This window comes from Paenibacillus sp. FSL H8-0283 (genome assembly GCF_045040675.1).
Lineage (GTDB): Bacteria > Bacillota > Bacilli > Paenibacillales > Paenibacillaceae > Paenibacillus > Paenibacillus amylolyticus.
Genome location: NZ_CP150295.1, coordinates 4,668,000 through 4,725,670, shown reverse-complemented (window position 1 = coordinate 4,725,670; position 57,671 = coordinate 4,668,000). Strand labels below are relative to the sequence as shown.

At 46.1% G+C, this 57,671-nt stretch carries 54 protein-coding genes and 1 tRNA gene (2 of these 55 cut by a window edge); 45 read left to right on the top strand and 10 right to left on the bottom strand.

Annotated elements, in window-relative coordinates; genetic code table 11:
* The 4 genes from MHI52_RS21085 to MHI52_RS21070 form a co-directional block, all read left to right on the top strand.
* A protein-coding gene (locus MHI52_RS21085; protein ID WP_405157577.1) for an amino acid adenylation domain-containing protein crosses the window boundary here: on the top strand, nucleotides 1-6,474 show its 3' portion. 4,578 nt of this gene lie to the left of the window's left edge; the window shows 6,474 of its 11,052 coding nt (coding positions 4,579-11,052); the start codon falls outside the window, past its left edge; its stop codon occupies nucleotides 6,472-6,474.
* The gene (locus MHI52_RS21080) at nucleotides 6,471-7,751 is read left to right on the top strand and encodes an MFS transporter (protein ID WP_127550791.1); all 1,281 of its coding nucleotides are present in this window, start codon (nucleotides 6,471-6,473) and stop codon (nucleotides 7,749-7,751) included. Before MHI52_RS21085 ends, MHI52_RS21080 begins: the two co-directional genes overlap by 4 nt.
* 43 nt (nucleotides 7,752-7,794) lie before the next feature.
* The gene (gene ectB / locus MHI52_RS21075) at nucleotides 7,795-9,054 is read left to right on the top strand and encodes a diaminobutyrate--2-oxoglutarate transaminase (protein ID WP_127550793.1); all 1,260 of its coding nucleotides are present in this window, start codon (nucleotides 7,795-7,797) and stop codon (nucleotides 9,052-9,054) included.
* A 721-nt stretch (nucleotides 9,055-9,775) separates the two neighbouring features.
* Nucleotides 9,776-12,697: an insulinase family protein gene (locus tag MHI52_RS21070; protein ID WP_253501883.1), complete on the top strand. Its 2,922-nt coding sequence runs from the start codon at nucleotides 9,776-9,778 to the stop codon at nucleotides 12,695-12,697.
* 151 nt (nucleotides 12,698-12,848) lie between these two features.
* Here the strand turns inward: MHI52_RS21070 and MHI52_RS21065 are convergent, their stop codons facing one another.
* Nucleotides 12,849-13,556, bottom strand: a complete 708-nt coding sequence (locus MHI52_RS21065) for a helix-turn-helix domain-containing protein (protein ID WP_017687366.1) — start codon at nucleotides 13,554-13,556, stop codon at nucleotides 12,849-12,851.
* Nucleotides 13,557-13,806: 250 nt separating this feature from the next.
* Between MHI52_RS21065 and MHI52_RS21060 the strand changes: the two genes are divergently transcribed.
* From MHI52_RS21060 to MHI52_RS21040, 5 genes are all read left to right on the top strand, one after another.
* Nucleotides 13,807-15,027 (top strand): MalY/PatB family protein, encoded by a 1,221-nt coding sequence (locus MHI52_RS21060; protein ID WP_405157576.1) that lies wholly within the window; start codon nucleotides 13,807-13,809, stop codon nucleotides 15,025-15,027.
* A 241-nt stretch (nucleotides 15,028-15,268) separates the two neighbouring features.
* Nucleotides 15,269-15,937, top strand: a complete 669-nt coding sequence (ung, locus tag MHI52_RS21055) for a uracil-DNA glycosylase (protein WP_405157575.1) — start codon at nucleotides 15,269-15,271, stop codon at nucleotides 15,935-15,937.
* Nucleotides 15,938-15,956: 19 nt separating this feature from the next.
* Nucleotides 15,957-16,376, top strand: a complete 420-nt coding sequence (locus MHI52_RS21050; RefSeq protein ID WP_017687369.1) for a hypothetical protein — start codon at nucleotides 15,957-15,959, stop codon at nucleotides 16,374-16,376.
* A gap of 231 nt (nucleotides 16,377-16,607) precedes the next feature.
* Nucleotides 16,608-17,192: a TIGR00730 family Rossman fold protein gene (locus tag MHI52_RS21045; protein ID WP_017687370.1), complete on the top strand. Its 585-nt coding sequence runs from the start codon at nucleotides 16,608-16,610 to the stop codon at nucleotides 17,190-17,192.
* A 120-nt stretch (nucleotides 17,193-17,312) separates the two neighbouring features.
* Entirely contained in the window at nucleotides 17,313-17,441 is a 129-nt protein-coding gene (locus MHI52_RS21040; protein ID WP_255319930.1) for a hypothetical protein, read from the top strand.
* A 218-nt stretch (nucleotides 17,442-17,659) separates the two neighbouring features.
* Here MHI52_RS21040 and MHI52_RS21035 read toward each other — a convergent pair whose 3' ends face one another.
* Nucleotides 17,660-17,926, bottom strand: coding sequence for a hypothetical protein (locus tag MHI52_RS21035; RefSeq protein WP_036674861.1), 267 nt, complete (start codon nucleotides 17,924-17,926; stop codon nucleotides 17,660-17,662).
* 231 nt (nucleotides 17,927-18,157) lie between these two features.
* On the opposite strand from MHI52_RS21035, the gene MHI52_RS21030 reads away from it, so the two are divergent.
* The 10 genes from MHI52_RS21030 (at nucleotide 18,158) to MHI52_RS20985 (ending at nucleotide 26,702) form a co-directional block, all read left to right on the top strand.
* Complete coding sequence (locus tag MHI52_RS21030) at nucleotides 18,158-18,895, top strand: glycerophosphodiester phosphodiesterase (RefSeq protein ID WP_127550803.1); 738 nt, start codon at nucleotides 18,158-18,160, stop codon at nucleotides 18,893-18,895.
* 272 nt (nucleotides 18,896-19,167) lie between these two features.
* On the top strand, nucleotides 19,168-20,223 hold the full coding sequence (locus MHI52_RS21025; protein ID WP_036614761.1) for an iron ABC transporter permease: 1,056 nt from the start codon (nucleotides 19,168-19,170) through the stop codon (nucleotides 20,221-20,223).
* 2 nt (nucleotides 20,224-20,225) lie between these two features.
* Nucleotides 20,226-21,257 carry an iron ABC transporter permease gene (locus tag MHI52_RS21020; RefSeq protein WP_036674863.1) on the top strand — a complete coding sequence of 344 codons (1,032 nt, stop codon included), beginning with the start codon at nucleotides 20,226-20,228 and terminating at the stop codon, nucleotides 21,255-21,257.
* A gap of 44 nt (nucleotides 21,258-21,301) precedes the next feature.
* On the top strand, nucleotides 21,302-23,017 hold the full coding sequence (locus MHI52_RS21015; RefSeq protein WP_076250814.1) for an ABC transporter ATP-binding protein: 1,716 nt from the start codon (nucleotides 21,302-21,304) through the stop codon (nucleotides 23,015-23,017).
* 236 nt (nucleotides 23,018-23,253) lie between these two features.
* The gene (locus tag MHI52_RS21010; RefSeq protein ID WP_127550806.1) at nucleotides 23,254-23,583 is read left to right on the top strand and encodes a hypothetical protein; all 330 of its coding nucleotides are present in this window, start codon (nucleotides 23,254-23,256) and stop codon (nucleotides 23,581-23,583) included.
* 212 nt (nucleotides 23,584-23,795) lie between these two features.
* Nucleotides 23,796-24,278, top strand: a complete 483-nt coding sequence (locus tag MHI52_RS21005) for a DUF3221 domain-containing protein (RefSeq protein WP_405157574.1) — start codon at nucleotides 23,796-23,798, stop codon at nucleotides 24,276-24,278.
* 48 nt (nucleotides 24,279-24,326) lie between these two features.
* Nucleotides 24,327-24,758 carry a DUF5071 domain-containing protein gene (locus MHI52_RS21000; protein ID WP_405157573.1) on the top strand — a complete coding sequence of 144 codons (432 nt, stop codon included), beginning with the start codon at nucleotides 24,327-24,329 and terminating at the stop codon, nucleotides 24,756-24,758.
* Between the two features lie 55 nt (nucleotides 24,759-24,813).
* Complete coding sequence (locus MHI52_RS20995) at nucleotides 24,814-25,899, top strand: DUF3626 domain-containing protein (RefSeq protein WP_127550815.1); 1,086 nt, start codon at nucleotides 24,814-24,816, stop codon at nucleotides 25,897-25,899.
* Between the two features lie 187 nt (nucleotides 25,900-26,086).
* On the top strand, nucleotides 26,087-26,266 hold the full coding sequence (locus MHI52_RS20990) for a ribbon-helix-helix domain-containing protein (protein WP_017687382.1): 180 nt from the start codon (nucleotides 26,087-26,089) through the stop codon (nucleotides 26,264-26,266).
* A 142-nt stretch (nucleotides 26,267-26,408) separates the two neighbouring features.
* Complete coding sequence (locus MHI52_RS20985) at nucleotides 26,409-26,702, top strand: DUF6809 family protein (RefSeq protein ID WP_047843715.1); 294 nt, start codon at nucleotides 26,409-26,411, stop codon at nucleotides 26,700-26,702.
* Between the two features lie 224 nt (nucleotides 26,703-26,926).
* On the opposite strand, the gene MHI52_RS20980 is transcribed toward MHI52_RS20985, so the two are convergent.
* Nucleotides 26,927-27,829: a manganese catalase family protein gene (locus MHI52_RS20980; RefSeq protein ID WP_091014199.1), complete on the bottom strand. Its 903-nt coding sequence runs from the start codon at nucleotides 27,827-27,829 to the stop codon at nucleotides 26,927-26,929.
* Nucleotides 27,830-28,090: 261 nt separating this feature from the next.
* Between MHI52_RS20980 and MHI52_RS20975 the strand changes: the two genes are divergently transcribed.
* The 4 genes from MHI52_RS20975 (at nucleotide 28,091) to MHI52_RS20960 (ending at nucleotide 29,456) form a co-directional block, all read left to right on the top strand.
* Nucleotides 28,091-28,399, top strand: coding sequence for a hypothetical protein (locus MHI52_RS20975; RefSeq protein WP_338587910.1), 309 nt, complete (start codon nucleotides 28,091-28,093; stop codon nucleotides 28,397-28,399).
* A gap of 56 nt (nucleotides 28,400-28,455) precedes the next feature.
* Nucleotides 28,456-28,776 (top strand): DUF3889 domain-containing protein, encoded by a 321-nt coding sequence (locus MHI52_RS20970; RefSeq protein WP_405157572.1) that lies wholly within the window; start codon nucleotides 28,456-28,458, stop codon nucleotides 28,774-28,776.
* Nucleotides 28,777-28,969: 193 nt separating this feature from the next.
* A complete protein-coding gene (locus MHI52_RS20965; RefSeq protein WP_017687387.1) occupies nucleotides 28,970-29,191 on the top strand; it encodes a hypothetical protein in 222 nt (73 codons plus the stop codon).
* Nucleotides 29,175-29,456: a hypothetical protein gene (locus MHI52_RS20960; RefSeq protein WP_405157571.1), complete on the top strand. Its 282-nt coding sequence runs from the start codon at nucleotides 29,175-29,177 to the stop codon at nucleotides 29,454-29,456. The genes MHI52_RS20965 and MHI52_RS20960 overlap by 17 nt, the downstream gene beginning before the upstream one ends.
* Before the next feature lie 419 nt (nucleotides 29,457-29,875).
* Here MHI52_RS20960 and MHI52_RS20955 read toward each other — a convergent pair whose 3' ends face one another.
* The 3 genes from MHI52_RS20955 to MHI52_RS20945 form a co-directional block, all read right to left on the bottom strand.
* Nucleotides 29,876-30,112 carry a DUF3892 domain-containing protein gene (locus MHI52_RS20955; protein WP_017687389.1) on the bottom strand — a complete coding sequence of 79 codons (237 nt, stop codon included), beginning with the start codon at nucleotides 30,110-30,112 and terminating at the stop codon, nucleotides 29,876-29,878.
* A gap of 112 nt (nucleotides 30,113-30,224) precedes the next feature.
* A complete protein-coding gene (locus tag MHI52_RS20950; RefSeq protein WP_036614958.1) occupies nucleotides 30,225-30,668 on the bottom strand; it encodes a GNAT family N-acetyltransferase in 444 nt (147 codons plus the stop codon).
* Between the two features lie 238 nt (nucleotides 30,669-30,906).
* Entirely contained in the window at nucleotides 30,907-31,164 is a 258-nt protein-coding gene (locus MHI52_RS20945; RefSeq protein WP_340028865.1) for a hypothetical protein, read from the bottom strand.
* A gap of 203 nt (nucleotides 31,165-31,367) precedes the next feature.
* Here MHI52_RS20945 and MHI52_RS20940 point away from each other — a divergent pair.
* From MHI52_RS20940 to MHI52_RS20900, 9 genes are all read left to right on the top strand, one after another.
* Nucleotides 31,368-31,439 (top strand) — tRNA-Val (locus tag MHI52_RS20940).
* A 238-nt stretch (nucleotides 31,440-31,677) separates the two neighbouring features.
* Nucleotides 31,678-33,888, top strand: a complete 2,211-nt coding sequence (locus MHI52_RS20935) for a M1 family metallopeptidase (RefSeq protein ID WP_405157570.1) — start codon at nucleotides 31,678-31,680, stop codon at nucleotides 33,886-33,888.
* A gap of 182 nt (nucleotides 33,889-34,070) precedes the next feature.
* On the top strand, nucleotides 34,071-34,343 hold the full coding sequence (locus MHI52_RS20930; protein WP_405157569.1) for a hypothetical protein: 273 nt from the start codon (nucleotides 34,071-34,073) through the stop codon (nucleotides 34,341-34,343).
* The gene (locus tag MHI52_RS20925) at nucleotides 34,330-35,328 is read left to right on the top strand and encodes a hypothetical protein (RefSeq protein WP_405157568.1); all 999 of its coding nucleotides are present in this window, start codon (nucleotides 34,330-34,332) and stop codon (nucleotides 35,326-35,328) included. The genes MHI52_RS20930 and MHI52_RS20925 overlap by 14 nt, the downstream gene beginning before the upstream one ends.
* A 2-nt stretch (nucleotides 35,329-35,330) precedes the next feature.
* Nucleotides 35,331-36,017 carry a hypothetical protein gene (locus MHI52_RS20920; protein WP_047843708.1) on the top strand — a complete coding sequence of 229 codons (687 nt, stop codon included), beginning with the start codon at nucleotides 35,331-35,333 and terminating at the stop codon, nucleotides 36,015-36,017.
* Nucleotides 36,018-36,431: 414 nt separating this feature from the next.
* Entirely contained in the window at nucleotides 36,432-36,851 is a 420-nt protein-coding gene (locus MHI52_RS20915; RefSeq protein WP_017687397.1) for an organic hydroperoxide resistance protein, read from the top strand.
* A gap of 142 nt (nucleotides 36,852-36,993) precedes the next feature.
* Nucleotides 36,994-37,173, top strand: a complete 180-nt coding sequence (locus MHI52_RS20910) for a hypothetical protein (protein WP_017687398.1) — start codon at nucleotides 36,994-36,996, stop codon at nucleotides 37,171-37,173.
* A gap of 474 nt (nucleotides 37,174-37,647) precedes the next feature.
* Complete coding sequence (locus tag MHI52_RS20905) at nucleotides 37,648-38,202, top strand: copper amine oxidase (protein WP_036614723.1); 555 nt, start codon at nucleotides 37,648-37,650, stop codon at nucleotides 38,200-38,202.
* Between the two features lie 97 nt (nucleotides 38,203-38,299).
* Nucleotides 38,300-38,617 carry a DUF1292 domain-containing protein gene (locus tag MHI52_RS20900; RefSeq protein WP_036614722.1) on the top strand — a complete coding sequence of 106 codons (318 nt, stop codon included), beginning with the start codon at nucleotides 38,300-38,302 and terminating at the stop codon, nucleotides 38,615-38,617.
* 208 nt (nucleotides 38,618-38,825) lie between these two features.
* On the opposite strand, the gene MHI52_RS20895 is transcribed toward MHI52_RS20900, so the two are convergent.
* Nucleotides 38,826-40,301, bottom strand: coding sequence for an aminotransferase class I/II-fold pyridoxal phosphate-dependent enzyme (locus MHI52_RS20895; RefSeq protein ID WP_026080977.1), 1,476 nt, complete (start codon nucleotides 40,299-40,301; stop codon nucleotides 38,826-38,828).
* Nucleotides 40,302-40,477: 176 nt separating this feature from the next.
* Between MHI52_RS20895 and MHI52_RS20890 the strand changes: the two genes are divergently transcribed.
* From MHI52_RS20890 to MHI52_RS20875, 4 genes are all read left to right on the top strand, one after another.
* On the top strand, nucleotides 40,478-41,770 hold the full coding sequence (locus MHI52_RS20890) for an MFS transporter (protein WP_127550832.1): 1,293 nt from the start codon (nucleotides 40,478-40,480) through the stop codon (nucleotides 41,768-41,770).
* A gap of 253 nt (nucleotides 41,771-42,023) precedes the next feature.
* Nucleotides 42,024-42,623 carry a hypothetical protein gene (locus MHI52_RS20885; protein ID WP_036614719.1) on the top strand — a complete coding sequence of 200 codons (600 nt, stop codon included), beginning with the start codon at nucleotides 42,024-42,026 and terminating at the stop codon, nucleotides 42,621-42,623.
* A gap of 172 nt (nucleotides 42,624-42,795) precedes the next feature.
* On the top strand, nucleotides 42,796-44,205 hold the full coding sequence (gene gndA / locus MHI52_RS20880) for an NADP-dependent phosphogluconate dehydrogenase (RefSeq protein WP_405157567.1): 1,410 nt from the start codon (nucleotides 42,796-42,798) through the stop codon (nucleotides 44,203-44,205).
* A 593-nt stretch (nucleotides 44,206-44,798) separates the two neighbouring features.
* The gene (locus MHI52_RS20875) at nucleotides 44,799-45,308 is read left to right on the top strand and encodes a shikimate kinase (RefSeq protein WP_255319713.1); all 510 of its coding nucleotides are present in this window, start codon (nucleotides 44,799-44,801) and stop codon (nucleotides 45,306-45,308) included.
* 136 nt (nucleotides 45,309-45,444) lie between these two features.
* Here MHI52_RS20875 and MHI52_RS20870 read toward each other — a convergent pair whose 3' ends face one another.
* On the bottom strand, nucleotides 45,445-45,750 hold the full coding sequence (locus MHI52_RS20870; RefSeq protein ID WP_017687407.1) for a rhodanese-like domain-containing protein: 306 nt from the start codon (nucleotides 45,748-45,750) through the stop codon (nucleotides 45,445-45,447).
* Nucleotides 45,751-45,855: 105 nt separating this feature from the next.
* On the opposite strand from MHI52_RS20870, the gene aroA reads away from it, so the two are divergent.
* From aroA to ptsP, 4 genes are all read left to right on the top strand, one after another.
* Nucleotides 45,856-47,151: a 3-phosphoshikimate 1-carboxyvinyltransferase gene (gene aroA / locus MHI52_RS20865; protein WP_405157566.1), complete on the top strand. Its 1,296-nt coding sequence runs from the start codon at nucleotides 45,856-45,858 to the stop codon at nucleotides 47,149-47,151.
* Nucleotides 47,152-47,210: 59 nt separating this feature from the next.
* A complete protein-coding gene (locus tag MHI52_RS20860; protein ID WP_017687409.1) occupies nucleotides 47,211-47,645 on the top strand; it encodes a CoA-binding protein in 435 nt (144 codons plus the stop codon).
* A 196-nt stretch (nucleotides 47,646-47,841) separates the two neighbouring features.
* Entirely contained in the window at nucleotides 47,842-49,722 is a 1,881-nt protein-coding gene (locus tag MHI52_RS20855) for a glucose PTS transporter subunit IIA (RefSeq protein WP_036674872.1), read from the top strand.
* Nucleotides 49,719-51,479: a phosphoenolpyruvate--protein phosphotransferase gene (gene ptsP, locus MHI52_RS20850; protein ID WP_036674873.1), complete on the top strand. Its 1,761-nt coding sequence runs from the start codon at nucleotides 49,719-49,721 to the stop codon at nucleotides 51,477-51,479. Before MHI52_RS20855 ends, ptsP begins: the two co-directional genes overlap by 4 nt.
* A 120-nt stretch (nucleotides 51,480-51,599) precedes the next feature.
* On the opposite strand, the gene MHI52_RS20845 is transcribed toward ptsP, so the two are convergent.
* Entirely contained in the window at nucleotides 51,600-52,124 is a 525-nt protein-coding gene (locus MHI52_RS20845; RefSeq protein ID WP_036674874.1) for a type 1 glutamine amidotransferase domain-containing protein, read from the bottom strand.
* A 186-nt stretch (nucleotides 52,125-52,310) separates the two neighbouring features.
* Between MHI52_RS20845 and MHI52_RS20840 the strand changes: the two genes are divergently transcribed.
* The 4 genes from MHI52_RS20840 (at nucleotide 52,311) to MHI52_RS20825 (ending at nucleotide 55,205) form a co-directional block, all read left to right on the top strand.
* Nucleotides 52,311-52,814 carry a hypothetical protein gene (locus MHI52_RS20840; RefSeq protein ID WP_179086481.1) on the top strand — a complete coding sequence of 168 codons (504 nt, stop codon included), beginning with the start codon at nucleotides 52,311-52,313 and terminating at the stop codon, nucleotides 52,812-52,814.
* Nucleotides 52,815-52,936: 122 nt separating this feature from the next.
* Nucleotides 52,937-53,284, top strand: coding sequence for a bacillithiol system redox-active protein YtxJ (gene ytxJ, locus MHI52_RS20835; protein WP_036674876.1), 348 nt, complete (start codon nucleotides 52,937-52,939; stop codon nucleotides 53,282-53,284).
* Between the two features lie 92 nt (nucleotides 53,285-53,376).
* A complete protein-coding gene (gene ccpA / locus MHI52_RS20830; protein WP_036614690.1) occupies nucleotides 53,377-54,390 on the top strand; it encodes a catabolite control protein A in 1,014 nt (337 codons plus the stop codon).
* A 119-nt stretch (nucleotides 54,391-54,509) separates the two neighbouring features.
* Nucleotides 54,510-55,205, top strand: coding sequence for a 5'-methylthioadenosine/adenosylhomocysteine nucleosidase (locus tag MHI52_RS20825; protein WP_315372257.1), 696 nt, complete (start codon nucleotides 54,510-54,512; stop codon nucleotides 55,203-55,205).
* Nucleotides 55,206-55,315: 110 nt separating this feature from the next.
* Here MHI52_RS20825 and MHI52_RS20820 read toward each other — a convergent pair whose 3' ends face one another.
* On the bottom strand, nucleotides 55,316-55,948 hold the full coding sequence (locus tag MHI52_RS20820; protein ID WP_282320802.1) for a GNAT family N-acetyltransferase: 633 nt from the start codon (nucleotides 55,946-55,948) through the stop codon (nucleotides 55,316-55,318).
* Between the two features lie 296 nt (nucleotides 55,949-56,244).
* Here MHI52_RS20820 and acsA point away from each other — a divergent pair, with 296 nt between their 5' ends.
* Nucleotides 56,245-57,671 carry the 5' portion of an acetate--CoA ligase gene (acsA, locus tag MHI52_RS20815; RefSeq protein WP_282320803.1) on the top strand. It continues 298 nt past the right edge of the window, so the window shows 1,427 of its 1,725 coding nt (coding positions 1-1,427); the start codon lies at nucleotides 56,245-56,247; its stop codon lies beyond the right edge, outside the window.

The following is a 57,671-nucleotide window of genomic DNA, read 5'->3' as shown; positions in this document are numbered from 1 at the left end:
CGGACCGCTTATGAGTTGTTTGCAGAACAGGTCAAGCGTACGCCGGACCATATTGCCCTCGTCTTTAAAAACCAGCGGCTGACTTACCGTGAACTGGAGGAACAAACGAGCCGCCTTGCTTACGTTCTGCTGGAAAAGGGTGTGAAACCCGGGGGGATCACGGCAATCATGGTCGAACATTCGGTCGAAATGATTGTGGCAGTGCTTGCAGTATTACAAACGGGGGCAGCATATCTCCCAATCGACCATGAGTACCCTGCCGATCGTATTACTTACATTCTGGAGGATAGCAAGGCTGGCTTGCTACTGACGAAAAATGGGCTGGTACAATCGAAAGGTTTGAGTCTCCCCTGGATCGATTTAGAGGCAGTGCTGATGCCAAACAGTGAGCTTCATATACAGAAGCCGTTCTCGACGCCAAAGGGTTCGTCCGCCGACTTGGCCTATGTGATCTATACGTCAGGGTCTACGGGGAAACCGAAAGGCGTGATGATCGAACACCGCTCCCTGCTCAATATGACAGGATGGTATCAATCGTATTACGGGCTGACGCCTGAGGACAAAAGTACCAAATACGCCGGATTCGGCTTTGATGCCTCTGTGTGGGAGATATTCCCATCACTCTTGTCGGGCGGTGAGCTTCATATTATCCCGGAGGAAATCCGATACGATGTGCCGCGATTGGCGGATTACTACAACGAACAGGGTATCACTGTCAGCTTCCTGCCGACGGCCGTCTGCGAGCAATTCACCCAGATCCAGAACGATTCCCTGCGTGTGCTGCTTACCGGTGGAGATAAGCTCAAGTCTTATCATCCCGTACCCTATGACCTGGTAAATAATTACGGACCTACGGAAAATACCATCGTGACGGCAGCTTTCAAGGTGAATGGCGAATACGATAACATTCCGATCGGCTGCCCGATTGACAACGTAAGGGTGTATATCCTTGACAGAAATGACAAGCTCCTTCCGATCGGGATTCCCGGTGAACTGTGTATTGCCGGAGACAGTCTGGCACGGGGGTACATGAACCGGGACGATTTGACGGCGGAGAAGTTTACCGCCGATCCATTTCAAACCGGTGAAAGAATGTACAGAACCGGTGATCTGGCTAGGTGGCTCCCTGATGGAAACCTGGAGTATCTAGGCCGGATGGACGAGCAGGTCAAAATTCGAGGTTACCGCATCGAGCTTGGAGAAGTGGAGAATGTCCTGCTCAAACAGGAGGGCGTTGCTGAGGCTATCGTTGCTGTGGTATTAAATCCGAAGCAGGAAACAGAGTTGTGCGCTTATATTACGACATCCCGTAATATTGCCGTCCGCGAGATTCGGGGATGTCTGGCGCGGGAGCTGCCGGAATACATGATCCCTGTTCACTACGTGGAATTGAACAAAATCCCGCTGACCTCCAACGGAAAGGTGGATCGCCGCGCGCTTCCGCAACCGGACTTTGCATCCGCTGCAGCAGATAATTATGTGCCACCGCGCGGTGTGACGGAACGAAAGCTGGCCGAAATATGGTCGGAGGTTCTCGGAACGGCCCCGATAGGAGCATACAGCCATTTCTTTGAACTGGGCGGGCATTCACTCAAAGCGGTAGCGCTGGCGTCCCATATCAAGGAAGTCTTCCAGATTGACTTTCCGTTAAGCAGTATTTTTCAACATCCTGCGATGGAACAGATGGCTGAGGCGATCGACGCTGTGGAACAAACAAGCTATTCCTCGATCGCAAAGGTGCCGGAAAGAGAGCATTATCCGGTGTCGTCAGCACAGAAGCGCTTGCTGATTCTCAATGAGCTTGTAGGGGCGGGGACGGCTTATAATATGCCTTTTGTTTTACAGCTAACGGGGGAGCTGGACCGTGCACGGCTGCACCAGGCATTTACTATCCTCATTCGCAGGCATGAAGCGTTCAGGACCTCGTTTCGGTTTGTAGAAGGAGAGCTGATGCAAATGGTGCATCACGACGTTTCTTTCTCTGTCCGGGAGCTTGAGGCACCGGAAGATCCGGACCATATTTCGGAAATCATAGAGCGGTTCGTTGAACCCTTCTCCTTGCAAAAGGCTCCGCTAATGCGCGTAGGGCTGGCAAACTTGGGTGAGGATAGGCATATTTTGATCATAGATATGCATCATATCGTTTCGGATGGAGGATCGATCCGCCTTCTTGTCGAGGAGCTGAACTTGCTTTATAGCGGCCAAGAGCTGGATGATACCTCATCACGCATCGAATATAAGGATTATGCGGCATGGCAAAGTGAAATGCTTCAATCGGAAGCCTACGCGAAGCAAGAACAGTATTGGCTGGAGCGTTTTGCAGGAGAGCTGCCCGCTCTAAACCTTCCGGCAGATTATCCACGGCCGCAAATCCAAAGCTTTGAAGGCGATGCTTTCTCTATTGCGATCGGCAGTGAATTAAGCTCCCGGATTCTTGGGACGGCTGCCCGGACTGGAACTACGTTATACATGTTCCTATTGGCTGCATACAACATTCTATTGTCCAAATACGCCAACCAAGAGGACATTATCGTAGGCACACCGACCTCTGGTCGACTGCAAAAGGAATTGGAAAGTGTCATCGGTATGTTCGTCAATACCCTGGCGATTCGAAATCAGCCGGAAGGAAGCAAACGGTTCATCGACTTTTTGGAGGAAGTTAAAAAGCATTCGCTGCAAGCATTCGAGCATCAGATGGTCCAATATGAGGATTTGCTCGAAAGGCTGAATGTACGGCGGGATGTCAGCCGAAATCCGCTGTTTGATACCATGTTTGCCGTCGATAACGTCGGCGTCGGGGAAATTCAGCTTGGTGAACTTCTTATAGAACCGTATGACTTCGACAACGGAACATCCAAATTCGACCTGATGGTTACGGCAGCAGAAGAGGAGGGGGAAATTCGCCTGGATGTAGAATATGCCCGGAAGCTGTTCCTTAAAGATACGGTGGAGCGGATGATCGCGCATTACCTTCAAATTCTGGAGGCCGTGACCACAGATGTGGAGATCCGGCTATCCGACATCCGTATGCTGACGGAAGAAGAACGGGGTCAGATCATTGGGGACTTCAACAACACGAAAACCGAGTATCCCCGTCAAACCATTCACGAACTGTTCGAGGAACAAGTGGATAAGCATACAGAGAGCATCGCGCTGGCCTGTGATGGTATCGAACTGACATATGGCGAACTGAATGCCAAAGCAAACCAGCTCGCGGCACTGCTGCGAGAGAAGGGTGTAGGGCCTGAACGGGTCGTTGCCGTCATGGGTGACCGTACGCTGGAAATGATTATCGGGATGCTCGCCATTCTAAAAGCGGGAGGTGCTTATCTTCCGATCGATCCTGACTATCCGCGTGATCGGGTGGAATATTTCTTCAAAAACAGCGGCGCCAAATGGCTGCTCGCCCGGAGCTGCTTTGCGGATCGGGCTGCCTGCGACGCGGAAGTCATCTTGATGGATCATCGGCAGCTCTGTGACGAGAGTGCCCCGAACCTGCTGAATAAGACGGGCACCGACAATCTCGCCTATGTAATGTATACATCGGGATCAACCGGACTGCCTAAGGGCGTTATGGTCGAGCATCTGGGCGTTTCCAGATTGGTCAAGAATACCAACTATGTTCGCTTCAGCACTGAAGACCGGGTCTTGCAAACGGCGGCACCCGTATTCGATGTCAGTGTATTTGATATATGGGGGGCGCTGCTGAACGGAGCGAGGCTGCACCTGGTCGACAAACTTACGCTGCTGGATCCGGTCCTCTTTGAATCCGCGCTTCAGCAGCATGACATTACGACTTTGTGGTTAACATCGCCGCTGTTTACACAATTTGCCCAACACAAGCCAAACATGTTCCGCAACGTAAGCTATTTGATTGTCGGTGGAGATGTTCTCTCCCCGAAACATATTCAGCAGGTAAGAGAGCAATCCGGTCCGTTAACCATGGTAAACGGGTACGGACCTACGGAGAATACAACCTTTTCATGCTGCTTCGTCATCGATAAGGCATACGGAAATAGCGTGCCAATTGGACCGCCGATCAGCAACTCCACGGCCTATATCGTCGATAAAAACGGGAATTTGAATCCGGTAGGTGTCCCCGGCGAGCTTTGGGTAGGGGGAGACGGCGTGGCTCGGGGATATATAAATAATGAAGAATTATCGGCTCAGAAATTTTTCTCCAATCCGTTTATTCCAGGTGAGCGGGTCTACCGGACCGGGGACGCCGCCAAATGGCTTCCAGACGGCTCTATCGAGTTTATCGGCAGAATGGACAATCAGGTGAAAATTCGGGGGTTCCGGATCGAGACAGGCGAGGTCGAGAATATACTGCTCAGTCATCCTTCCGTGAAAGAAGCCGTCATCCTTGTCAAGCAGGCCGGAGAGTCGCAGGATAAGATCCTTTGCGGTTATGTTGTGGCGGAGGTTGAATTGACCATACAGTCGCTAAAGGAGTTTATGGGACAACAGCTCCCCGACTACATGATTCCGACCGTAATCCTATTTATGGCTCAACTTCCGCTCAACGTGAATGGCAAAGTTGACCGAAAAGCGCTCCCCGAGCCGGATTATGACGTAACCGAGGGCGAATATACTCCGCCAAGGAATGAGGCGGAAGCTGTAATTGTGCAGGTATGGTCGGAAGTGCTGGGATTGGAACGGATTGGTGTCCACAACAATTTCTTTGAAATCGGGGGACATTCATTAAAGGCCATGCAGGTTGTTTCAAAGCTGGCTAATCTTGGCTTCGAACTGAGTATAAATCAGGTGTTCGCCCATCAGACTCCTGCCGAGCTGGCGGCTTCTACGGTACGTTCTGTAACGGTGGAATCTGAGCACCACTTTACAGATATTCCCACTGCGGAACAATGGCTTGGGGAACGCTTAGAACGCACATGCAACTGGAAAACTTATTCCGTTGACGGCGAGGAATTCATGGTCGTCCACATTTCAGGAATGGATGAGGGACTGAAACGGAGAGCAGAGAACTTGATTGCTGCACACCTGGACGAGAAGATTCAACCGCACTTCATTGCGGATGCTTTGAGCGCGCTGATTCCGACATCAGAACGCAACCTAAGCAGGCAAGAACTGAACGACCAATTGGGTTTGCGGCAGACGAATGGCGCAGACTGGGTAGAAACGATGATGAATTCGATCTCACGGAAGCAGAAGGCGTACGCCAAAGGCATTACAAACCAGCCGATAGTCAAAGAGTATGATATTTCGCCTTCCCAAACGTACCATTTCAAGCATAAAGATGTGTCGGGAACCATGGTGAAATTTGGAAAAGTGATTCAGCCGGAGTTGTTGGGCCGAGCCTTGCAGCGAATTGTGTCTGCCGAGGAAGTCATGCGCAGTGTACTCATCGAAGACACTGAAACGGAAACCGGACGTTGGCGATTGCATGAAAGCCCGGAGCAGCTCGAGCTGCCAACTTTAGATATTTCCGGTTTCGAACCAGAGTCGCAAAGGGATATTCTGCGGGCGCTTATGAAGAATTTTTTCATCAGGCCGTATACGGACAGCGATCCATTGATGTACCGGGTGCTGCTGGTCAAGCAAAACGTAAAGGAATATGTCCTGCTGCTCCCGTTCTCACATACGATATTCGATTACATGAGTAATGAAATTATTCGTAATCGAGTAATCCATGAATATGAATCACTAAGCCAAGGGAGAGTTGACGAAACGAGAAAAAGCCGTACCTTTACGGATTTTGCCGACCAGATTCGCAGAGGCCCGGAAGGGATATCGGCAGCAAGTTTTAACGAGCTTTACAATATTCCGTCATTTGAATCCGCTGCTAGGGAAATCGCCGTCAGTATGTATCGGCGCAGCGACTTGGATCCGGCAAAGATTACGGTTCTCCACCATAGCGTCCCATTTGATATGGAATTATCGCAAACGCTGGATGCAGAGTTTAAATGGAAGACAGCGTTGGGGATATGCGCTGCGTTTTTCGGAACGTACTTCGGTAAGTCACGGATTCCGTTGTGGATGACGCATTTTGGCAGACAGTACCGGGATCAGTCTTATTTCGATATTGTCGGTGAATGCATAGATTATATTCCGCTGTTGTTAGACTGCGGAGAAGAAATGGACAGGCAGACCGAATCGATCAAAGGGATGCTGAAATCCGCTTCCGAGCATAACATCCATTTTGCGAATCTGTTGTACAACGAGTCGATTGATCCAGCCTTTATGGATGCGGCGCAGCGGTTGGCTGCAGCCCATCGGGAGATGCCGATCAATTTCAACTATTTGGGAGAACTCGGCACGGAAACGGATTTGGACTACCTTGAGGAAGATGGTGTGAATTGCGATGAGCCTAACCGGATCTTATGCATGGCGTGGCACCAAGGGAACCGGATTCACATGACGCTTGTTATTCCTGCGGAAGAGAATCCAGATACTCTTCGCAGCATGCTTGATGAAGCCGCACGGAAACATATGAAGGGTGTAAAAATATGAGAGACTCAACAAATATAATCGTTTTCAGTCTAAGCAGATTAATCACCGAATTGGGAACATCCATTTTTCGTTTTGCACTCAGTCTGTATGTTCTGGATCTCACCGGTTCATCGAGTATGTTCGCTTTAGTGTTGAGCTTCACCTATATACCGGGCATATTCGTCAATATTATCGCTGGGGTGTTCGTTGACCGCAGCCGTAGTAAAAAAAGGATTATGATAGTCTGTGATTTTCTATGTGGAATCTCAGTTCTAATGCTTATGTTCATGTTTGAGGCTTTTCACGACAGCATTTGGCTGTTCGTTGTTTATTCTATGATCTTGAGCGCTCTTCAAGCGCTCTTTACTCTGACGGTAAACTCATCCGTTCCCAATATTGTCTCTCCGGAAAGGGTTCCGACGGTCAATTCCAGCACGCAGAGCATCAGTGCCCTAATCGGCATACTGGGACCGGTGCTCGGTGCAGCGGCTTATAGCAAATTTGGGCTGGAGCATATCTTTTTGATCGAGGGAGCCGCGTTCATTTTCTCCGGGTTTTTGAATTTGCTATTGAAATTCTCGCCCCGCAAAGAGGAGATCGGAGAAGCAAAGCCTTATTTTGAAAGTGTAAAAGAGGTTTACAAATACATTCGCCGCCGGGCTGCGATCAAGTATCTGCTGATGATTTTTGTTTTTATTAACTTTGTAATTGCTCCGGCAGTTTCCCTTATCCTGCCCTTTATCGTTTATCAAGCGCTCGATATGACGCCACAGCAATTATCATTTATCGAAGCGGCGCTGGCGGTAGGCGTAATTATAGGGGCCGTTGCTGTGTCGGTACCGGTCATCAACCGGTTTATTACCAACAAAATCTTCATTTTAATTCAGATCCAGGCGTTGATGATTGTCCTATGGATGTTCCCCGAGTGGCCCATCTTTGAGACAAGCACAAAGGTAGTGCTTATGATAGGCTTCATGATCGTCTTGATGTTCACCGGAATACTTAACACAATGGGCAATATTCCAATGCTTTCTTATGTTCAGCTCTATATACCTGAGCGAATAAGAGCTAGTGTTTTAGGGGTGGTGAACACGGTAATAACCATCGCTGTGCCTATAGGAATGGGGGTATACGGTGCACTTCTGGAAATTGTAGATTGGTACTATATTACATTGGTTTCCGGTGCCGGTTTGCTTGTGGTCGGCATCCTGGCTTACCGTAACCGCGATCTCAGAGAGTTTTTTACCCAAGGCAGCGAGCCTGAGCCTTTAAGAGTTGTGGAAACACACGAGGCCTGACAATTTCTATTGAAATTGCAAAAGACGAAAAGGGGAATGTAAAATGGATACGTTCGAAATGTTGGAGTCCAACGTGAGGTCTTATTGCAGAAGTTTTCCGGTTATTTTCGATAGAGCTAAGGGTGAGCAATTATACTCGGTTACGGGAGAAGCCTACATCGATTTTTTCGCAGGAGCCGGAGCGCTGAATTATGGGCATAATAATGAGTATATGAAGGCCGGAATCATTGAGTATGTAGCTCAGGACCGAATCATGCACGGACTCGACATGTATACGAAAGCGAAAGAGGATTTTATTCTTTCATTTTCGGAGCATATCCTTCAACCTCAATCTTTGGATTATAAGCTGCAATTTTGCGGCCCGACAGGCACGAATGCTGTGGAGGCTGCTTTGAAGTTGGCCCGTAAGGTCAAGGGTAGAAATGGTATATTTGCTTTCATGGGGGGCTTTCATGGGATGTCCCTCGGAAGTTTGTCTGTCACGAGCAGCAATGCGATGCGGGAAAGTGCGGGAATTCCGCTGAATAATGTGACTTTTATTCCTTACGGACAGTCTTTTGAAGGGTTGGATACGATCCGTTACATGGAGCATATTCTGTCAGATACGCATTCCGGTATTGGCAAGCCTGCAGCGGTTATTCTGGAAACCGTTCAGGCGGAGGGCGGAATCAACGTTGCTGAAAATGAATGGTTGCAAAGCCTGCGACAGCTATGTGATGATCACGATATTTTGATGATTGTCGATGATATTCAGGTCGGATGCGGAAGAACGGGTGCGTTCTTCTCATTCGAGCGGGCGGGAATCGTGCCGGATATCGTTATTTTATCCAAATCGATTAGTGGGTATGGATTGCCGATGTCGTTGTTGCTGATGAAACCGGAGCTGGATATATGGAGTCCGGGTGAGCACAATGGAACGTTTAGGGGGAATCAATTAGCCTTTGTCACGGCTAAGGCCGCGCTTGAATTCAGGACTGCGGAAAGGCTTGGGGAACAGGTACGCAAAAAAGAAGAATTTCTTAAGCAATATTTAAAATATGAAATTGAACCGCTATATCCTGGACTACATATTCGAGGCATTGGCATGATTTGGGGGATTGATGTCTCTTGTCTGGGCGAAGAAGTGGCACGGGAAATCACAGCGAATTGCTTTAAAAATGGGCTTATTCTCGAAAGAGCTGGTCGTAATGACACAGTGATTAAAATCATGCCTCCTTTGACGATAAATATAGAGAATTTGATGATTGGCTGTAATAAAATTAAAGAGAGTATCAGTAATGCTTGTCATGCGTATAGTTTCTAATCTTTCGTATATATCGTTGTTATGTTGGTAGGCGTATCTATTTTAGGTCGCCCCAGTCATAAAATCAATTGGAAGTGAACTATGACCCAGCATTTTAATTATCGCATACCTATGCAAATACTGGCTCAAACCCGAAATCTGGCCAATTTCCACAGGAGGTCTTTCAGGGGTCGTGGCAACAAGGATCGAACGAGAACGCCAATGATCTGCTGCGGGTGTTTTTTCCGAAAGGTCATGACTTTGCCTCCATCAATAACGAACGCTGTATTTTATTTTTCTTGTTTTCAAGTATTCCTCTCCGCAGTTTCCTGTAAGACATATTGGGGGAATAATTTGATAAAGACAACAGAATTAGAAATTGTTCTGTTGTCTTTTTTTTGTCTAAAATTAGACTGAACTAAATACGTCTTTTTCACAGCAACTGTTGAGAGAGTGTATGCTAAAGATCTATTAGCATATTCTTAACCGAAATGGTTTAACAATACAAAGTACTATTTCTTTAACTGGCTTTTATGAAGAGACGGAACAATGGTGTATACTATCCATAGGCATATATTACCTTTACCGTGCTGAACGATATAGGTTCAACTACACATTTACACGATAACGGAGAGGACACCTGTTGTTCTGTCATCCGAGTGCCCGTGTAAATAAACATATTTGAACTTATGTAGAGTCACAAAACCAATAAAACAATCTTATGGACGGAGGACTCAAGTTTATGTTGAAACAGCTTAAGCCATACAAGGTGTTACAGGAGCGCAGAATCGAAGAACTGAAATCGGATGCGTATCTGTTGGAACATCAGAAATCCGGAGCCAAAATTGTACTTTTGTCCAATCAGGACGACAACAAAGTATTCAGTATCGGTTTCCGTACACCTCCGGAAGATGATACAGGGGTAGCCCATATCCTAGAACACTCCGTGCTCTGTGGGTCCAAGAAATTTCCGGCCAAGGATTCTTTTGTTGAGTTGCTGAAAGGTTCATTAAATACATTCCTTAACGCCATGACGTATCCCGATAAGACGATCTACCCGATCGCGAGTCGTAATGATCATGACTTCCATAATCTGATGGATATTTACCTGGATGCAGTATTGAATACAAATATTTATGAGAATGAAAAGATATTTCTACAAGAAGGCTGGAACTACAACCTGACCTCTGCTGACGATGAGTTAACCTACAACGGAGTTGTATATAACGAGATGAAGGGTGCCTTTTCTTCACCGGAACGAATGGTGCGCAGAGAAGTGCTGAACTCCCTTTTCCCGGATACCACATACTCCTCCGAGTCTGGCGGATTCCCGGAAGCTATTCTGGATCTAACGTATCAGGGGCTGCTGGATTTCCACACGAGATATTATCATCCTTCCAACAGTTACATCTATCTCTACGGGGATATGGATATGGAAGAGAAGCTGCAATGGCTGGATGAAAACTACCTGAGTGCATATGATCGAATCGAGATTGATTCGGCCATTCAACTTCAACCTGCCTTTGCAGAACGGGTAGACACAGTTAAGACTTACTCTGCTGGAAGTACGGAATCGGAAGTGGATAACAGCTTTTTGACCTACAATGCAGTGATCGGCACAAGTCTGGACAAGGAACTGAACATTTCCTTCCAAATTTTGTTATACGCACTGTTGAACGCTCCGGGAGCGGTATTGAAACAGGCGTTGCTGGATAAGGGCATTGCGAAGGACGTCTACGGTTCCTATGATGACAGTCTGTATCAGCCTGTATTCACTGTGGGACTGAAGAAGAGCAATCTGTCTAGCAAAGAGGATTTCTTGGGAACGGTCAAAGAAGTGCTTGAGCGTGTGGTAAAAGAAGGCTTTGATCCAAAAGCGCTGCTTGCTGGCATTAACTCATATGAGTTCAATCACAGGGAAGCGGACTATGGCAGAATGCCGAAAGGCCTGATCTACGGATTCTCATCCCTGCAAAGCTGGTTGTACGATGAAGAAGCACCTTTCACTCATTTAGAAGCCAATGACGTATTTGCTGAACTGCGGACAAAAATGAACGAAGGTTACTTCGAGCAACTGATTGAGAAATATATTTTGCAGAACACACATACTTCTTTTGTGGCGCTTACCCCGGATAAGGGGCTGAACTCACGCAAGGAGGAAGCGTTGAAAGAACGTTTGAAAACTATTCAGGCCGGTCTTAGTGAGGAAGAAGTTCAGACGTTGATTCAGAAAACAGAAGCGCTCGCCGAGTATCAGAATACACCTTCAACCAAAGAGCAGCAGCAGGTCATTCCGACGTTATCGATTGAAGATATTGAACCGAAGGCCTCTACGTTGCATCAAACGGCGAACCAGGTCGACGGCACAACCATTCTCCATCATAACCTTTATACCAATGGAATTGGTTATCTGAGACTGTTGTTTGATATCAAAGAAGTGCCACGTCATCTCCTGCCGTATGCAGGGTTGCTGAAAAATGTACTGGGTTACGTGGATACTCAAAACTACTCGTTCAATGAACTGTCCAATGAAATCCATATCCATTCGGGTGGTATTCATAGCGGGATAGGATCTTATGCTAACGCGCATAAGCACAATGAATTCAAGGCGACCTATGAGTTCAACGCAAAAGTGTTATATGACAAGCTTGGATTTGCTTTTGATATGATCAAAGAAATTGTGTTCACGTCCCAATTCGATAATTCGAAGCGGTTATATGAGATCATCTCCCAGATGAAAGGTAATCTGCAACGTAATCTGATCAATAGCGGACATTCTGCGGGAATTGGCCGGTCTTCGTCCAAACATTCAGCAGTTGCCGATTTCAGAGAAGCTGTGAGTGGCATTGCCTTTTACCAGTGGCTTGAGGATCTTCAAGCGAACTTTGAGGCGAGAAAAGAAGAGTTATCTTCCAGCCTGCAAGAGTTGACGGGGTATATTTTCAGACCAGAGAACTTGCTTGTTAGTTATACTGCCGATGAGCAGGGATATGAAGGACTGGAGCAACAGGTATCCGATCTGAAAGCGAAGCTGTTCACACATGAAGTTGCCAAGGAAGAATTTACATTCACACCGGCTACTCATAAGGAAGGATTCCGATCTCCTTCAGAGGTGCAGTATGTGGTGCAAACGGGTAATTATATCGACAAAGGATATCAATACACGGGTTCACTACGAGTCTTACAGGGTATTCTGTCTCTGGATTACTTGTGGACCAATATCCGCGCCAAAGGTGGAGCTTATGGCTGTATGTCAGGCTTCAGACGGAACGGAGACAGCTATGTTGCATCGTATCGTGATCCGAACCTCGATAAAACGTACAAAGTATACGAAGAGATACCGCAATATTTGACCGATTTCCGGGCAGACGAGCGGGAGATGACGCGTTATATCATTGGTGCGATTCAGGATCTCGATACGCCGAGAACGCCTTATGGCGAAGGAGCATTCTCGCTGGAGTGTTATCTGTCGAATGTGACTGAAGCGGATCTGCAACAGGAACGTGACGAAGTGTTAAGCACGAAGGAAAGCGACATTATCGGTTTTGCTGAGCTTTTATCGGCCATACTTGAACAGCAACAGCGCTGCGTGATCGGTAATGAGAACAAGATTGAGGAACAGAAACAAATGTTTGACGAAACGCTGGATTTAATTAAAAACTAAGCGCTAGTCACACTTATCTCCGATCGAATAGGCAGCAAAGCGAAAGGCACTTTTATGAGCTGGTTTCAACAGCTTATAGAAGTGCCTTTTCTAGTGGGGAGGGACTGTCTCCATCCCATATGATATGAGAATGTGTGACGCTCTGCGTTGTTCAGGTGACGGCGAGCATATTGTATATTTTCAGGGTCCGCAGATCTTCCTTTGAGATTTTCAATTCATTATATAACTCCTGATTCTCGGGTAGCGGGGTTCTGGAGAATAACATTTTGAGCGCAATAGGCATGAAAGGTCTGAAGGAGACACCAGCCATGAGTCCCCACTTTTTCTCCGATTCCTGAAAAGACGCCAGAATATTAATGTATAGATTCTCCAGCGGCGTGGCCTGATTTTTCAAAATTAGCGTGGTGAGTGTATCATAATGCTCGGTGTGGCCCCAATACATATTCTCGCACTCCTGGTAGTTCTCAAAATCCTTCACATTCATATACATCACGGTGCGATAACGGTTGGCATCCGATTGAGCCATCATGTCAATGACACAACGAATGAGACTGTTGTTACGCCCGTCATAGAAGTAAGAATAGAAACGTGTGGAGTTCTTGAAAAAGCTGGACGGGACCGCATTCATCAGGGGAGATGCATGCCTTGGTTCTTGGTACAAGAGTTGCTCCACCTGAATGTTGAGCGCGTTAGCAATATGATGTAACGTGACCAGATCAAGTGTAATATCTCCGCTCTCATATTTGGACAGCGTACCCTTGCTCTTGAAGATCTGATCTGCAAGCTGTTGAATGGTCAGTCCCCGCCACTTCCGAAAGTTTCGTATTTTCTTGCCAACTTCCTGATTGATATTGTTCATAAACGGTTCTCCTTATGCAATGTTTCTTGAGAGTACGTGAAAATGATGAAAGTCATTCATAAAAATGATGTTATATGAGAAATATATCACTTTTTCATTGAAATACCTATTTTGGAGAAACAATTAACTTCATTTGTTTCGTCAGGATAGATTGTATTACATTTGATGCAATTCCTGCGTCATGAAATAATAGGTGTAATACGACATGAAACGACAATGAAAAAGTAAAGCAGATAGAGGAGCAGAAGCTATGAAATATAACTTTGATGAGATTATCGACCGCACAGGAACAAATGCGATGAATACGGATGGTTTCCGTCAATATATTTTTAACGCCACAGAGGACATGACTTTTCCATTCAAAGATGAAGAATTCATTCGCATGTGGATTGCAGATATGGAATTTGCCACACCTCCCGAGATTCTGGATGCAGTTAAGGAACGTCTGGACCGTAGAATCATGGGTTACTCTCAGGTATTTGATCCGGCATACTATGAAGCTGTCTCGAACTGGATGAAAAGATACTATGACTGGTCCTTCCCGCAGGAACATTTGGAGACCTCAAACGGGATCATCCCCGCTTTATATGAACTGGTGGAATATATCTGTCAATCGGATGAGAAAGTACTGATCGTAACCCCGTCTTATGGTTTCTTCAAGTCAGCTGCGGAGCATAACAATCTTGAACTGGTGTGTTCGGATATGATCAACGATCAGGGGCGTTACTCGATTGATTTTGAGGATTTTGAAGCCAAGGCCAAGGATGAGAAGGTAAGGGTATGTATTTTCTGTAACCCGCATAATCCATCTGGACGTGTCTGGACAACCGAAGAGTTACAACGTGTGGGTGAGATCTGCCTGCGGAACAATGTATGGATTATTTCGGATGAAATTCACTGTGATCTGCTGCGGACTGGCAAAAGACATACGCCACTTGCAAAGCTGTTCCCGGATACGGATCGAATCATTACATGCATGTCCCCGAGCAAAACATTTAACATGGCTGGTCTGATGTTCTCTAATGTCATCATTCCGAATAAGGCACTTCGAGACATCTGGCAGGCACGCCATTATGGTTTCAAAAACCCACTGAGCATCGCTGCCACTCGAGCGGCTTACGAAACGGGTGATGAATGGCTGAAACAATTAAAAGGTTATTTAGACGCCAATTTCGCCTGCGTAGAACAGTATGTGAAGCAGCATCTGCCACGGGCTGTTTTTCATATCCCGGAAGCCACGTATCTGGCCTGGATCGATATCTCGGCATATGCTCCACAAAATGTAAGTTTACCTTTATTCTTCGCTGAACAAGCGGGTGTATTGCTTGAAGATGGTCATATGTTTGTAGCGAATGGCGAGGGTTGTATTCGGTTGAATCTGGCTTGTCCGCGTTCTGTTCTTCAGGAAGGATTACGGAGAATCAGCAGTGTGCTTGTGAAAGAAGTCGAAGAGGTACCCGTACAAGTATAAAGTCATCAAGTCACCACGCAATAGCGTGGTGACTTTTTTGTATGAGTATACGGAATGTAGCAAAAATACGATTTTTTTTGAGGTGAACGTACACCCTGATGCGCAATTCTGGTCTGCTGTCCCCGGTTATGTTAAAATGGTGGATAGTCTATGAGTTGCATGACATGCGGCTCTCAGAAGGAAGAGCCCAGTAGTTGGGCTGAACGAAACTGTATTCATCAGGGGAAAGGAGCCTATACATATGTTTGGAAACGATTGGGACAAGGTGATTCAGGAAGAGACGGAAGCCGACTATTTTAACAAGATTCGTTACACTCTCGCCGCCGAGTACAAAACGCAGACGGTCTTTCCGCCCAAAGAAGACCTGTTCTCCGCACTGAAGCTGACGCCATATCATCAGGTTAAGGCCGTTATTATTGGACAGGACCCTTATCACGGAGCGGGACAAGCTCATGGATTAAGTTTTTCGGTTAGACCGGGGGTACGTGTACCGCCTTCTCTGAAAAATATATATAAGGAACTTCAGGCCGATCTGGACCTGCCCATTCCGAATCATGGATCTCTGGTTCATTGGGCGCAGCAGGGAGTCTTGCTATTAAATGCCGTTCTGACGGTCCGTGAAGGTCAGCCAAACTCCCATCAGGCATTGGGCTGGCAGACGTTTACGGATGCTGTCATTCGTGCGCTGAATGAACGTTCAGAGCCGATGGTATATATGCTGTGGGGGAGCCATGCCCAGAAGAAAGGTGCATTTATTAACAGGGACAAGCACCTGGTACTGGAGTCTACACATCCCAGTCCGCTGGCTGCGCATCGTGGATTCCTCGGCAGTCGTCCCTTTTCCAAAGCCAATGATTTCTTGACCTCCAAAGGTATTAAACCGATCGATTGGAAGATACCTGAAAACTAGACAGATGGAGGTGAGAACATTGCGACATTGGATAGGACGAAAAGTAGCGGTATATCGTGCAACAGGCATACGGGAGCCATTAAAGGGAACGCTGGTCGAGTGGGATGAAGAAGCGGAATGTGTACGAATCGGACCGAAACGGATTAAGGTATCGTTTGACAATATCGCAATGATCAGACCTCTTCCCGAAGAGAGTCTTCCCTTAAAGAAAGCACGTTCTGAAGTGCACAAGGTTGGATATGTGATGAAAAAGGCGATTCAGTTCGAAAATGCGATCTATTTCAAGTCACAGGTGATGATCTGGCGCCGTGCCAAAATAGTAGCGTTATCTACGACGATTCTGCGTCATGACGAGGATCAGGTTGAACTTGCAGATGGTCGGGTTCTTCGTAAAGACAAGCATATGTTTGTCGTACGTTCACGCCGTGGCATACGTTAGATATACGAAGATTTAATATTCATTTCATGCAAAGATCATACGGATTTAATATTTGGTCTGTATATTAGGTAATAACAACCCCTTCTAAATTGATGTGTATTGAAATGGGAGCCCGACCGGCTGCAAACGGTCGGGTTTTTTTTGTCCATTGGTTCTGTTAACCTGTTGTACATACCCATAACATTCATGTTATATATTATTAAAATAGATCATGAGAAGGAGTGAAACCCAATGAAACGTATAGCTGTTTTTGCAGGCTCCAATCCGGGAAATCACCCCGATTATACAGAGAAGGCTGTTCAACTGGGCAAACAGATTGCTGATAGTGGTTATGCACTGGTCTATGGTGGTTCTTGCATGGGCTTGATGGGTGCAGTAGCCGATGCTGCTCTTGAGCAAGGGGGAGAGGTAATCGGGGTTATGCCTACTGGATTGTTCCGGGGCGAGGTTGTTCATGGAGGGCTCACACAACTGATTGAAGTGGGAACCATGCATGAACGGAAGGCTACGATGGCTGAATTATCCGATGGATTCATTGCACTTCCCGGAGGTATGGGTACATTTGAAGAACTATTCGAGGTGCTGTGCTGGGCACAGATCGGTATTCATCGTAAGCCTGTCGGTTTATTGAATGTCAACGGGTATTATGGACCGCTGATGAAGATGGTAGAACACAGCGTACAGGAAGGATTTTCCAATACCTCCCATCTCAGTCTATGGAGTCTGGAAGCTGATCCGGCTGAACTGATCAAACAAATGTCATCCTATATTCCTGCAGAGCTGACTCAGAAGTGGTCACAACTCAACGGGAAATGAGTGCATAAGAAGACGGACCTGAACCTACTCGTTCCTCGGGAGAATTTTCGATCTGCCCAAGCAAGTTGCGCTATCGGACATAGTCTATAGTGTACTTCGATGAAGAGGGGAGTGTCACTCATGAGCGAACTCAAAGGTACAGGTTACGGATATTGCGGAGGCTTCGGTGGTGGAGCATGGACATCAACAGGTGCAATTCTGGTATTGTTCATTCTGTTGGTTATTATCTCTCGCACATTCATTCTGTAATTCGGTCAGTATCCCGGGACGGGGATTAAGCTGCAGAGGCAGCGCCCGAATAAAAAATGACCTTTCCAAAGAGACGCCGGTATATGCCGGCGTTTCAGGGGAACGGTTTTTTGACGTTTCCAGCATACGTTGAGTAATTGAAAAAGTAAAAACCTGCCCCTGAATAAGGTCAGAAGCAGGAGAGAGCCTCCTGAGCCATTAGCTGCACAACAAGCAGCTTACACCACAACAGCAGTTTGATCCGGATTACTTAACGATTTCCAGGCGATATATAGCCCGATGGCGGCTGCAATTAAGGAGAGTATTGCTGCAACAATAGCCAGCTGATCCAGTGTGTTGGGTGAACTGGAGTTAAGAGAACGCTGATTAGCCGTCTTACCGGATTTGTTTTTGATATGGACAGATGTTCTGGAAAGCCTGGAAGCCGACTGTAACTGGGATGTGTGAGGACGCGTAGGTATCGATTTTTTCTTTGAGGGATTCAATAGTCAACCTCCTTATAACGGAGTTCAGTGCTTCCATCGTTCATACTATGTTATGTCGATTTTCAGATTGAGTTCGCAAAAATGAGTGAATCCCCAGCCCGTTAGATGTTGAACCCGTTCGCTAGTATCAGCGAAGCAGGTAACCCATTATACGCTCTGTTAATACAGGTCTAACAAACGGTGTTTATAGTAAGGATCATAGAGTGAAGCTTGAACACAGGAGGCGCTGGAATGAGGAACTTGGAGATTATTGCCCACCGCGGTGCATCTGCCGTATGCCCGGAGAATACGATGAGCGCTTTTGAACGGAGTCTGGAGCTTGGAGCGACAGGCATTGAAACCGACGTGCAGATGACGAGTGATGGCAGACTGGTACTGATTCATGATGAGACGTTAAACCGAACTGGCGGCGCAGAAGACTGGGTTAAGGATACGACTTACGATCAATTGCGCACACGGGATGCGGGGTCCTGGTTCCATGCTGATTTTACCGGGGAACGTATTCCTTCTCTGGAGGAGTTATTCAAGCTGGTACAGGGGAAAGGAACACTGCTTAATCTGGAATTGAAAAATGGTATTGTGAGTTATAAGGGGATGGAAGAGAAGGTTATACAGGCAATCCGGGACTGGAATTTGGAGCAACAGGTCGTGCTGTCCAGCTTCAATCATGCTTCGCTTGTGAGATGTAAACGTCTTGCCCCGGAGATTCGTACAGCACTTCTATATATGGAAAAGTTATATCGACCCTATGATTATGCCGCCAAACTCGAAGCTACCGGCCTTCATCCCTACAAGCTGGCAGTCACACAGGAAGATGTTGCTGCTGCACTTGCACATGGCGTTGTTACCTATCCATTTACGGTGAATGATCCTGCTGAGATGCAGGCCATGATTGACATGGGTGTGCAAGGGATCATTACCGATGTTCCGGATGTCCTGGCATCCTTACTTACGGTACATGCCCGTTAAATGAGTCTGTATTTTACATGTTCTACATATGCAATGATAAGGCTGTGTACGAGCTTTTTGGCTCTTGCGCAGCCTTTTTGCGTGTGAAATTGTGTGCAAATATTCATATATGCAATAAACATGTCCTATTTGTCCATTGCCAGAGCCGGTGGATTCACTTACAATGGTCTATGGGAATGAGAATCAATATCATTAAAGTTCGGTATTCATAGAGAGGTGATTGTTATGTACATAGGTTTGAGCAGCTCCACTCATAACGAGGGTGGGCGCGTATGAGTTCACAAGCTTCACCAGAAAAACATAATCCGGATTCACCCACAGCGAAGATACACACTCGTCCGTGGGCGGCCACACTTATTCTTACAGGGGGAGTTTTGCTACTCGCTCTGGGTATGGCGTTGTCCATTTCTTTTGGCGCTGCTGATATTAAGCTTAGTGTAGTCTGGAAGGCCATCTTTGACTTCAATCCTGAGCTGACTCCACATCAGATCATATGGGAGATTCGGTTGCCACGTATCCTTGGAGGAGCAATGGTAGGTGCATGTTTCGCTGTAGCTGGTGCGATCATGCAGGGCATGACTCGTAACCCGCTGGCCGATTCAGGTCTGCTTGGGTTAAATGCAGGAGCTGGATTTGCGCTTGCAGTTTGTTTTGCCTTCTTCCCTGGCTTGCCATTTATGTATATCATCATGTATTCCTTCCTTGGTGCGGGGCTTGGTGTCCTGTTGGTGTATGGTTTTGGTGCAGCTTCTAAATCAGGCCTTACACCACTACGCCTTGTGCTTGCAGGTGCGGCTGTATCTGCGATGTTGTCGGCACTCAGTGAAGGGATTGCATTATATTTCAGAATTGGACAAGATTTGGCTTTCTGGACAGCTGGTGGTGTAGCCGGAACGAAGTGGTCTCAACTTGAGGTCATGTTCCCCTGGGTACTCGCGGCACTGATCGCAGGTCTTCTCATCTCCCGTTCCATTACTCTGCTTAGTCTCGGAGAAGATATTGCGGTGGGCTTGGGGCAACGTACTGGGCTGATCAAGCTCATAGGCCTGATTGTTGTACTGATTCTCGCGGGTACAGCTGTGTCCGTGGTGGGTGCGGTCGGTTTTGTTGGACTCATTATTCCCCATCTCACGCGGAAGCTGGTTGGGGTAGATTATCGCTGGATTATTCCATGTTCCGCTGTGATGGGCAGTCTGTTGCTTGTATTTGCGGATCTGGCTGCACGTATGATTAACCCGCCGTACGAGACGCCAATTGGCGCTTTGGTTGCCCTCATCGGGGTACCATTCTTCCTGTATCTGGCGCGTAAAGAAAGGAGGACTCTGTAACGATGGAATCCTCAACAATTGTTGGAGCAGAGCGCAAGAAGAGAACCAAGAGTACGATTGTCCTCATTGTGCTTGCCCTATTAATTATTACGGCTTTTGTGGTGAGCATGAACACAGGTTTTACCAAGCTTTCGCCGCTTGAGGTGTTGCGAACCCTGTTTGGTGGAGGCACGGCGAAACAGGAATTGATCCTGTTTGAATTCCGTCTGCCACGTATTGTGATTTCGGTGCTGGTCGGGGCCGGACTTGCGTTATCTGGTTGTATTTTGCAGGGAGTATCTCGGAATGCATTGGCAGATCCGGGGATCCTGGGGATTAATGCAGGTGCTGGTCTGGTCGTCATGTTATTTGTTTCCTTTTTCCCGACAACGACAGCAGCGCCGGTATTTCTTTTGCCAATTCTGGCCCTGATCGGTTCCGGTTTTGCTGCATTTCTGATCTATGTTCTCTCTTACAAAAAAGGAGAGGGCATTATGCCTACTCGTATGTTACTTACGGGGATCGGGGTAGCGGCGGGAATCAGTTCTGCCATGATCGTACTTACGTTACGGCTTAGTCCGGAAAAGTATCAATTTGTAGCTACCTGGATGGCAGGCAGCATCTGGGGTTCGAACTGGAAATTTGTAACGGCATTGCTACCGTTTCTTATTATTCTTGTCCCGCTTGTTCTGTATAAGGCACGTGTATTGAACGTACTGAATCTGGGGGACCAGACTGCAAGCGGACTCGGGACTCCGGTTGAGCGTGAGCGACTGATTTTGCTTGCGGCTGCTGTAGGACTTGCCGGCTCATGTGTATCTGTGAGTGGGGGGATCGGTTTTGTAGGTCTGATCGGACCGCATTTGGCACGTCGTCTGGTGGGTCCAAAACATCAATTCCTGTTACCCGCATCTGCGCTGATTGGTTCATTGCTTGTGCTGGTTGCAGATACGCTGGGTCGTGTCATCCTGCAGCCTTCGGAGATTCCTGCGGGGATCCTGGTTGCCATTATTGGTGCGCCATACTTCCTGTACCTCTTAAGCAAGACGAAATAGAACGTAATCATCATTGTGTGATTGCATAAGGAGGACTTCAGTCCATGCTTCGCCGTTTCTTTGCCTATTATAGGCCTTACAAAAAGCTCTTTATTCTTGACTTCAGTTGTGCGATTTTAGTCGCCCTGCTGGAGCTGGCATTTCCACTGGCGGTCAACCGGGTAGTTGATGATCTGCTGCCAGGCGGCCGCTGGGACTGGATTCTATGGGCGTGTCTGGCATTGCTCGGCATCTACTTATTGAATTCATTTCTCAACTTCGTGGTTACTTATTGGGGACACAAGCTCGGTATTAACATTGAGACGGATATGCGTAAAAGTCTGTTCAATCATGTGCAGAAGTTATCGTTCCGTTTCTTCGATAATACAAAAACAGGACACCTCGTGTCCCGCATGACTAACGACTTGATGGATATCGGTGAGATTGCCCATCATGGTCCAGAGGATGTATTTATCGCGGTCATGACGCTAATTGGTGCATTCAGCATCATGATGAGTATTAACGGGAATCTGGCGGTGTTAACCTTTATCATCGTACCGCTGATTATTTATCTGTCGCTCTACTTTGGTAGCAAAATGTCCAAGGCATTCAGCCGAATGTTTGGTGATATTGCGGACTTCAACGCTCGCGTAGAGAACAATATTACAGGTATCCGTGTTGTTCAGGCTTTTGCTAATGAAGAGCATGAAAAAGCACAATTCGCTGTGAACAACGGTCGTTTCCGTCAGACCAAACTAATCGCATACAAAATCATGGCCTGGAACTCCTCTGTCAGTTATATGCTGATGAAGTTGGTATCCCTCTTTGTCCTGGTATGCGGAACGTGGTTTGTCATTCAAGGCAGTATGACCTACGGTCAGTTCATTGCATTTATTATGCTGTCCAATGTGTTCCTGACACCGATCCAGAAGATCAACTCGGTTATTGAGACGTATCCAAAAGGGATTGCAGGCTTCAAACGTTATACGGAGCTACTCGATATGGAACCGGATGTGGAAGATCGTCCAGGAGCCGTTACGGTATCCCATTTGCGTGGAGATATCCGTTATGAGCAAGTGACCTTTGGTTATTCCGATCAGGAACCTGTTCTCAAAGGTATTGATCTAAACGTACGTGCAGGTGAAACTGTAGCGCTTGTCGGTCCATCGGGGGCAGGTAAAACAACGCTATGCAGTCTGCTGCCGCGGTTCTATGATGTGCTGGAAGGTCGCATCACAATCGATGGGCAGGAGATACAGGATATGACACTAGACTCGTTGCGTAGTCATATCGGGATTGTACAACAGGACGTGTTCCTCTTCGATGGAAGCATTCGGGAGAACATTGCCTACGGTAAGCTGGATGCATCCGAAGAAGAAATCTGGATGGCCGCTAGACGTGCCCAGATGGAACCTTTGATTCAATCCATGCCGGAAGGATTGGATACGTTAATTGGTGAACGCGGTGTGAAGCTGTCCGGTGGACAGAAACAGCGTTTGTCTATTGCCCGTATGTTCCTGAAAAACCCACCAATTCTGATCCTGGACGAAGCCACATCCGCGCTGGATACAGAAACGGAAGCGGCGATTCAGCAATCCCTTGCTGAACTGTCCGAGGGCCGGACCACACTGGTTATTGCTCACCGATTGGCTACGATCAAAAATGCAGACCGCATTATTGTCGTTGCTGAACAAGGCATTACGGAGCAGGGACGTCATGAAGAATTACTCGCAGCAGGTGGGGTGTACAGCCGCCTTCACTATGCGCAGTTTGGCGCGTAACCTATCCTATCCTATGTGGATGTAACAATGTAAATACGAGAAGTAACGCCATCGTTCTTGACTTGGAAGGAGTCAGGACGTTGGCGTTTTTTTCTTTTTCATGATCAATTGTGGGTCAGGGGTACTGTGCTCATATCTGCCTGTGATCATGGATATGGAAACGGGTAATATAGTAAAGAGAACACTTAACGTGTAAGATATGTTCATCATCTTGCAAGATATAGGAGGTACACGATATGCAGTTGAATGATATGCTGAAAATTCTTATAACCTGTCTATTATTTATTCTGATTTGGTGGCTACTGACTCAAGGGATTCGCAAACTTTCCAGTACTCGTGCGGGGTCCGGTTTACAACGCTGGGGTGGATGGTCCATTGGACTTTTCGTTGTTGGCGCCGTGCCACTCGGTTTTTCGCTATACACAGAGATCTTTGATAAGCGCCTGGATGCCAACATCGGGTTGGGGCTTGCCATGTTTTTTGTATGGGCTTATTGTGTGATCTTGTTGTGTGCGGCGTTGGTGGTATGGGGAAGGTACGTGTATAAAAGGGATATGAAGAAGTGAATATTTGGGTTGATCGTGTTGAGCCCGTCAGGAAGTTAAGGGTGAGCTAACCGCTGTATTTGTAACAATAAACTGATATGGAACGTTAAATTTAGAAAGAGGTGTTATTAAAGGGGGATTTACAGATGTCCAATCTTCATCGAGTCCTCATATTGCTCTCAATCCTAATCGTATGCCTTACGGGATGATCAGGATCAAACGAATGCAACTCTGTGCAGACTCAAGCGAATGCACCAAGTGAAGATGGATTCACTGGTTATGTGGTTGAACGCAAAGACAATTCCATTCTTGTGGTTGATCCTGCATATGAGGATTTCAGTGCGAACGGAGGAGGAAGTCGGTATTATCCGGCAAAATGGTTCTCCAATGCGCCTGATCCGCAGATCGGCTCTTATGTTGAAGTCTGGACGGATGGAGGCCCGGAAAATCAACCCTATCCTGGGGAGGCCAGAGCAGAAAAGATAGCGGTATCTTGTCCAAATACTCCAGACGGTGCTCATCTAAGTGAGGCGGACGCTATTCGAGGTGGACTATATTCACCAGATGGAGAAAAAGTACGTGTTCCTGTGATTGAAGATGTACAATTCTATCAGGATGCAGGAACGTGGGTGATTCGCATAAGAGACGCGATGTCAACAACGAAGAATCAAGATGAAATTGAGATCAGAGTAGAGGATATAGAGCCAGTAGAGTAACAGAGGGAGTTTATGATTTTGCACATTGAGATGAGGAAGGAAGTTTAAATGGATTTTAGGGAGTGCCTTCCCCGCGATAAGTTTGATTATGAAGCGGTGCGTAAGTTAAGTGAGTTCAGTGATGTCGAATTAAAAGTTATCATCCCAGAGCTTATGGAGTGGTTGCAAGACGGGAATTGGCCTATCTCTAAGCCGGTAGAGGATATACTATTGAGACTAGGCGAGGACTTAGTTCCTCATATTAAGGATGTATTGCAAACCCAAGATTCTACTTGGGAATATTTTATTTTGGTTGGATTAATTGATCGATTGCCTGTACCTCATCTAAGCATATTACGGTCGGATTTGGTAAGGATACTTGAGTCTCCTACACATGATGAGATACTAGAGGGGTTGGATGAGGTTATAATGGAACTTTTGGAAAAGATGAAGGGAGACCAACGAGAGGTAAGTGGGGATATTAGGCTACAATCTATATGATAAACAAGGAAACCGCCATTATGATTTTATAAAAAGGGAAAGGACTCCTCTGCCCATGAAACTATCAAGGTCTCAGCAATTAGCTCAAGAGCATGTAACCAATTATGCAAGAAGCCGCAAAAATGAGGCGGAGCAAACCATTAGAGAAATCCTTCGTATGTCCAACATCGAGCTGAAGACATTTGAAAAAGCTATCAATAAACTAAAATCTCATGCAAGTATTGCGCTACACTTTCACCCAGATCGATTAGATCCGACCATGAAAAGCGTGGCTGAAGCACTACTTGAGCAGGGAGTTTATAAAAGTCAGTTTGAGACTTTCTTATCGAATGGAAGTGTATCCGCATTTTCAGGTGGTGAACGTGACGTTTGGGAAAATAAAATGTTTGGCGGAGCGTACCAAATAAATGGCTCAACCAATAGTGAACGGCCCAAGTATGGGGCACTCAATGTTATGTTACATCCCGATGGACCTGCTCCGCGTTTTGGATCATGTTACTTCCTTTTATCCACTGAGGTCTCTCAACGTTGCACGTATACATATTTGGATTCTCACCAAGACCCCGAGGAAAAGGGAACGTATGAGGAATTTGACCTCATTTTGGCTGCTCTTATGAGGGATGTATTCAATAGTGGTTTTGCCATTGGTGAAAGAAATCTAACGGTTCAAAAGTTAATCGATCATATGCTCGTCAATCTTGAGAAACCATTCCAAAATCCATCTAACCAAGAGCCAAACCGAAATCTGGACCATTATATCGAAGCTCAGGTTCATGGTGATATTTCCCTTGAAAAAGATGTAGAGTTGCTTGTTGCCGACCCATCATTTAAAGGCACACATACAGGAAGAATCTTAGAGCAGATATGTTTAAAGTATTCCATTGATCTCCATTGGCACATGGGCTTTACACTATTGGTTGATGACGTTCCAATGGATTTTCGAGGTACTTCGATGCCTTCATTAGCCAAAAGAATTGCAAAAAGTGATTTGATTGATGCAGATATCATTGGTTCCGCAGCTATGGACTTGAAACGAAACCCAAGCCATTGGAGCGATAGAGGAACCTACAGAGAAGTTCTACAAGAGTTAAAATTACTCTGGCATGTCTTAGTGAGATATGGAAAGCCAATGGAAGAGTGAATAGTATTCTAACAACTTTGAGCGCCTAGCCGTTCAAGGTTGTTTTTTTATCATTCAAACGGATTATAGACTATACATTTATCTATGAATCTGCTGTCACAAAAACGAACGTATGTTTTACAAATACATTGACTTTTTGTCCTGACAACATTATATTATTGTCAGGACAAAAAAAGAGGTGAAGCAAATGTCCGCCAAAAAGATGGGGCGGCCTAAATCTGACAAACCCAAAAGCAGAACGATTGAGATACGTGTTGACGAGGAAATTATGAACAAGCTCGATATTTCGGCTGAGAAGCTGAATACGAACCGATCAGACATCGTTCGCAAAGGGATAGAGAAGATTTACGACGAACTCCAAAAATGAAAAAAGGAAGCAGCGTAAGTCCCACGAAGAACACCGCTGCTTCCTATCCCGCAATCACTTAAATGAGCGACTGCATAAATATCCTACCATGTGCAGAACGTTCATTCAAGTGAGGTGCGAATTGATATACAGGAGGATGCACATGAATTCGATATTAGAAGCATTATATAATGGACGACTTCGACCGGATGAGATGATGATGCCGACACATCCTGAATACCAAGCGTTAGGGCGGCAGATTGCAGCTCTGACAGAGCAATGGAAGAATCGTTTGAGTGAGAATGAATTTCTTGAGCTTGAACAGTTATTTGACTTGTGTGGCAGATGTGAGGGCATGCATACGGAAGCAGCGTTTGCACAAGGTTTTCGTCTGGGTGCCAACATGCTAATTGAAGTCATGAGTCAGCGTGAGGAATCGGTGTTGGAGTTTAACTAAGTTTAACGATGTCAGCAGAGATCCGGTTTACTTTTACAGCTAAGTTCTCAGGAAATGACGTGCATACAACATACTTATTTTGCACCATAAAATTGTATCATAAATTTAGTATAACAAAGCCCTCCAATCCTCTCTGCATTAAGCAGCAGGGTTCGAGGGCTTCACTTAAACATAGAGTTAAAAAACCTATATATAGGGAAAGAACCTGTTAAACAAATTGTTCCTTAATCCGCAATATTCCCCGCCATTTTTAGACGACGTGCAATTTCCTTAAAGTCTTCTTGTGAGATGCCCGGTGCAAATTCTTCCTCGACCGCAGGAGCTTCTGGAATCGGGAATCCTTCAGGTATCCCTTGGATGACTTCAAGAGGTTGTCCATCTTCGGGGTGAGTTCCTTTCCAGATCTGACCGATCGCATTGAAATCTTTATCACTATAGGTGTACAGCTTGGTGTGTACCCCTTTTTCTTCATATTTGCGAGCCTCGTTGAAGGCTTTGTTGTTCAGTGAAGGAATAGGAACCAGCTTGGTCACATTTACGCCAGTTGCAATCTCAAGTGCTTTTGCATATGCCACGACATGCACACCGCCACGTACCAGCAGGAAACCAACCACTTCCCGGGCTGCCGGGTGATCCGTCATCTCATATACTTTCATTTTATGGGTACGAGCGCCACATTCTAGGAAGAAGTTATGCAGTAGATCCTCGACCAGATTGCCGCTGTTGAAGACGTTTGCTCCCGTCCATGGATTACCCATAGAGTCAAAAGGCATTGCGCCTTGTGCACCTGCCAGGTAGTGATACGACAGACGAGCATCTTTTACGGAACCTAGCGGTGTATCGTCGGGTTCTTTGTACTCGGTTGAACCTCTGAGGCACTTGTTAATACCATGAGACACGAGTTCAACATGACCCAATTCTTCGGCCGTAATGCTCATGACGAGGTCATAGAAGGGCTTCAGCTTTTCTTTGGATCGAAAATTAAAAGATTGATAGAGGTAGTTGTTCAACGTTGACATTTCTCCGAATTTGCCGCCGAGTAATTCTTGTATAGCTGCTGCAGCATTCGGATCTGGCTTCTCGACATTGGGAATCTCAATCAGGATTTCATCCAAGCGTTTGAACATTCGGGTGTAACCTCCTCTTATTGGTATTGCAGATCGTGTAGAGTTTCAGATCGTGAAGTCACTCTGTCATGGCCTATTACACGTTTATTGGGTTTTTTAAACAAAAAATCAACCAAATGGGACTTTAGCATCGCATAACGCATGCCCCAACTCTTCTCCCATTTGTTATTTCCAATACGGTCAAATTTATGTATAATCAAACATTCAAACGAGTCTTCACGTACAAGAGAAAAGAGTCATGAATCCATAAAGGAGTAAGAGATGAACAAGCGTTGGATACAAATAGTTGGGATTGTGATGTTTCTAATGATTCAAATGTACATAAGCAGCGAGCCTGCCACAGCATATGACGTTACGAACGAGGTTCAGGTGGATGAACAAACGAGGCAAAGGCTTGAAAAGAAATACGGGTTGGAACGTCCTGAGGAGCCGAAGACACAACAACACTTTTTCTCGGGTGACTGGGGAATGAGTTTCCGGACGGAGCCTCCTGATTCGTTTGACCGACTTGTTCATGTGGTTCCTTTTTCCCTACGGCCACTGGCCTGGATCTTTCGTTTATTCGTGTAAAATGAAACCCGGACGGGCAATATAACAGAAACATATTGTCCCAAGGAGTGAGTGAAATGAGAATGCTCATCGTTACCGTCATGTCGGTAGTTCTGAGTTTAGCCGGAATTACATCAGGCACAGGCGCCGCCATCCCTGATTATGCGAAGTGGGGAATTATTGCGGTCAAAGAAACACAGACCAAGTATAATGTGGATATTTTGGACTATAAGCATATCGGTCGCACCTCTCTAACAGCAGATCAATCACGGGAACAGTTCAAGCTATGGGTTCGTGCGAAAGACGGCAAACAATTCGCAGTCTATGTGAATGTTGATTTTAATCCATCTACACAGCAGTTAAAGAAAGTAGAATTTTCGGAATCGGATCGACACTGATCCGCTGAACTTGGTCATTACAAGCCATGTTTTCATATTAGCTATACTATGGGTTGAACCAGACTGCCTTAATCATTAAGGTGAAAGTCTGGTTTTTTTTATTTTACAAAATCCTTTTTTTACTATTGAATAAAGAACTTATGTTCGCATATAATATGAAATACAAACAAACGTTCTTATCGGAGGGATGATTATGCTAGGGAAATATATTGGCCAGATGGTGGAGCTTGTCTACATGGATCGTGCAGGGCAGATTACGCAGCGACAGATTCGAATTAACAGTGTACGTGGCGGGATGATTAGAGCATCAGCGGGAAAAGAAGGTTCGCCCCGAACATTTCTGGAGCAAGGTATTCTGGCATGGCGTCCTGTTACCGATCTGAATGGGGAGGTAAAGTATGCTGAACGACTTTGAACGCAAGATTTTGCGTATTATGGTGAACTATGCAGGACAACGGCGCAGGCTGCCGCGTATGGATGAACTGGAGAACAAGACGGGACGAAGCAGAGCTTACATTCATGAGTCTTTGCTGGAGCTTGAACGCACCGGGCACATCGCGTGGGGGAGCAGGTCTACTCTGGAAGGGATACAGATTTTGCAGGCATGGGAACAGGTACAACAACCGATTCGCAAAAGCCAGCCTTCCGGTGATTCCGTAAAATATTTTACGGACTACTAGGTGTGTCTCAAACTTAAGCAAGCTATACGATGATGGATGTCAGCATCTAAACAGTCTGGGAGTCCAAGTTGGCTGATCCTGGCGAATGAGTAGATGATTTTCTAAGGAACACAGGACGTCTTATTAGGCCTTCCGCTCTCTTTTTAGATTATAAGGAATATCTGACACCTTATTTCCCTAAATCCCCTGACAAAAACGCTATAAAGGCCAAAAATTCTGATATAGCGTGTCTCAGATTCCTTCAATTTCTAAGGGGGCTTCAAATCCTTGAATAAGACGCCTCAGATTCGTTACCGCTCGTGGGCCTGAGTTCGGCTTTCAGTAGGTTTGAAGACACCCTCCAGTGAATATAAGAAAACGCCAACCCGGATATCCGGATCGGCGCTTACTGTGTCACATGTACGACATGTGCATCTATTTTAGAAATGGGGAAGTTGGTCCAGGTTGTTGGTTGGGTCACCGTCGGCATCGCCGCGAATGTACATTTCGCCATCCTTGCCTTTAAATACATTCACACCGGCAATAGCACCAGCTTTTACTTCTGCAAGTGCCTGCTGATAATCCAGTACACGTCCTGCTGAAGTCTGAAAAGCTGTCAGGTCACCGTCACCATTTTTCTGTACGGCTGTGAAACTCTCGCGTGTCGTTTGATCCATGATGTCACACTCTCCTTATATGACGAGATAGGAATCTGCTTACCTGATTAGCCTATCCGAATTCATCGGAAGTATGCACCATATGCTGATAAGACCTGCCAACGCTGAGGTTTTACAAGCTCTTTCTCATACGAACATGCAGAATATCTGCATCATAAAAAGGTTCTTCCGAAATCACTTCATAACCCAGTTTTTCATAGAATTTCTGTGCCTGACACTGCGCATCCAGTACAGAATAGGATAAGCCGAGTTCACGTGCCAGCTCCTCCATCGCGAGCAGAAGCACACGTCCATAACCAAATGAACGATGTGATTCAAGCACTGCGATTCGCTGCATTTTGGCTGTATCCTTGCTGTAATAGATCAGACGACCTGTGGCTACAGCTTGGCCATCCGTACTTAACAATACATGATGCACATCCGGACTGATGACATCATATTGATCAATCTCAATCTCGGCAGGCACCTGTTGCTCGATAACAAATACGTGATGGCGAATTCCCAGGGCTTGCTCCAGTTGTTCTTCTGTTGATACATAACTAATCTCAGCTGCCAATTCCATTCCTTCTTTCTGCTCTTGCGCGACATATCAGACTGAATTATACAAAAAAATGTTTTTCCTGTATAGTGAAGTCTGGAACATATTGGGAGAGGAGGGGGGAGTGATAGGCATGACAGGCATCATGGTAATTACATTGCTAATGTCGGCGGGAATGATTACTCTGTTGTATTACGTTACGAAGAAAGCATACTCACGCAAGTGGGATGAAGATGAGTAATTCACCTGTTAACCTTCACGGCAAGACTTCACTGCTTCCTCGCGGAGAATACACATCTTGAATTACAGATTTGGAGTATACGTCCAGCCAGACGGGCAGAGACTCACTATTTTCATTGGGCTGTTGTAATTGTTGGAATTGTACCGTATGTTCATCCTTCTCCAAGCCGCAACCCGTAACGTTTGTACTGAGAATCACAAGCCCAGCAAAGAGAAAGAAGCATTTGGTAAATGTATATTTATTGGATTTTGACCGTTTTGTTAAGTTTCTCATAGGGAATTCACCTCGTGTTGAAATGGTAATCTTTCCTTTATTGTGCACCATTTCGGGTGAATTATAACCAAATAAATCATTGACAATGAACACGGTTACTTGATATGATACTGTTACTTGATTGGGAAACAATTATATATCATGATCTGTTAGCTCAGTTAAATTTAGTAGTACGACCGTGATTGATACATCATAATTATTACAGGGCGATAGCTCAGCGGGAGAGCATTATCTTGACAGGGTAAGGGTCGTGGGTTCGATCCCCACTCGTCCTATATGAAAAATTAAAACAACTTCTTTTGAGAATTATATCTCAAGAGGAGTTGTTTTTTTATATAATAATATGGCTACCTCCAATAATATGTGTAGGTGGTTTTTGTTGATAATAAATTTAATGGCACAGTTTCTCTTCCTCTTTTTAAACAAAACTTAAATAAAACATAAATTCAGCGTAAGGTTCGTCTTCTATACTTGGTTCTGATGTCAATATAGAACAGGAGAAGGAGAGAACTTATGAATTATTCAAGTCCATTTACATCAAAGTTAGCCAGAGTAGGGATCGCGGGTACACTGGCTTTAATACTGGCAACAAGCCCACTTGCCAACATGGGGGTTGTTGCCGCGGAGGCAGGCCCAGCACCTGTATCTACGAAGATATATAACACACAGAAAGACTCGATAGAGCAGACTCCGATTCAATACCAGATCCAGGCTCGGTTGAATGAGAAGGACATGACGATCCAGGGGAGCGAGAAGGTAACGTATCACAACACAAGCAAGGATACCCTCCAGCAGGTGGTCCTTCATACATATGCTGACGCAAACCTCTCCAGGTCTACACAGGCGAGCATGTACCAACAGCATAATGAAAAGATTAGTGAAGATCACCCGGAGAAAACAGCAGAGGACTTTCTGGGTGGCATCGATATTCAGGCTGTAAGCGCAGATAACCAACCGCTGGACTTCCATAAGGAAAACCAGGCGTTGACCGTGCAGTTGAAAGAGCCCGTTCAACCAAGTGAATCGGTATCATTCCAACTGGAGTTTCAGTTGAATATACCCTATGGCTCACAGCGAGTTTCCTACTACAAGGACATGATCAATGGTGCACACTGGTTCCCGGTGATGTCTGTATACGACGAGGTTAAGCATCAATGGAACAAGACGCCGTATAGTCAAACATTTGAGAGTGAATATTATACCTCAGCGGATTATGAAGTTGATTTAAATGTTCCTGATGAGTATCAGGTTGCCATGCCGGGCACGATCACCACTCAAAACAGTACAGAACATGGTCGTAAGATTGTGTCTGCTGTAGCCGAGAATACGAGGGAGTTTGTTTTCTTTGCAAGTCCTAATCTTCAAGTGGAACGCGTTACCCGTAACGGTCTGACGGTGGAGTATTATTATTTCAACGATGACCCATCCAAGAAAAAGATAATTGACCGGTACATTAATCAGGCATTCAAGGTCATCGATTTCTATAGTGACAAGTATGGGAAGTATCCCTATCCAGAGTTCCGAATTGTCGAGACGTATGTACAAGGCGTTGCCGTGGAGTATGCGAGGCTCATCCAGATGGGACAGATTCAAAATGGTGCTGTTCCAGAAGAAGACACAACATTTGTTCATGAAATAGCGCATCAGTGGTTCCATGCATTGATCGGTAATAATTCGGAGACAGAATCCTTCCTGGATGAAGGCTTTGCTGATTTCTCCATGGTGTATTTTGCCGAGAAACAGGGAGATAAGCTAAATGGATTCAGATCCATACAGTTTGATACTGCGCCCGTAGATATGGCGATTGCGTCAACAAACGATGAAGCTGGGGATTTGGCAAGTTTGGTATATTATCAGAAGGGGCGACAAGCGATCTATCAGCTTTACCGTTCCGTCGGTGAAGAGAAATTTGACGAGTTGATGAAGACATATTTCAAACGCTACGTGTACCAAAATGCAACGGTAGAGGGGCTGCTTCAAACCATTGAAGATGTGCTTGGTGAAGAAATACGTTCAGAAATGCAGATGGCCCTATATCAGCCTGATTTTGTCTTAAAGCCGGAATACCAATTATCACAGGAAGAGACCGCCGCCTATGTGCATGATGTCTTACAAGTGCAATATCAGGCTGTCATGGGTATGATCCCTGATCTGCCATATGAAGTGATGAATCGATTGATGGACAAAGTCCTTCAAGGCGAGGAATTAACCATTGTGCTCAGCGATCAGGTGAGTAAGCTTGCAACTAAACAGCAGGAAGATATGGTTAATCAGTTGACCGGATTCCTTGATATGACTGGTATGAGATACGACATTATACGGGATCGCAAGGAACTGAAGCAAAAGATGAAAAAAGAGATCGGCAACAGCAACCTTATTGTCATTGGCAATGCCAAGTCAAACGGATTGGTGCAGGCTTTAAAATTCAACATTATCGACCGGACGAAACAGACGGGTTTTACTTGGAAAAATACCATGGATCAACCTCTCGCCGCGGGTGCATATGTTATCAAACATCCCTATAACCAGAATCGATTGATGCTTCATTATTTCTGGAATGAGGATCATCTGAGTGATGCGGCATTTGAAGCTTTTAAGCTGAAAATACAGGAGTCTATCGGATTCGCTAACGACTTTTACCAGTACTATGTATTGGATAACCAAGGCAAGGAGAAATCCAATAAAAAAGTTGCGAATCCCATATCATCACTTTTTGCGGAGTAATAAGGAGTTGGTTTTGCAGTTTCTTCGTTCAAACAGGTTAGCCAATTTGTATTGGTTAGCCTGTTTATGTTTTATATGAGAACCAGTCTTAGAATAATAGGCTACAAGATGGGCATAATGCTTTAACACAAAGGCAACTTCATGAATATACTTATCGGGAGAAAACAATAGGAGGGATTAATATGAAGGATCAACATTATCCGGGCGTACCAATGAAAGGGACAGTTGCTGATTACAACTGTAAAGGAAATAAAGGAATGAACAAAATGAAAGCGTATTCATATAATGCTAGAATTTGTCCTATCCTTTGTGTTACTCAGGAGCCGGTTGCGAATGAGGGTAATGTTGTTGATTTATCAATCCTATTAAAGGACACTTCGGATGTTTTATGTTCGCGACCGGTAAATGGTAATACCCTGCTCACGAAGGAGTTGAGTTCTCATGTCTATGACTGAAAATATTGCTCAGGCAGCACTGGGCGCAGCGATGAAGGCAAACAGGGCCGTTGCGCCTTATGATTATTGTGATGCAGAAACCAGACGGATGTACACGCCTCAATTTGATAAAAAAATGGACAATCCTATGTATACCGCTGCAATGGCGGGTCTTCAATCGATCTATTGGTTTCGGGCGATCAAGGTGAAGGGGCTTATCCCTGATGCAAAAGCAGATTATTATGCTACGTATTCTACCAACCATAATCACATCGGAGGAATTGGACTAGCCTACTCGAACAGCCCGACAGGACCATGGACCAAACACGGACAGGTGTATCTCGATACTGTGGTTGGGAATTCGACGGAAACTCCATTTGTGATCTGGAACGATGAAGAACAATTGTTCTTTATGTATTATCAACAAAACGGATTGGGGATCAATCAATCAACAGCACTTGCGACCTCTGTAGATATGATCAACTGGACAAGAGTGGGTTTGATTTTGGACAAACCTCCCGGGTTCCCAGGTGATGGTCATACCGGATATTTCTCGTGTTTCAGAAATGGTGGCAAATGGATCGGTTTCTCAGTGATGGGCGGTGGGGACTTTGGTCGTAAATGTATCTGGCATTCACATGACGGACGTAGCTGGTTAGCTGATCCAAGACCATTAATGGGTGGGAATGATGCCACTTTAAGTGCAGGAGAAAACATTTCGAGACCCAATGCTGGTGTATTTATGTACAAAGGGAGCATGTGGTGGCTGGGTATGTTATCAGCTTATGCTTCCGGTGGGGTTACGACGGTAGCTCGGCCAGCCATTGCCAAGATCAGCGCAGACTTTCGTCAACTGCTGGACAAACCTACAGATATATATTTTCCGGCATTGAATTGGGAAACGACCAATATGCAATCCTTGATGGTGTCCGTTATGGACGGCGTAGTGTACGTGTATTACAATACCGATCATAATATCGGTGTAGCCTATTCGGTGGGGGTGTAGAGATGGTTATACGTGATGCAGCGGGTCAGATCGTGCCCTTTGGAAAGGTTCACAAACAGCTTGTGGCCGATTTTCTTTACGGAACGTTACCGGATTGGGTGGAGGTGGTGGGCACCCCTACGTTTGAGCCTTTGCCCGACAGAGGGACCATTACCGTTACAACTCCGACAACGGCAGGAGCCACGGCAGAGTTAAAAATGAAACATCTGATTGACAGCTCGAAAGTAACCGCAATTGCAATCACTTTGGAAGCGCTACAATTAAACGGGAACATTGGAATCTCAGTTCAGGTTGGCATTAAATCGAAGGATAGCAAGGCCGGAATCACTTTTTTTCAAAACGTAAATCAGAAATATGGTATGGTCCGTGCCTATAAAGCAGATGGAACGTACACGGATTTTAATCAAAACATGGTGTTCTTCACCACACATGGCGTAGCAGGAGATGAAGCACAGAACCGTAAGAATCTCACTGTGTTGCTCTGTACCGGATTACAGTTCTCAGCTGGGTTCGAGAGACCGTCCGTATGGCTTGGTGCGGATGATCAATATGGCGGTGTTGCTGCTGACCTTAGCGGTGGTTTGTTCCAACATGGAGAACTGCAATGTCTTTTGAAACTGACTACAAGTAAGGCCGAGGCCAAGTATTTCAAATGTGCACAGATGAAAGTGGATATCTGGAGTAATTAATCAAACTGGGGAGAAGTCGGAAGATGAACAAGGTGCATGATTTGAATTGGAATGAGGACGAGAATAAATAGATTATCTGCATGGATCGGTAAGAAGACATACATGCAGTGATTTGGTACCTAAACACGGACACTTTGAAAATGAAGTGCAGTGTTTGGGTACCATTTTTATTTAGAGAATAAAGTCAGGCCAAGTTTGGTGGTTACAGCGAACAACTCAGAAAGTGCACTGACTTTAGGTTTGGGCTTGTCCGGGGTTAGAAATGAATTATTCTCCAAACGTGTTTTAAACTATATTTTTTTATATTAACTATTTACATACACAATTTAATTGTGTACAATGTAATTGTTAGAGATAAAATAGAAGTCAAAATTTAGTCAAAATAAATCTAATCAACTAAAGGAGTTTTCACAAATGAAAACATTATATGAAACAACAGTCATCAATACAGGCGGACGTCAAGGCATCGTACAATCCCCAGATAACGTGTTTATGTTGGATGTTGCTGCACCGCCTGAACTCGGAGGACAAGTGACGACAGCTACCAATCCGGAGCAGTTGTTTGCAGCAGGGTATAGTGCTTGTTTTAACTCCGCACTGGAGTTTCAATTGAAGAAACACAAAGTTGAGATTGAAAGAAGTACGGTAGCTGCAACCGTAATGTTGGTGACGGACTCTGAGGATAACGGCGTGAAGCTTCAAGTAGATTTGGAAGTTAAAATCCTTGGTCTAGATGAAGAAACAGCACAGAAGTTTGTGAAACTTGCCCATGACTACTGCCCATATTCCAAAGGAATCAAAGGGAACGTGAATGTTAACGTGGAACTGGCGTAATCACTGATACTATTTGTAGATAAGAAGCCTCCGAGAAATCGGAGGTTTTTTGGTGTTTTATGCATAAAAATCAATTTCGCACTCAATTGTGGGTTATAATGGTAGTAAGTTTACACAAAACTGCTGAAAGGGGAATGTACTTATGATGGATTTTAGCAAACCACCCCATGGCTCTGAGACCGATACCCACCGTCAGCGTCATCAGGAGAATGAACAGAAATACCTGTCCGGAGGCAAGAGCATTTGGTATGAAATCAGCAACTGGCTCATTCTCGGAGGTATCCTTCTTGTCATATTTTTATTATTTAAATACGTTTTCTAAATAGACACACAACCGGGCGAATCCCCATATGATGCATTACATTAGTAAGCACTTGGGGAAATGGGGAATCCGGGATGGCAAAGGCAAAAGGTAAGAAAGCTCCCGCATTAAAGAGTGATAAAATACGTGTATCCATGAAGTTGGTCACATCGGATGTATGCGAGAGATGTAAGACACCATGTACACGAGGTATGGATTACGCTGCACGTATGAGAATTGAAGGGGCTTTAGGCAAGGGCGTTCCCTGTATATTGACCCGCCATACTTCTTCATAACTCTTCGTATAATCCCGTATATATAACAATTATAGATCAGGGGCATCCTTTAATGAGGATCGCCTCTTTTTGTGCGTTCCAAGGGGTGGAAAAAATTCTGGATAAAAAATGAAAAATGATGAAAAACAGCGCAACTTTGTGGATGAATCTGCAGTATAAATGTACAACAGCTAGCAGCAGGGGAGGGAATATTGACGGGATGAAATGGAAACGAATATTGCTTTGTGTCACGGTATTCTCCTTGCTCGGCGGGTCTCTATTGTTTGCAGATTCGGTGAACGAGAAGATTCGTGTTCTCATTAACGGCAAGGAAGCAGCTGATGGAGGTTATCTCATTGATGGAACGACCTATGTACCTGTCAGGGAAGCCGGAGGCGTCGTCAAATGGGACAGCAGTAACAAGAGAGTAACGGTGATCAAACCGAATGTACATATTTTTCTCTTCAAGGGAGACACTGTATTTGGCAACGTTAACGTAGGTAAGCTGAAATTCAATGTATTTTCACAAGTGGACAGTCTGACAGCAGATGTAGCTGCGGTGAAAGTAACAATTACCAATCCAAGCGGTCAGGTGAAGGATATCCAGTCACAGGAGCTTACGACCCAGAAGGATAACTTCTGGTTCCGCACATATGATTTTACGTATGATTTCAGTCGTGCCGGCAAGTATCAGGTCGGCTTTCATATTAAAGAAAATGCAAATAGCAGCTACGTCCTGGTAGCGGAGAAAATCATTACAGCGCTGAACGATTGAAGCAAAAATAACCCTGTGAGTTAAATTGACCTGTGTCATTGAACATGTTACGATATGCAAGGTTACACAATTTCTATTTATAAAGCGAGGTATTTCAATGAGCGATCACACACATGAACACGGCGATGGCTGCGGATGCGGGCAAGACCACGACCACGACCACGAGCATGAAGAAGTCCTTCTCACATTAACAGACGAGAACGGCCAAGACGTGGAGATGGTTTTGGTGGAGACGTTTGACGTGGAGAAGCATGTTTATGCGCTCCTGCTGGAACGTAACAATCCTGAAGCTGACGGCATCATCCTGCGTATGGAAGAAGAAGACGAGGAAATGGTGCTCTACAATATTGAAGACGAAGAAGAGTGGAACCGCGTTGAAGCGGCTTACAACGAACTCGTTGCATCACAAGAATAGTCATTCTTTTGGAAACATAACATGAAGGCTCCTTGATCTCAGGGGGCCTTTTGTTTGTTTTTCAAGAGGTATACGAGCATTTACACCACCGGTTTGAACGACGAAATAGACGGGAAAATGCAAACTCGCTTGTCCCATAAAATAAAAAAGGACCAAGCTAGGGCTTGGTCCTTTAAGTTTATCCCCTGCACAGCGCAAGGAGGTTGTTTTAGAAAATGGCATCGGCTTCCACGATCACTTTAACGTTGGTTACGCTGCGATCTTCGGGTCCTTTGACGGGTAATCCAACTTCGACATGATCGATGATGTAGTCGATATTTTCCTGGGTAATAACCTCACCCGGTAACAGGATCGGGATTCCTGGCGGATAGACATAGATGAATTCCGAGATAATACGTCCTGCGGATTCCTTAAACGGAATCACTTCGGTATCACCGTAGAATGCATCACGTGGAGTCAGCATCAACTGTGGAATATCCGGAACTTTTACGACCAGTTCATGGGCCGGGTTCACTTGATAATAGGTACGGGAGAGATCCTGCAAAGCGTTCAGCAAGATATCCACACTATTATCCGTATCTCCTGGCGTAATGAGACACAGAATATTGTACATATCACTAAGTTCAACCTCAATGTTGTAATGTTCACGTAGCCAGTTCTCTGTCTCATACCCTGTAATACCCAGATGGCGAACATGGATCGTTACTTTGGTTGGATCATAGTTGAAGGTCGCTTCTGTACCCAGCAGCTCTCTACCGAAGCAATACAGGCCATCCATATCGTTAATCGAACGTCTGGCAAACTCAGCTAGTTCAATCGCCTTCTGTGCAATCTCACGACCGTGGAGTGCCAGGTTACGTCTTGATGTATCGAGTGAAGCAAGCAAAATGTATGAAGTTGATGTTGAGGTGAGCAGACTCAGGATCGTCTGTACACGCTGTGGATTCACGAACCCATTCTTTGTGTTCAGGTTGAGTACGGAACTCTGTGTCATGGAGCCACCAAGCTTGTGGACACTGGTTGCAGCCATATCGGCACCTGCTGCCATCGCAGACAACGGCAGATCCTCATGGAAATGAATGAGTACGCCATGTGCTTCATCAACAAGTACAGGAACTTGGTAGCTGTGTGCCAGCTCAACAATCTCTTTAAGATCGGTAACCACGCCGTAATAGGTCGGGTTAATTACAAGCAATGCCTTGGCATCTGGATGACGCTCAAGTGCGCGACGGATAGACTGTGTAGTTACTCCATGGTCAATGCCCAGATTGGCATCTTGTGAAGGAGAAACAAATACGGGTTTGGCGCCTGAGAAAATAATCGCGGACAGAACCGATTTATGCACATTACGGGGCACAATAATTTTGTCACCCGGTGAGCATACAGACAGAATCATGGTCATAATGGCACTGCTTGTGCCTTGTACACTAAAATAGGTATAATCGGCTCCGAAGGCATCTGCTGCCAAAATCTGTGCTTCCTGAATGACACCGGTTGGCTGATGCAAGTCATCCAACGGTGCGATGTTAATCAAATCTATGGAGAAGGCATTATCGCCAATAAATTCACGGAATTCGGTATCCGCTCCCAATCCTTTTTTATGGCCCGGAATATGAAACTGTACCGGATTGAGTGCCGCATGATTTTTTAAAGCGGTAAACAGCGGCGTACGGTGGTGATTCATCAGTGCTGTCACAACCCTTCCTAATAAAATTGGTAAACAAAGATGAGTATAGCAAATTAAGAACCGAATGCAACAGTATAATCGACAATTTTTTGAATTGCCGAGATTTGGACACATTCCCCACGGTTACACTAAGGATAGGGAATAGGCAAATGAACGCCGAAAGGGGAAAAAGAATGCAAACCGATACAAAACCAGCCAAAATTTTGCGATCACCATTTTTTATCGCGATGTGGCTGACACTTTTTCTAGTTGAAATTATCAAAGGGGCTCTGTTGGTAGCTGTTTTGCCCGTGTATATGGACAATATTCTGGGTCTGTCCGCAGGCGTTATTGGTGTGGCATTTGCTCTTCAATATTTGGGAGATAATCTGTTCCGGGCGCCTTCCGGCTGGGCAGCAGAACGGATCGGGTTCCGCACAACGATGGTTACAGCATTAATCTGTACCTTAATCGCTGTTATTATGATCCTTTTTCTCAAAAGTGCCGTTGGACTGGCCATGGCCTGTCTGATTCTTGGCATTGGTACGTCACCACTCTGGCCTTGCGCCATGACAGGCGTGACGGCGATGTCAGGCCCACAGAACAAAAATGGTACAGCAATGGGGGCGCTGGAGATGGCTGCTCTCGGCGGAACTGGGCTTGGACCTATAGGCATGAACTGGCTACTGGAGCGCACGCATCATGATTATCGCACCATATTCCTCGTGCTGATGGGTTGTGCCATTCTCGTTATTCTGGTGGCCATGATTCTTCCTGGACGTGTCATTGTTGAAGGAGAGCATGCCGAGCAAGTAGCGAAGAATAGTGATGTGAAATATCCAGCCAAACCAAATCTGCTCACGCCGTTCATCCGGCTGCAAAAGAGTGTGAAGGACACACTGCAACGGGTACGCAGCACACTTAATGTTAATCCACTGGTGTATCCTGCCCTGTTTATGCAGTCGTTTGTCATCGGGCTGCTCAGTCCAGTAATCACGCTATATACACGCACAGACCTGCACATCTCACCGAATCTATACAGTTTGTTGCTGATTGCAGGTGGTGGAATAACGGTCATTGCCTTGCTACCTGTTGGTAAAATGGTAGACAGGTTTGGCACGAAACCGTTCCTGAACGTTGGTTTTTTGATGGCGGCAGCGAGTCTGTTTGCATTCTCCTCCATAACATCCATTCCGGTGGTGTTTGGTGTTGTCATGCTGGTGGGCATCAGTTATGCCATGATTTTACCCGCCTGGAATGCTTTTGTAGCCACGCTGATTCCCAAAGGAGAGCGGGGAGCGATCTGGGGATTCTTCCTTACATTGCAGGGATCAGGCATGGTTGTAGGACCTATTGTTTCTGGACTGCTGTGGGACCACGTGAGCCATCCGGCTCCATTCATCGGCAGTGCCATCGTCATGGCAGGACTTGCCGTTGTGCACTTTGTGTTATCCCGCAATCCGTTTCGCACCGCTCCGGCCAAATAAGCAAAAGAAAAGGGAGTTCCACCAACCGTCTTGGTTGTGGGGCTCCCTTTTTCGCGTCCAATATATCACGATAATCGGGGGCTTGCCCCTGTGCGTCTGCGGAAAGCTGCAATCCGGCGGTCCTTTCGGTGAAAAATAGTCAAATAACCAAGTACCCTTACATAAAATGAAGTATAAAATAGGGTAAGCCGATTGAGTAGAAGCGATTGAAGACGAGGGCCGGAGTTGATCCGGTACAGATGGAGGGAGTGCCGTGAATAAGAGTTATGAAGTTGAATATTGCAATCTGGAGCTGCGGTTCAACCGTCGGCATATCCAAAATTTGATCAGAGACCTTATTCGTGAGGGATATTCACTATATTGGAGCGAGGACGAATCCTTTTTTATCCTGTCAGTCCGGACCGGCCGCAAGCTGGTAAAGCTCCGCTTTCAACAGACACGCACGGGGAACTACAAGATGACTGGAGATTATATCATTAAGGATGCAAAACTTGCAGAGTGGCTGGAGAAGCTGATTGGAGATACACGCGGGCATGCAGTTGTGAAGCGTTTCAAGGATCAGCAGATGACTGTGGAGAACATTTTATTCGGTGAAGTCATTCGGCTCGTGGAAGTGTCTGGGTTCAAACAGCGTGTCATTTTTCAAAAGGAACCTGCGCCGACGGCGGAAGAGATGGAAGAAATGTTCCTCTCGCGTGAAGGCGAGGAAAGGCTCATGTTGTTGCGCATGGAAGTAGACGATGAACTGGAGCGCCTCTACACGGCCATGCAGATGGATAATATCGAAAAAGCAAATGCTTGCCGTCAAGTCTTAAAACAGTTGTCTGGACATCTGTTAATGTTGGAAGGATGACAAGATACGGCCGTATTTATGAAAATACGATGAACACCTCAGCAGATTGGGGTGTTTTCTCGTTGCGTAGCTGTGCCACGGGGTTCACTTCTATACATAAAACCGTTAAAATGGGAGTATTGTTGAGAATTTATTTCAATAAAATTAATTGGAGCAAAGGATGGAGGACCAGATGACAAAACAACAAATTGGCGTAATTGGCCTGGCTGTCATGGGCAAAAATTTGGCCCTTAACATTGAAAGCAAAGGTTTCTCAGTATCGGTATTTAACCGTTCCCCGGAGAAAACCAATGATCTTCTGAAAGAAGCTGAAGGTAAAAACCTGACAGGCTCATTCTCCATTGAAGAGTTCGTAGCATCCCTGGAATCCCCGCGCAAAATTTTGATCATGGTACAAGCTGGTAAAGCGACCGACGCTACCATTGAACAACTGCTTCCTTACCTGGATGAGGGCGACATCATCATTGATGGAGGGAACGCATACTTCCCTGACACGCAACGTCGCAGCAAAGAGTTGGAAGACAAAGGCATTCGTTTCATCGGTACAGGTGTATCCGGTGGTGAAGAAGGCGCACTGAAAGGCCCTTCCATCATGCCAGGTGGACAGGAAAGTGCTTATAAACTGGTTGAACCGATCCTGACGGCGATCTCGGCCAAAGTCGGTGACGATCCATGTTGTACATATATTGGACCAGACGGTGCCGGACACTATGTGAAAATGGTGCATAACGGTATCGAGTACGGAGATATGCAGTTGATTGGTGAAGCGTACCACTTGCTCAAATCCGTATTGAACGTTTCCGTTGAAGAGCTGCATGCGATCTTTACGGAATGGAATCAAGGAGAGCTGGATAGCTACCTGATCGAAATCACAGCAGATATCTTCTCCAAATATGATCCGGAAACCGGCAAACCAATGGTTGATGTTATTCTGGATGCGGCTGGACAAAAAGGAACAGGTAAATGGACAAGCCAGAGTGCGCTGGATCTCGGCGTTCCATTGTCCATGATTACAGAATCCGTATTCTCCCGTTTCCTGTCTGCCATGAAGGACGAGCGTGTAGCAGCTAGCAAAATCCTGAATGGACCAGCGACTGAAGCGTTCTCCGGCGACAAAAAAGCGTTCATCGAGAGCGTGCGTAAAGCCCTCTTTGCAAGTAAAATCGTATCCTACGCACAAGGATTTGCACAAATGCGTGCAGCTTCCGATGAGTATGGCTGGGATCTGAAATACGGCAACATTGCCATGATCTTCCGTGGTGGTTGCATCATCCGTTCGCAGTTCCTGCAAAACATCAAAGAAGCTTATGATAAAGACGCAGCTCTGAAAAACTTGCTCTTGGATCCTTACTTCCAAAACATCGTTGAGTCTTATCAAGGCGCATGGCGTGAAGTTGTAGCGGCTGCTGTAAAACAAGGTGTTCCAGTACCTGGCTTCTCCAGCGCTCTTTCTTACTACGACAGCTACCGTACAGAGCGTCTGCCAGCAAACTTGCTGCAAGCTCAACGTGACTACTTCGGTGCTCACACGTTCAAACGTGTGGACAAAGAAGGCAGCTTCCACCACAACTGGATGGAGTAGTACCACATATACAAGTCTATTAGATTTGGCCAAAGTGCCTTTAATCAGGAGCTATGGCCTGCTAAGGGGCTCAAAAGAGGTTTGGCGTTCCGGTGATTGCCGGTTTACGCTGAGCCTCTTTTTTTACTGTGTTATACAGTAATAGTGTTGATGGAGAAGATATGTAGCTGGTTCTAGACCTTATGAACATGAGACACTCTATTTTGGCAAAATGAGCCGGTTCTATTTTTTAACGAACTCAGATGGCCCTATTTCGATAATTCGCAGCGAGATGTCGAGGTTTTGACGGTGATTTTTTGAAATAAGTTTACTGAGATTCGTTAGAAGTTTAACTGCTCCTATTTTAGGTAAATAAGCTCATTGGAGTTCGTTAGGTTGCTGGATGATTACTGATTGAGATGTTTGGGGGCTCAAAACTGCTTGAGGGTGATCTGCCGTAGGCTTAGATGCCGGGAGTTACTTAATCTGTCTTGGAAGTACTTGCGGATGGTCGAAAGGAAGTCAGTGAGGAGATGGTCTTTCCCAGTCCGCAGGGCTGTGTTATGATAGGACAAAAGTGCTCACGAATTGCTTTAATTAAAGGAGTGTACACCTTGAGCAAGTCTAACAATATTATTCTCATTGGTATGATGGGAACCGGCAAATCAACCGTCGCTGACATGCTTGCACGCGAGCTTGGTTATCGATTGATTGATGTGGACACCGCGGTGGAAAAAGAGGAAGGCTGTACGATTCCGGAACTGTTCACTGGCAAGGGAGAGACGTATTTCCGTGATGCCGAGAGCCGCATGTTATGCTCGGTGCTGGAGAAAAAGTCACAGGTCATAGCGACCGGAGGTGGCGTGGTGCTGCGTTCGGATAATTGTGACGTAATGTCGAAGAATGGTTGGGTTGTTGCCCTGACTGCTGACCCGGCAGTGATTGTAGAACGTGTTAGCGGCTGTGACAATCGTCCGCTTCTAGCAGGCAATGCAGAGGAACGCATCAAGACGATTATGGAAGAACGGAAAGACGCATATCGGTTCGCACATTATACGGTGGATACAACTGAGTTATCCGCTGCTGAAGTGACTCGTTTAATTTTAGCGCATTACCGCGTCTAAGCTTGTTATCATGGAAGTTTAATAGTTGATAGGTGGTGGCAGATATAACAAAACGGGCCATATTGGCCCGTTTCTAGGAGTGGAACAGAGCAGAAGTCACAAGGTTACAAATGACTTCGCTTCGCTCCGGGTTTCTCTAGTCTTCCTGTTGCCACTGAAGCATACCGCCGACCATGTTTGTACAGCCTTCATATCCCAGTTGCTGCAGATATTCACATGCACGCTCACTGCGGTAACCGCTACGACAGATGATCACGATCTCGCCTGATTTCTCAATCTCAGACAGTCGATCCGGAATCTGCCCAAGCGGAATATGCTTGGCTCCTTCGATCATGCCTTGCGCGACTTCATCGTCCTCGCGGACGTCTATCATCTGCAGCTTCTCTCCAGCCTGTAAACGGCGGCGCAGCTCAGACGTTTCAATTTCAGCTATTTGTGTCATATTCAGGTCCTCTTTTCTGTATGGACTTAACGCTATAATGATACCCAAGCGATGCACGGAATGTCAATTTGGCCAAAATATAATCAATGAAGGAGAATTTCATCCATGGACGTTATTGTTAAACCAACCCCCACTCTGAACGGGGAAATCGGGGCTCTGTCCTCCAAAAACTACACGACTCGCTATTTGCTGGCTGCTGCGCTGGCAGAAGGCACAAGTACTATTCATTTCCCGGCACACAGTGAAGACAGTGACGCCATGCGCAGATGTATTCGCGATCTGGGGGCAGTACTTGAAGAAGACGACAGCAAGATTGTGATCCAGGGTTTTGGCAGTCATCCCCGTGATGTGCGTGAATTGAATGTAGGGAATGCGGGTGCTGTACTTCGTTTCCTGATGGGTGTTACAGCGCTCTGCCCTGACGTTACATTTGTGAATACGTACCCGGATTCGCTGGGCAAACGCCCCCATGATGACCTGATCGATGCGCTTGGTCAATTGGGTGTAGATGTACAGCATGAACAAGGACGCCTGCCGATTACAATCAAGGGTGGCAATGCCAAGGGTGGACACATTGGTGTATCAGGCTCCGTCAGCTCCCAATATCTGAGTGCATTGTTGTTTGTTACTCCGTTGCTTGCAGAAGACAGCACCATTGAAGTACTGAATGACCTGAAGTCCAAGGTAGTTATCGGACAGACCCTGGAAGTGCTGGAGCAGGCAGGTATCGTTATCCATGCAAGTGATGATTATATGTCCTTCCGTGTACCAGGTGGACAGGCTTACCAACCAACGACCTACACAGTTCAAGGGGATTATCCCGGCTCAGCAGCGGTTCTTGCCGCAGCAGCGGTTACACAGTCTGATGTGAAGATTCTGCGCCTGATGGAGCAGAGCAAACAGGGTGAACGTGCCATCGTTGACGTGCTGCGCTTGATGGAAGTGCCATTGACACATGAGAACGATGTTGTACATGTTCAAGGTAATGGCAGACTGAAAGCGATCGAATTCGACGGGGATGCCGCGACGGACGCCGTTTTGGCTATGGTAGCCGCAGCTGTGTTTGCGGAAGGCACGTCACGGTTCTATAATGTAGAGAACCTGCGTTACAAGGAATGTGACCGAATCACCGATTATTTGAACGAACTGCGGAAGGCAGGAGCGAACGTTGAAGAGCGTCAAGCTGAGATTATCGTACATGGACGTCCAGAAGGCGTTGAAGGCGGCGTTGAGATTAACGCTCACTACGATCATCGTGTAATTATGGCGCTCACTGTTGTGGGTCTGCGTTCCAAGGAGCCGCTTCGTATTCGGGATGCACACCATGTAGCCAAGTCTTATCCGCAATATTTCGATCATTTGCAGGCGCTTGGCGCCTCGGTTCAATGGGTAAAAGAGTAAATAACTGAAAACCTGTTTTTTGAACACGCACTTTAATCAGAAAAGGATGGTGCTTGAACATGGAATTTAACAACCCTACTCGTGAAGAAATTGGACAACTTTTGCGCAAGGCAGGCAACATCGCAGTCGTCGGCTTATCAGACAAATCAGATCGCACTTCCTATATGGTGGCAGAAGCCATGCAGAGCAGAGGTTATCGCATCATCCCGGTTAATCCACAGGTGCAAGGTGAAATCCTGGGAGAGACGGTATATGCTACACTCGCGGATATTCCAGAGCCGGTAGACATTGTCAATGTATTTCGTCGCGAAGAGTTTTGCGCGGATGTCGCTCGTGACGCCGCTGCCATCAAAGCAAATGTGCTGTGGCTGCAACTTGGCATCCATAGTGATGAAGCGGTCCAGATTGCTGCAGAGAACGGCATGACAGCGGTAACGAATCGTTGTATCAAGGTAGAGGATTCCATCGTTCTGCGCGGCGCTGGACGCGGCTGAGAGGCTCGTTCACCTGTGATCGAATGATCTCCTGATCTGTCCCAAATGAATGAACATAGGATGAATCCCGTTAACTTGAAGTTGACGGGATTTTTTCTGTTCTATTTTTGCCGTATTAATTACCAATTGGTTACTGTTTTGCTTTGACAAAACGTTGCGTAAAGCTTACCATCTAGGATAGAAAGGAGAGGTCGCCATGAATTGGCTCGGATCCTTGCAGCAGCTCGGACGAGCGGTAATGCTGCCTACAATGGTCCTGCCCGCAGCCGCAATTTTGCTCAGTGTTGGCAGTCTGCCTTGGGACGCCTGGGGATTGGATATTGTCGGTGAAGTGTCTACCGTGGCCGGACACGGTATTTTTTATTTCTTACCGTATTTGTTCGCTGTCGGTGTAGCACTGGGACTCTCCAACCAGGCCGGACAAGCGGGACTTGCTGCTCTGGCTGGTATCGTGATATATGATCAGGTGACTCGGAACTTCGGGGATGGCACCGTTCAGCCCGCTTCCTTAATCGGAATCATACTCGGCGCGCTTGCCGGTGGGATGCATAATCGATTTAAAAGCATTAAACTGCCTGAAATTTTACAATTTTTTGGAGGTTCAAGGTTTGTTTTGCTCATCGTCGGACTCTGTTCGGCATTGTTCTCCTGTTTTATGTTATGGCTCGCTCCGATCCTACAGCATGGATTGAACGGCATTGCTACCTGGGAATACAGTCTCGGGGGTTTTGGACTGTTCATCTACGGGGTGTTATACAGGGTGCTGGTTGCTTTCGGGCTTCATCACCTGCTTAACAATGTGTTTTGGTTCCAGTTAGGGACGTTTGAAACGCCTGATGGTAACATTGTGCAAGGGGATTTGCCCCGATTTTTTGCAGGTGATCCAACAGCAGGATTCTTTATGGCGGGTTTGTTTCCCATCATGATGTTTGCCATTCCGGCAATAGCCTTTGCTATTATTCAGGAAGCCAGGGAAGATCTGAAACCAAAAATCAAGAAAACTTTTCTGACATCGGCACTCGTTTGTTTTCTAACCGGGGTATCGGAACAGATTGAGTTTGCTTTTTTGTTCGCAGCACCTTATCTGTTCATCGTGCATGCAGTGATGTCCGGCGTTGCCATGTGGATTAGTTACTGGCTTGATATCCGGCATGGATTTTCTTACTCCGCAGGTATTATTGATTACATACTCAATTTCCATCTATCGGAGAATGCTTGGAAGCTCATTCCGATTGGCATACTATATGGGCTGGTTTACTACTTCCTGTTCCGATGGGCGATTCGTACGTTCAAGATTCCAACACCAGGACGTGAAGAGGGCTCCATGCTGGAAGATTGGGTAGGTAACATTCCTTATCAGGCACCTTTAATCCTCGAAGCATTGGGCGGGAAAAGTAACATTGTACAGGTTGAAGCATGTATTACACGTCTTCGCCTGACTGTGCATGATGACCGCCTGATTGACACGGGTGCCATGAAGAGTATGGGGTCCGCTGGACTGATTAAGCTGGGTGGCGGTAACGTACAGGTGGTATTCGGGACTTACTCGGAATTGATTCGGGAAGAAATCGCGAAGCTGCTGGAAAGAGATCTGCAACAGGTTCTGTTCTGTGCCCCCGTTCAGGGTAAAATGCTCCCGATTGAAGAGGTGCCGGATCAGATCTTTGCAGCCAAGCTTGTCGGTGATGGTGTAGCCTTTGTTCCGGAAAAGGGAGAGCTGGTCTCACCCGTGTACGGAACGATTATGCACTTGTACCCGACCATGCATGCCTTGGGTATATCTACCCGTGAGGGGCTTGAAGTGTTACTGCATATCGGCATCGATACCTCTCAGTTGAAAGGCCATTTTGAAGCTTTTGTTCAGGAGGGCGATACGGTGGAGCCGGGGCAGTTGTTGATCAAGTTTGATCTGGCAGTACTCCGCGAGCAAGCGGCGTCACTAACAACACCAATGGTAATTACGAATCCAGATCGTGTAAAATCATGGAGTTTTGCTCCATTTAAGCAAGTTAAGAAAGGTCAGGCATCCGTTATGTCCGTGGTGCTCTATGACAGGAACGTTGGAGGGGTAGAATGAAGATACAAGGCATCAACGGAGCTGCAGGCATAGCCATCGGCAAAGCATTTGTCCTGCCCAGTTGGGAATGGGATCTGCCGGATCAGAAGATGGATTCGGTGGATCTCGCCCAAGAGTTCGAACGGCTGTATGAGGGCATACGGACATCAAAGGATGAGATCGAATATATCAAAAATGAGTTCAAGGAAGTTGTTGGTCCAGAGGAGTCCAGTATCTTTGATGCACATCTGGCAATCCTAGAAGATCCGGTATTCATGAACGAAATTCGCGGCATTATTGAGCGTCAATATAAGGCAGCAGAAGTGGCGGTCAAAGAAGCCATAGACCATTTTGTCACGATGTTTGACTTGCTGGAAGACGAGTATATGAAGGAGCGGGCCATTGACATCAAGGATGTGGGTAACCGTCTGCTCAAGCATTTGCTCGGTGCACCGGAGATTACACTTCCTTCGGATACCCAGCCGTATGTACTCGTTGCCAAAGAACTGTCGCCATCTCAACTGGCGCATCTGAATCCCACCCATGTACTAGGCATTGTGACCTTGATTGGCGGGAAAACATCACATTCTGCGATTATGGCTCGTGCCCTTGGCATTCCTCTCGTTTCCGGTCTGGAAGCGAGTCTTGGCATGCCGGTAGAGACAGGGGATATGCTTGTGGTGGATGGTGACAATGGCTTGGTATTTACAGACCCGGATCGCAAGACAATTGAACGGTATACCATGCTTCGCAGCAAACAACTGAAGAAAAAGGAACAACTTCAAGTCCTTGCTACCGTGGATGCCGTAACCAAAGATGGGGCCGTTTTGCACTTGGCTTCCAATATCAGTTCGGTGAAGGAATTGGACCTTGCTTTGAAACAAGGAGCCAAAGGTGTGGGCTTGTTCCGAACAGAGTTTTTGTATATGGACCGTGCAACTTTCCCTGGTGAGCAAGAACAGTATGAGGTGTACCGTCTTGTGGCAGAGAAAACAGCAGGACAATCGGTTGTTATTCGTACACTGGATATCGGTGGTGACAAGCAACTCGATTACTTTGAATTGCCGGAGGAAGACAATCCGTTTCTGGGTTACCGTGCCATTCGGATTAGTCTCGACCGCAAGGATCTGTTCAAAACACAGCTTACAGCCATTCTGCGTGCCAGCGCGGCCGGAAATGTCAAAATCATGTATCCGATGATCTCTTCGGTGGAAGAACTTCAGCAGGCCAATGAGATTCTTCGTGAGGCGATGTCCGATCTGGACGAGCGGGGATTATCATACGACCCTCACATTCAGGTGGGAATTATGATCGAAGTTCCTGCAGCGGTGATGATTGCTGATCTGCTCGCAGAGGAAGCTGATTTCTTCAGTATTGGTACGAATGACCTGGTTCAATATGTACTGGCAGTAGATCGAATGAATGAGCAGATTGCTCATATGTATCACCCCTATCATCCGGCTGTTCTGCGGATGCTTCGTGCGACAGCAGATGCGGCTCATACGGCTGGAATTGATGTCAGTGTGTGCGGAGAGATGGCAGGGGACGAACGTGCCATTCCGCTTTGGTTGGAGCTTGGCATTCGTCACTTGAGTATGTCTCCACAATCCTTGTTACGTGTGAAGCACAGAGTGCTGAACACAACAGCATCTACCGCCAAAGAAGAAGCGCGAAAGTGCTTCGCCTTACGGACCAGCGGAGATATTGAGGAGCGACTGCAAGTCTTTAATGACTCCACGGGAAGTCCGGATGAACAAAGTGGTTCGAACGCATCGTAATTAGGGAAACTGGATATAAATACCTTTAAATTAATATATTTACATTTGTGATAATTATTTGTTGCAAACCTTGTTATATAAAATAACCCCACTGTGCATGAGAGCACAATGGGGTTATTTTTACTTGTCAGCGAGTGCATCACAGAATGCCTTGCCATAAGGGGGAAGGTCAGGCGGACGACGTGCTGAGATGATATGTCCATCAACAACAACGGCTTCATCTTTCCAGATGGCACCTGCATTTTCCATGTCATCCCGAATGCCTGGTGTAGAGGTTACTGTAACTCCGTCCAGAATTTTGGCAGAAATCAGCACCCAGCCCGCATGACAGATCTGTCCAATCGGTTTCCGGTCTGCATTCATTTCCTTCACAAGCTCCAGTACTTTGGGATAACGACGCAGCTTGTCCGGCGCCCAACCGCCTGGCACGAGAATGCCATCGTAATCTGAACTGTCGAGTTCATCGAAACTGTATTCGGCTTCAGCAGGCACACCATATTTGCCAATATAGGTTTTTCCTTTTTTCTCTCCGGCAAGATGCACTTCTGCACCTTCTTCACGAACCCGATGTACAGGGTACCACAATTCCAAATCTTCGAATTCTTCATCGACCAGAGCGATGACTTTTTTACCAGTTAATCTCATGTCCATCTCTCCTTTTTGCGGTGATTAGATCTGTTTCGTCTTTAATTGTAACAGATTCTCCAAGGGACTTCATGGAAGTGCATATTCAGTTTGGAGGAAGCGATTACAAGTCAGTAACTGCCTGCATTCGACAACCTTCATCTGGAGGGAGTGGTAATTTGTGCAACCTTTCGTTTATAGCAGGATTTGAGCCGAAATAGGTCGAATGGTACTTATATAGAGTATAGAACGAATGAGGTGATGGTTGTGCGCAAGTCGTGCAGATGTGGACATGTAATGGAGTTGGAATTAAGAACAGTGGTGTACGCCAAAAAAGTGGAGATTCGAAACGTACCCGTATTTGCGTGTACTGACTGTGTATCATATGAAGTGCTTCCGCCGGTCAAGCCGGACTTAACAGAATGTATAAACACATTGGGTGAACAGCCCGTGAAGCAAGACGTATCTTTTGGTGAACGTAATGAACTGGCGGACCTGTTTCATGAGCTACTGCTGGCCTGGCCGGATGCGACCGATCGGGAGATGGAACATCGTATGCAGCAAGCAGTGGAGGAGCGTATCAATCTGTTACTGGACATTATGGGTTACGCAACGAAGTCTGGTGATGCAGCGTGGATGGAGACCACGGAGCGTAGATTAAGTCAATTATCCGGATTTGTGTGGCAGGAGTACTTCTCAAATGCTGTCTAATTTTGACGTGTAAAATGCTTGTTTTCATGAAAATTGGCTTTTTCGCTCACTTTTTGTTAAGATATCGAAGAGTGAAAACGCTCAACATAGCGGTATTCCTGGTAAAGGGGGATGTATATCTAATGGCTGACATGACTAAAATGACAAGTATTGAACAGCTAAACTCCGCAGTGGAGGCTACCAAGGATCAACCCTTGCTTCTGTTTAAGCATAGCACGCGCTGTCCGATCAGCTCGAACGCTTATCAGGAGATGAACGATTATTTGCTTAACAATGCTAATGAACAAGTGAAATATGGCATCATCTATGTTGTGGAAGATCGCCCGGTATCCAATGAAGCAGCAGACAAGCTAGGTGTTAAGCACGAATCTCCACAGGCGATCCTGATTAAAAAGGGAATTCCTGTATGGCATACTTCCCATTCAGATATTACTAGAACCACACTTACGAATGTTTTGAGTGAGTCCTAAAGCCTATTTTAATTGATTAATGCAAAAATTTGTCGTAATATAAATCTTAATGAAAATGGTATGAAAATTTACTGGTAATGGAGAGAAGTACTGTGACGGTAACCATTTATGATGTGGCACGTGAAGCTGGAGTGTCTATGGCAACGGTATCACGGGTAGTTAATAATAACCCTAATGTCAAACCGCAAACGCGGAAAAAAGTATATGAAGCCATCGAACGGTTGGGATATCGTCCAAATGCGGTAGCCAGAGGTCTGGCAAGTAAGAAGACAACCACGGTCGGGGTCGTTATTCCAGATATTTCGAACTCAACCTTCGCGGAGATTGCCCGCGGAATTGAAGATATTGCGAATATGTATCACTACAATATTATTTTGTGTAATGCAGACAAGAAGAAAGAAAAAGAAATTCGTGTTATTAACACGTTGCTCGAAAAACAAGTAGACGGACTGCTCTTCATGGGTGGGACAGTAACGGACGAACACATTCAGGCGTTCCAGTCTGCGGCTGTGCCGATCGTACTTTGTGCAACAAGTGATGAGAAGGGCACATTCCCTTCAGTGGATATTGACCATGAGGCGGCTGCGTTTGACGCGGTAAACACCCTGATTCGTCATGGACACAAGGAAATTGCGATGATCAGTGGTACACTGCAAGATCCGGCGAATGGATATGCCCGTTTCCAAGGATACAAAAAAGCACTGGAAGCAGCGGGGATTGAATACCAGGAGGATCTTGTTCGAATCGGTAACTATCGATATGAATCCGGTGTGGAAGCAATGAAATATTTCCTTGGACTCAAGAAAAAACCATCAGCTATCTTTGCTGCTACAGATGAAATGGCCATTGGTGCCATTCACAGCATTCAGGATGACGGTCTGAAAGTACCGGATGACTTCTCCATTATTAGTGTGGATAACATCCGTATGGCTTCCATGGTGCGTCCTCAGTTGACAACAGTGGCTCAGCCAATGTACGACCTTGGCGCAGTAGCGATGCGTTTGCTGACCAAGTTGATGAAGAAAGAAAATGTGGAGAACCCACGGGTTATTTTGCCGCATGAAACGATTCTTCGTCTGTCTGTAAGTCACGCAGATGTAGTTTAATCGGGATTATATACAGTAAGGGAGAAGTCATTCTCTCTACATAGTGGATATGCGAAAGCTCCGGAGACGGAGCTTTTGTGCTGAATTAGTTTAAAAATGAAAACAGGGGGTATCAGAAGATGAGTGAAACGATTGGGATTATCGGAGCGATGGATGAGGAAGTCGAGCTTTTGCTGGCAGGTATGAAGCAGCTTGAGACGGTTAAACAAACCGGCATTACATACGTTGCAGGCGAGTGGCTGGGCAAGCAAATTGTCGTGTGCAAATCCGGCGTAGGTAAAGTAAATGCAGCGGTTACAACGCAGATCTTGATTGATCGTTTTCAAGTTAATCGCATTATCTTTACAGGTGTTGCGGGTGCAGTTAACCCGGAGTTGAACATTGGAGATATGGTTATATCATCTGTATGTGTTCAGCACGACATGGATGTAACGCCACTGGGGTTCGCACGCGGGGTTATTCCTTACCAGGAGACATCTGCATTCCCTGCCGAGGCTTCGCTTATTACACTGGCTGAAGAAGCGTGTAAAGCTCAGGGAGCCAATTACCTGGTCGGTAAAGTGTTATCTGGAGACCAATTTATTGCGAATAAAGATACGGTTAACATGTTATATACTGAAATGGACGGTGCATGTGCCGAGATGGAAGGGGCAGCAGTTGCCCAGGTCTGTTACATGAATCGAGTACCGTTTGTTGTCCTGCGTGGGATGTCAGATAAAGCGGATGGTTCGGCGCATGTTAACTTTGCTGAATTTACCGTGGAATCTTCGCAGCGTTCACATCGTATTGTGGAGCATATGTTAGAAAATATGTAATGGTAGTAACTTAAAAAACCGCCCTTCGATTAGCTGTTCCATGAGGTATGGAGCAACGCTGCGAGAGGCGGTTTTTGTTATGTATATCGTTTTTCGAACAGATCATCGAATTAGTACATGAACCGATGGCGGAAGCGTACCCGATCAAACTGTTCTTCCGATGTGATGGGCACCTGACTTCCGATACGTACCATCAAACAGTTCGCAGGATGTGAACAGATTTCGGGGTCGTCTGTTGCATACCAGGTCATGTCGATCGTTTCCATCAGCCTCTCCATCATTTTGCGATAATCCCATACGTTTAGTCCGCTGCCCTTCAGATCCCAATGCCAATAATATTCTGTGGTGAAAATAATGTAGTTCTCCATGTATTTATCTTCCAGAGCGGTAAGTAACATCTCACGTCCAATGCCAAGCGAGCGATAGTTGTCCGCAACCTCGATTGCCCCAAGCTCAATCAGATCAGTCATATTACCCTCGGACCAGCGTTCACAATCATCCGCATAGTGAAAGGTTACATAGCCGATAATCGTTTCATTTTCGTGTGCAATGATAATTCGCCCTTCAGGTAGTGCTGCGATCTCGGCCAGAGCTTCTTGCTGCTCCGTTGGGCGCCGAAAGGCATCCAGATCCGGATGGAAGGCAAGACGGGTTATCTCCTCGGCCTGCACGGGGCCTTCAACAGTAATTCGGTGGCCGGACTTGAAGATGGAACGCATATGATGTTCTTTGATATGTTCCATGGTTCATGCTCCTCTCTTTCCTACTTATAGAGGTTGTTCCAAAAAGAACGCTATAGCAAAAATCCAAAAAATTGAAAAGCCATAGACGACAATTGAAAAGATTTGCTATAATTGCGTAGACAAAAAATGTTCACAATTCAATACAGTATAGTTAACATCTGTTTGGCCGAGCAAGTACATGATGAGAAGTTCTCTCTACTAATGTAAGCGCTAACTGGAAGTTCAGTCAACACAAAGGCAATGAGAAGTGACCCCTAACGGGAATCGAAATGTCGAGTTGAAGGAGGCTGGCAAGCATGAGTCAAGCACATGGTGAGATGCTGCAAACGGTTGTGTCTGAATCTAATCTGGGCGATTACACGGAGGCGAGAAGCCGGTTCGATTGGGAATCGGTGGAAAGGCACTTTACGTGGCACGCCAGCGGAAAAGTAAACATGGCGCATGAAGCGATTGATCGTCATGTACTGGAAGGAAGGGGCGGGAAAACCGCTTTATTGTATAGCGATGCTTCACGTGAAGAGTCCTATACTTTTGCTGATCTGAGTGAACAGTCGAGTCGGTTCGGGAACGTTCTCCGCAAATATGGCATAGCCAAAGGGGAACGAGTGTTTATTTTTATGCCTCGAAGTCCTGAGCTGTATTTTAGTCTTCTAGGCATATTGAAAGCTGGAGCTATCGCGGGCCCGTTGTTCGAAGCTTTTATGGAAACGGCTGTGAAGGATCGGCTGGAGGATAGCGGAGCAGTAGCACTGGTTACCACTCCGGAATTACTGAAGCGCATCAAACGTACCGAATTGCCCGAACTCAAACATATATTTATTGTGGGTGGGGGCGCGCAGACTGAAGAAGGACTCATCGATTTTGATGCAGAGATGTCTGCCGCTTCGGATGAGATGGAAGTAGAGTGGCTGAATCGTGAGGATGGTTTGCTTATTCATTATACCTCAGGTTCTACGGGTAAACCCAAAGGGGTGTACCATGTTCAAAATGCCATGATTCAGCACTATTATACAGGTAAGGTTGTCTTGGATTTACGCGAGGATGATGTGTACTGGTGCACTGCTGACCCTGGTTGGGTGACAGGCACCTCTTACGGTATCTTTGCTCCATGGCTCAACGGAGTGACCAATGTGATACGGGGTGGGCGTTTCAGCCCTCAAGATTGGTACAGCACCATCCAGAAGAACAAAGTCACGATCTGGTACAGTGCACCAACGGCCTTTCGTATGCTGATGGGAGCGGGAGAAGAGACCATTGCCCAGCATGATCTGAGCAGTCTGCGTCATGTCATGTCTGTTGGTGAACCGCTCAATCCGGAGGTTGTTCGTTGGGGATGGAAAGCCTATGGTCAGCGGATTCATGATACATGGTGGATGACGGAAACAGGTGCACAGCTGATCTGTAACTATCCCGGAATGCCGATTAAGCCTGGCTCCATGGGACGTCCGTTGCCTGGAATCGAAGCAGCAATTATTGATGATCGCGGGCAGGAATTGCCGCCGTACAGTATGGGTAATCTGGCCATACGGGCACCTTGGCCATCCATGATGGCGAAGATCTGGAATAACCCGGTGAAATACGAGGAGTATTTCAGGCTTACGGGCTGGTATGTATCCGGTGACTCCGCTTATATGGATGAAGAAGGATATTTCTGGTTCCAGGGACGTATTGATGATGTGATTAATTCGTCAGGCGAGCGTATCGGCCCCTTTGAGGTGGAGAG

Excerpts from the sequence above, each read along its gene's own strand:
- MHI52_RS20870 (WP_017687407.1), bottom strand. The coding sequence starts at position 45,750 with ATGACACAAATAGCTGAAATTGAAACGTCTGAGCTGCGCCGCCGTTTA.
- MHI52_RS21030 (WP_127550803.1), top strand. The coding sequence starts at position 18,158 with ATGAGGAACTTGGAGATTATTGCCCACCGCGGTGCATCTGCCGTATGC.
- MHI52_RS21070 (WP_253501883.1), top strand. The coding sequence starts at position 9,776 with ATGTTGAAACAGCTTAAGCCATACAAGGTGTTACAGGAGCGCAGAATC.
- MHI52_RS20980 (WP_091014199.1), bottom strand. The coding sequence starts at position 27,829 with ATGTTCAAACGCTTGGATGAAATCCTGATTGAGATTCCCAATGTCGAG.
- MHI52_RS20945 (WP_340028865.1), bottom strand. The coding sequence starts at position 31,164 with ATGAGAAACTTAACAAAACGGTCAAAATCCAATAAATATACATTTACC.
- MHI52_RS20930 (WP_405157569.1), top strand. The coding sequence starts at position 34,071 with ATGAAGGATCAACATTATCCGGGCGTACCAATGAAAGGGACAGTTGCT.
- MHI52_RS20960 (WP_405157571.1), top strand. The coding sequence starts at position 29,175 with ATGCTGAACGACTTTGAACGCAAGATTTTGCGTATTATGGTGAACTAT.
- MHI52_RS21010 (WP_127550806.1), top strand. The coding sequence starts at position 23,254 with ATGCAGTTGAATGATATGCTGAAAATTCTTATAACCTGTCTATTATTT.
- ung (WP_405157575.1), top strand. The coding sequence starts at position 15,269 with ATGTTTGGAAACGATTGGGACAAGGTGATTCAGGAAGAGACGGAAGCC.
- MHI52_RS21060 (WP_405157576.1), top strand. The coding sequence starts at position 13,807 with ATGAAATATAACTTTGATGAGATTATCGACCGCACAGGAACAAATGCG.
- ectB (WP_127550793.1), top strand. The coding sequence starts at position 7,795 with ATGGATACGTTCGAAATGTTGGAGTCCAACGTGAGGTCTTATTGCAGA.
- MHI52_RS20895 (WP_026080977.1), bottom strand. The coding sequence starts at position 40,301 with ATGAATCACCACCGTACGCCGCTGTTTACCGCTTTAAAAAATCATGCG.
- MHI52_RS20965 (WP_017687387.1), top strand. The coding sequence starts at position 28,970 with ATGCTAGGGAAATATATTGGCCAGATGGTGGAGCTTGTCTACATGGAT.
- MHI52_RS20920 (WP_047843708.1), top strand. The coding sequence starts at position 35,331 with ATGGTTATACGTGATGCAGCGGGTCAGATCGTGCCCTTTGGAAAGGTT.
- MHI52_RS20975 (WP_338587910.1), top strand. The coding sequence starts at position 28,091 with ATGAACAAGCGTTGGATACAAATAGTTGGGATTGTGATGTTTCTAATG.
- aroA (WP_405157566.1), top strand. The coding sequence starts at position 45,856 with ATGGACGTTATTGTTAAACCAACCCCCACTCTGAACGGGGAAATCGGG.
- MHI52_RS21080 (WP_127550791.1), top strand. The coding sequence starts at position 6,471 with ATGAGAGACTCAACAAATATAATCGTTTTCAGTCTAAGCAGATTAATC.
- ptsP (WP_036674873.1), top strand. The coding sequence starts at position 49,719 with ATGAAGATACAAGGCATCAACGGAGCTGCAGGCATAGCCATCGGCAAA.
- MHI52_RS20855 (WP_036674872.1), top strand. The coding sequence starts at position 47,842 with ATGAATTGGCTCGGATCCTTGCAGCAGCTCGGACGAGCGGTAATGCTG.
- MHI52_RS20925 (WP_405157568.1), top strand. The coding sequence starts at position 34,330 with ATGTCTATGACTGAAAATATTGCTCAGGCAGCACTGGGCGCAGCGATG.
- MHI52_RS20915 (WP_017687397.1), top strand. The coding sequence starts at position 36,432 with ATGAAAACATTATATGAAACAACAGTCATCAATACAGGCGGACGTCAA.
- MHI52_RS21000 (WP_405157573.1), top strand. The coding sequence starts at position 24,327 with ATGGATTTTAGGGAGTGCCTTCCCCGCGATAAGTTTGATTATGAAGCG.
- ytxJ (WP_036674876.1), top strand. The coding sequence starts at position 52,937 with ATGGCTGACATGACTAAAATGACAAGTATTGAACAGCTAAACTCCGCA.
- MHI52_RS20820 (WP_282320802.1), bottom strand. The coding sequence starts at position 55,948 with ATGGAACATATCAAAGAACATCATATGCGTTCCATCTTCAAGTCCGGC.
- MHI52_RS20990 (WP_017687382.1), top strand. The coding sequence starts at position 26,087 with ATGTCCGCCAAAAAGATGGGGCGGCCTAAATCTGACAAACCCAAAAGC.
- MHI52_RS21025 (WP_036614761.1), top strand. The coding sequence starts at position 19,168 with ATGAGTTCACAAGCTTCACCAGAAAAACATAATCCGGATTCACCCACA.
- MHI52_RS20900 (WP_036614722.1), top strand. The coding sequence starts at position 38,300 with ATGAGCGATCACACACATGAACACGGCGATGGCTGCGGATGCGGGCAA.
- MHI52_RS20825 (WP_315372257.1), top strand. The coding sequence starts at position 54,510 with ATGAGTGAAACGATTGGGATTATCGGAGCGATGGATGAGGAAGTCGAG.
- MHI52_RS20890 (WP_127550832.1), top strand. The coding sequence starts at position 40,478 with ATGCAAACCGATACAAAACCAGCCAAAATTTTGCGATCACCATTTTTT.
- MHI52_RS21020 (WP_036674863.1), top strand. The coding sequence starts at position 20,226 with ATGGAATCCTCAACAATTGTTGGAGCAGAGCGCAAGAAGAGAACCAAG.
- MHI52_RS20955 (WP_017687389.1), bottom strand. The coding sequence starts at position 30,112 with ATGGATCAAACGACACGCGAGAGTTTCACAGCCGTACAGAAAAATGGT.
- MHI52_RS20995 (WP_127550815.1), top strand. The coding sequence starts at position 24,814 with ATGAAACTATCAAGGTCTCAGCAATTAGCTCAAGAGCATGTAACCAAT.
- MHI52_RS20905 (WP_036614723.1), top strand. The coding sequence starts at position 37,648 with ATGAAATGGAAACGAATATTGCTTTGTGTCACGGTATTCTCCTTGCTC.
- MHI52_RS21045 (WP_017687370.1), top strand. The coding sequence starts at position 16,608 with ATGAAACGTATAGCTGTTTTTGCAGGCTCCAATCCGGGAAATCACCCC.
- MHI52_RS21040 (WP_255319930.1), top strand. The coding sequence starts at position 17,313 with ATGAGCGAACTCAAAGGTACAGGTTACGGATATTGCGGAGGCTTCGGT.
- MHI52_RS20970 (WP_405157572.1), top strand. The coding sequence starts at position 28,456 with ATGAGAATGCTCATCGTTACCGTCATGTCGGTAGTTCTGAGTTTAGCC.
- MHI52_RS21065 (WP_017687366.1), bottom strand. The coding sequence starts at position 13,556 with ATGAACAATATCAATCAGGAAGTTGGCAAGAAAATACGAAACTTTCGG.
- MHI52_RS20910 (WP_017687398.1), top strand. The coding sequence starts at position 36,994 with ATGATGGATTTTAGCAAACCACCCCATGGCTCTGAGACCGATACCCAC.
- gndA (WP_405157567.1), top strand. The coding sequence starts at position 42,796 with ATGACAAAACAACAAATTGGCGTAATTGGCCTGGCTGTCATGGGCAAA.
- MHI52_RS20985 (WP_047843715.1), top strand. The coding sequence starts at position 26,409 with ATGAATTCGATATTAGAAGCATTATATAATGGACGACTTCGACCGGAT.
- MHI52_RS20860 (WP_017687409.1), top strand. The coding sequence starts at position 47,211 with ATGGAATTTAACAACCCTACTCGTGAAGAAATTGGACAACTTTTGCGC.
- MHI52_RS20845 (WP_036674874.1), bottom strand. The coding sequence starts at position 52,124 with ATGAGATTAACTGGTAAAAAAGTCATCGCTCTGGTCGATGAAGAATTC.
- MHI52_RS21015 (WP_076250814.1), top strand. The coding sequence starts at position 21,302 with ATGCTTCGCCGTTTCTTTGCCTATTATAGGCCTTACAAAAAGCTCTTT.
- MHI52_RS20935 (WP_405157570.1), top strand. The coding sequence starts at position 31,678 with ATGAATTATTCAAGTCCATTTACATCAAAGTTAGCCAGAGTAGGGATC.